At 59.3% G+C, this 57,671-nt stretch carries 48 protein-coding genes, 1 tRNA gene and 1 pseudogene (1 of these 50 running past the window's edge); 30 read left to right on the forward strand and 20 right to left on the reverse strand.

The genetic code is table 11. The annotated features are described in order from the left end of the window. Positions 1-252, reverse strand: a pseudogene (locus tag ACQ4N7_RS08840) (IS4 family transposase); the annotation flags it as partial. Between the two features lie 346 nt (positions 253-598). Then, positions 599-669: transfer RNA gene (locus ACQ4N7_RS08845), tRNA-Gly, on the reverse strand. Positions 670-1,050: 381 nt separating this feature from the next. Between ACQ4N7_RS08845 and ACQ4N7_RS08850 the strand changes: the two genes are divergently transcribed. Beyond that, positions 1,051-1,980 (forward strand): sirohydrochlorin chelatase, encoded by a 930-nt coding sequence (locus ACQ4N7_RS08850; protein ID WP_430711243.1) that lies wholly within the window; start codon positions 1,051-1,053, stop codon positions 1,978-1,980. A gap of 151 nt (positions 1,981-2,131) precedes the next feature. Beyond that, positions 2,132-2,932, forward strand: coding sequence for a uroporphyrinogen-III C-methyltransferase (gene cobA, locus ACQ4N7_RS08855; RefSeq protein WP_430711244.1), 801 nt, complete (start codon positions 2,132-2,134; stop codon positions 2,930-2,932). A gap of 2 nt (positions 2,933-2,934) precedes the next feature. On the opposite strand, the gene ACQ4N7_RS08860 is transcribed toward cobA, so the two are convergent. Continuing rightward, positions 2,935-3,471, reverse strand: a complete 537-nt coding sequence (locus ACQ4N7_RS08860; RefSeq protein ID WP_430711245.1) for a PadR family transcriptional regulator — start codon at positions 3,469-3,471, stop codon at positions 2,935-2,937. 214 nt (positions 3,472-3,685) lie between these two features. Between ACQ4N7_RS08860 and ACQ4N7_RS08865 the strand changes: the two genes are divergently transcribed. The 7 genes from ACQ4N7_RS08865 (at position 3,686) to ACQ4N7_RS08895 (ending at position 14,545) form a co-directional block, all read left to right on the forward strand. Continuing rightward, on the forward strand, positions 3,686-5,017 hold the full coding sequence (locus ACQ4N7_RS08865) for an efflux RND transporter periplasmic adaptor subunit (RefSeq protein ID WP_430711246.1): 1,332 nt from the start codon (positions 3,686-3,688) through the stop codon (positions 5,015-5,017). Positions 5,018-5,270: 253 nt separating this feature from the next. Next, a complete protein-coding gene (locus ACQ4N7_RS08870) occupies positions 5,271-6,617 on the forward strand; it encodes a peptidoglycan-binding protein (RefSeq protein WP_430711247.1) in 1,347 nt (448 codons plus the stop codon). Between the two features lie 200 nt (positions 6,618-6,817). Continuing rightward, entirely contained in the window at positions 6,818-9,928 is a 3,111-nt protein-coding gene (locus ACQ4N7_RS08875) for an efflux RND transporter permease subunit (protein WP_430711248.1), read from the forward strand. A 147-nt stretch (positions 9,929-10,075) separates the two neighbouring features. Next, complete coding sequence (locus ACQ4N7_RS08880) at positions 10,076-10,624, forward strand: GAF domain-containing protein (protein ID WP_430711249.1); 549 nt, start codon at positions 10,076-10,078, stop codon at positions 10,622-10,624. 355 nt (positions 10,625-10,979) lie between these two features. Next, the gene (locus tag ACQ4N7_RS08885; protein WP_430711250.1) at positions 10,980-12,347 is read left to right on the forward strand and encodes an SGNH/GDSL hydrolase family protein; all 1,368 of its coding nucleotides are present in this window, start codon (positions 10,980-10,982) and stop codon (positions 12,345-12,347) included. Positions 12,348-12,490: 143 nt separating this feature from the next. Next, a complete protein-coding gene (locus ACQ4N7_RS08890) occupies positions 12,491-13,159 on the forward strand; it encodes a DUF2726 domain-containing protein (protein ID WP_430711251.1) in 669 nt (222 codons plus the stop codon). A gap of 123 nt (positions 13,160-13,282) precedes the next feature. After that, on the forward strand, positions 13,283-14,545 hold the full coding sequence (locus ACQ4N7_RS08895; protein WP_430711252.1) for a lipid-A-disaccharide synthase-related protein: 1,263 nt from the start codon (positions 13,283-13,285) through the stop codon (positions 14,543-14,545). Here ACQ4N7_RS08895 and ACQ4N7_RS08900 read toward each other — a convergent pair. Further along, on the reverse strand, positions 14,515-15,861 hold the full coding sequence (locus ACQ4N7_RS08900; protein ID WP_430711253.1) for a D-alanyl-D-alanine carboxypeptidase: 1,347 nt from the start codon (positions 15,859-15,861) through the stop codon (positions 14,515-14,517). The genes ACQ4N7_RS08895 and ACQ4N7_RS08900 overlap by 31 nt on opposite strands. Positions 15,862-16,117: 256 nt before the next feature. On the opposite strand from ACQ4N7_RS08900, the gene ACQ4N7_RS08905 reads away from it, so the two are divergent. From ACQ4N7_RS08905 to ACQ4N7_RS08915, 3 genes are all read left to right on the forward strand, one after another. Continuing rightward, entirely contained in the window at positions 16,118-16,783 is a 666-nt protein-coding gene (locus ACQ4N7_RS08905) for a Fe2+-dependent dioxygenase (RefSeq protein ID WP_430711254.1), read from the forward strand. Between the two features lie 228 nt (positions 16,784-17,011). Further along, the gene (locus tag ACQ4N7_RS08910; RefSeq protein ID WP_430711255.1) at positions 17,012-18,316 is read left to right on the forward strand and encodes an imelysin family protein; all 1,305 of its coding nucleotides are present in this window, start codon (positions 17,012-17,014) and stop codon (positions 18,314-18,316) included. Beyond that, positions 18,313-19,725: a di-heme oxidoredictase family protein gene (locus ACQ4N7_RS08915; protein ID WP_430711256.1), complete on the forward strand. Its 1,413-nt coding sequence runs from the start codon at positions 18,313-18,315 to the stop codon at positions 19,723-19,725. Before ACQ4N7_RS08910 ends, ACQ4N7_RS08915 begins: the two co-directional genes overlap by 4 nt. Positions 19,726-19,824: 99 nt before the next feature. Here ACQ4N7_RS08915 and ACQ4N7_RS08920 read toward each other — a convergent pair whose 3' ends face one another. After that, entirely contained in the window at positions 19,825-20,559 is a 735-nt protein-coding gene (locus ACQ4N7_RS08920; protein WP_430711257.1) for a GAF domain-containing protein, read from the reverse strand. 322 nt (positions 20,560-20,881) lie between these two features. On the opposite strand from ACQ4N7_RS08920, the gene ACQ4N7_RS08925 reads away from it, so the two are divergent. Beyond that, complete coding sequence (locus ACQ4N7_RS08925) at positions 20,882-21,100, forward strand: NblA/ycf18 family protein (protein WP_430711258.1); 219 nt, start codon at positions 20,882-20,884, stop codon at positions 21,098-21,100. A 257-nt stretch (positions 21,101-21,357) separates the two neighbouring features. On the opposite strand, the gene ACQ4N7_RS08930 is transcribed toward ACQ4N7_RS08925, so the two are convergent. Beyond that, the gene (locus ACQ4N7_RS08930; protein WP_430711259.1) at positions 21,358-22,143 is read right to left on the reverse strand and encodes an SPOR domain-containing protein; all 786 of its coding nucleotides are present in this window, start codon (positions 22,141-22,143) and stop codon (positions 21,358-21,360) included. A 310-nt stretch (positions 22,144-22,453) separates the two neighbouring features. Here ACQ4N7_RS08930 and ACQ4N7_RS08935 point away from each other — a divergent pair, with 310 nt between their 5' ends. From ACQ4N7_RS08935 to ACQ4N7_RS08950, 4 genes are all read left to right on the forward strand, one after another. Next, on the forward strand, positions 22,454-23,524 hold the full coding sequence (locus tag ACQ4N7_RS08935; RefSeq protein WP_430711260.1) for a Fe(3+) ABC transporter substrate-binding protein: 1,071 nt from the start codon (positions 22,454-22,456) through the stop codon (positions 23,522-23,524). A gap of 324 nt (positions 23,525-23,848) precedes the next feature. Then, a complete protein-coding gene (locus ACQ4N7_RS08940) occupies positions 23,849-24,538 on the forward strand; it encodes a DUF5671 domain-containing protein (protein WP_430711261.1) in 690 nt (229 codons plus the stop codon). 103 nt (positions 24,539-24,641) lie between these two features. Then, the gene (locus ACQ4N7_RS08945; protein ID WP_430711262.1) at positions 24,642-25,091 is read left to right on the forward strand and encodes a hypothetical protein; all 450 of its coding nucleotides are present in this window, start codon (positions 24,642-24,644) and stop codon (positions 25,089-25,091) included. Positions 25,092-25,228: 137 nt separating this feature from the next. Further along, entirely contained in the window at positions 25,229-26,779 is a 1,551-nt protein-coding gene (locus ACQ4N7_RS08950; RefSeq protein WP_430711263.1) for an HD domain-containing protein, read from the forward strand. A gap of 121 nt (positions 26,780-26,900) precedes the next feature. On the opposite strand, the gene ACQ4N7_RS08955 is transcribed toward ACQ4N7_RS08950, so the two are convergent. From ACQ4N7_RS08955 to ACQ4N7_RS08980, 6 genes are all read right to left on the reverse strand, one after another. Continuing rightward, positions 26,901-28,118, reverse strand: coding sequence for an ATP-dependent 6-phosphofructokinase (locus tag ACQ4N7_RS08955; protein WP_430711264.1), 1,218 nt, complete (start codon positions 28,116-28,118; stop codon positions 26,901-26,903). 230 nt (positions 28,119-28,348) lie between these two features. Further along, entirely contained in the window at positions 28,349-28,741 is a 393-nt protein-coding gene (locus tag ACQ4N7_RS08960) for a DUF2809 domain-containing protein (protein WP_430711265.1), read from the reverse strand. After that, complete coding sequence (locus ACQ4N7_RS08965; RefSeq protein WP_430711398.1) at positions 28,738-28,872, reverse strand: hypothetical protein; 135 nt, start codon at positions 28,870-28,872, stop codon at positions 28,738-28,740. Before ACQ4N7_RS08965 ends, ACQ4N7_RS08960 begins: the two co-directional genes overlap by 4 nt. Before the next feature lie 15 nt (positions 28,873-28,887). Continuing rightward, positions 28,888-29,028, reverse strand: a complete 141-nt coding sequence (locus ACQ4N7_RS08970) for a hypothetical protein (RefSeq protein ID WP_430711266.1) — start codon at positions 29,026-29,028, stop codon at positions 28,888-28,890. Between the two features lie 963 nt (positions 29,029-29,991). Continuing rightward, on the reverse strand, positions 29,992-30,477 hold the full coding sequence (locus ACQ4N7_RS08975; RefSeq protein ID WP_430711267.1) for a hypothetical protein: 486 nt from the start codon (positions 30,475-30,477) through the stop codon (positions 29,992-29,994). A 211-nt stretch (positions 30,478-30,688) separates the two neighbouring features. Then, the gene (locus tag ACQ4N7_RS08980) at positions 30,689-30,937 is read right to left on the reverse strand and encodes a hypothetical protein (RefSeq protein WP_430711268.1); all 249 of its coding nucleotides are present in this window, start codon (positions 30,935-30,937) and stop codon (positions 30,689-30,691) included. A gap of 701 nt (positions 30,938-31,638) precedes the next feature. Here ACQ4N7_RS08980 and ACQ4N7_RS08985 point away from each other — a divergent pair. The 3 genes from ACQ4N7_RS08985 to ACQ4N7_RS08995 all read left to right on the forward strand — a co-directional run bounded on the left by ACQ4N7_RS08985 (position 31,639) and on the right by ACQ4N7_RS08995 (position 35,080). Then, a complete protein-coding gene (locus tag ACQ4N7_RS08985; protein ID WP_430711269.1) occupies positions 31,639-33,087 on the forward strand; it encodes an ABC transporter substrate-binding protein in 1,449 nt (482 codons plus the stop codon). Positions 33,088-33,311: 224 nt separating this feature from the next. Next, positions 33,312-34,118 carry an ABC transporter permease gene (locus ACQ4N7_RS08990; RefSeq protein ID WP_430711270.1) on the forward strand — a complete coding sequence of 269 codons (807 nt, stop codon included), beginning with the start codon at positions 33,312-33,314 and terminating at the stop codon, positions 34,116-34,118. Between the two features lie 146 nt (positions 34,119-34,264). After that, a complete protein-coding gene (locus ACQ4N7_RS08995; protein WP_430711271.1) occupies positions 34,265-35,080 on the forward strand; it encodes an ABC transporter ATP-binding protein in 816 nt (271 codons plus the stop codon). Between the two features lie 44 nt (positions 35,081-35,124). Here ACQ4N7_RS08995 and ACQ4N7_RS09000 read toward each other — a convergent pair whose 3' ends face one another. Beyond that, positions 35,125-37,167, reverse strand: coding sequence for a LysR family transcriptional regulator (locus tag ACQ4N7_RS09000; RefSeq protein WP_430711272.1), 2,043 nt, complete (start codon positions 37,165-37,167; stop codon positions 35,125-35,127). Between the two features lie 447 nt (positions 37,168-37,614). On the opposite strand from ACQ4N7_RS09000, the gene ACQ4N7_RS09005 reads away from it, so the two are divergent. From ACQ4N7_RS09005 to ACQ4N7_RS09035, 7 genes are all read left to right on the forward strand, one after another. Beyond that, entirely contained in the window at positions 37,615-39,318 is a 1,704-nt protein-coding gene (locus tag ACQ4N7_RS09005; RefSeq protein WP_430711273.1) for a fumarate reductase/succinate dehydrogenase flavoprotein subunit, read from the forward strand. Between the two features lie 157 nt (positions 39,319-39,475). Then, a complete protein-coding gene (locus ACQ4N7_RS09010) occupies positions 39,476-39,703 on the forward strand; it encodes a 4Fe-4S dicluster domain-containing protein (protein ID WP_017301328.1) in 228 nt (75 codons plus the stop codon). A 113-nt stretch (positions 39,704-39,816) separates the two neighbouring features. Further along, complete coding sequence (locus ACQ4N7_RS09015; RefSeq protein ID WP_430711274.1) at positions 39,817-40,779, forward strand: HEAT repeat domain-containing protein; 963 nt, start codon at positions 39,817-39,819, stop codon at positions 40,777-40,779. Next, positions 40,772-41,869, forward strand: coding sequence for a P-loop NTPase (locus tag ACQ4N7_RS09020; protein ID WP_430711275.1), 1,098 nt, complete (start codon positions 40,772-40,774; stop codon positions 41,867-41,869). The genes ACQ4N7_RS09015 and ACQ4N7_RS09020 overlap by 8 nt, the downstream gene beginning before the upstream one ends. Before the next feature lie 152 nt (positions 41,870-42,021). Beyond that, positions 42,022-42,744, forward strand: coding sequence for a sulfite exporter TauE/SafE family protein (locus tag ACQ4N7_RS09025; RefSeq protein WP_430711276.1), 723 nt, complete (start codon positions 42,022-42,024; stop codon positions 42,742-42,744). Between the two features lie 26 nt (positions 42,745-42,770). Further along, positions 42,771-43,823: a YeiH family protein gene (locus ACQ4N7_RS09030; protein ID WP_430711277.1), complete on the forward strand. Its 1,053-nt coding sequence runs from the start codon at positions 42,771-42,773 to the stop codon at positions 43,821-43,823. A gap of 68 nt (positions 43,824-43,891) precedes the next feature. Next, complete coding sequence (locus ACQ4N7_RS09035) at positions 43,892-45,814, forward strand: acetate--CoA ligase family protein (protein ID WP_430711278.1); 1,923 nt, start codon at positions 43,892-43,894, stop codon at positions 45,812-45,814. Between the two features lie 185 nt (positions 45,815-45,999). On the opposite strand, the gene ACQ4N7_RS09040 is transcribed toward ACQ4N7_RS09035, so the two are convergent. Both ACQ4N7_RS09040 and ACQ4N7_RS09045 read right to left on the reverse strand, forming a co-directional pair. Next, positions 46,000-46,677 carry a HEAT repeat domain-containing protein gene (locus ACQ4N7_RS09040; protein WP_430711279.1) on the reverse strand — a complete coding sequence of 226 codons (678 nt, stop codon included), beginning with the start codon at positions 46,675-46,677 and terminating at the stop codon, positions 46,000-46,002. Between the two features lie 152 nt (positions 46,678-46,829). Further along, positions 46,830-47,441 (reverse strand): methyltransferase domain-containing protein, encoded by a 612-nt coding sequence (locus tag ACQ4N7_RS09045; protein ID WP_430711280.1) that lies wholly within the window; start codon positions 47,439-47,441, stop codon positions 46,830-46,832. 54 nt (positions 47,442-47,495) lie between these two features. Between ACQ4N7_RS09045 and ACQ4N7_RS09050 the strand changes: the two genes are divergently transcribed. Beyond that, entirely contained in the window at positions 47,496-48,545 is a 1,050-nt protein-coding gene (locus ACQ4N7_RS09050; protein ID WP_430711397.1) for a S66 peptidase family protein, read from the forward strand. 156 nt (positions 48,546-48,701) lie between these two features. Here ACQ4N7_RS09050 and ACQ4N7_RS09055 read toward each other — a convergent pair whose 3' ends face one another. The 5 genes from ACQ4N7_RS09055 to ACQ4N7_RS09075 all read right to left on the reverse strand — a co-directional run bounded on the left by ACQ4N7_RS09055 (position 48,702) and on the right by ACQ4N7_RS09075 (position 56,054). Beyond that, positions 48,702-50,324, reverse strand: a complete 1,623-nt coding sequence (locus ACQ4N7_RS09055; RefSeq protein ID WP_430711281.1) for a glycosyltransferase family 39 protein — start codon at positions 50,322-50,324, stop codon at positions 48,702-48,704. A gap of 110 nt (positions 50,325-50,434) precedes the next feature. Next, positions 50,435-51,694 carry a hypothetical protein gene (locus tag ACQ4N7_RS09060; RefSeq protein ID WP_430711282.1) on the reverse strand — a complete coding sequence of 420 codons (1,260 nt, stop codon included), beginning with the start codon at positions 51,692-51,694 and terminating at the stop codon, positions 50,435-50,437. Between the two features lie 300 nt (positions 51,695-51,994). After that, positions 51,995-53,500 (reverse strand): C-3',4' desaturase CrtD, encoded by a 1,506-nt coding sequence (crtD, locus tag ACQ4N7_RS09065; protein WP_430711283.1) that lies wholly within the window; start codon positions 53,498-53,500, stop codon positions 51,995-51,997. Between the two features lie 80 nt (positions 53,501-53,580). After that, positions 53,581-54,510 carry a heterocyst differentiation control protein gene (hetR, locus tag ACQ4N7_RS09070; RefSeq protein ID WP_430711284.1) on the reverse strand — a complete coding sequence of 310 codons (930 nt, stop codon included), beginning with the start codon at positions 54,508-54,510 and terminating at the stop codon, positions 53,581-53,583. Between the two features lie 860 nt (positions 54,511-55,370). Beyond that, positions 55,371-56,054, reverse strand: coding sequence for a hypothetical protein (locus tag ACQ4N7_RS09075; protein ID WP_430711285.1), 684 nt, complete (start codon positions 56,052-56,054; stop codon positions 55,371-55,373). Positions 56,055-56,533: 479 nt separating this feature from the next. On the opposite strand from ACQ4N7_RS09075, the gene ACQ4N7_RS09080 reads away from it, so the two are divergent. Beyond that, entirely contained in the window at positions 56,534-57,037 is a 504-nt protein-coding gene (locus ACQ4N7_RS09080) for a DUF2518 family protein (protein WP_430711286.1), read from the forward strand. A 97-nt stretch (positions 57,038-57,134) separates the two neighbouring features. Continuing rightward, positions 57,135-57,671, forward strand: partial view of an iron-containing alcohol dehydrogenase family protein gene (locus ACQ4N7_RS09085; RefSeq protein ID WP_430711287.1) — the beginning only. It continues 651 nt past the right edge of the window; 537 of the gene's 1,188 nt are visible here — the first part of the coding sequence; its start codon is at positions 57,135-57,137; the stop codon falls past the right edge of the window.

Consider the following 57,671-nt stretch of genomic DNA (forward strand, 5'->3'; position numbering starts at 1 on the left):
TATCTGACTCCAACTCGCTACCGCTCGCGCGATGTCGTCGAAGTCAACGGCAAAGCTGCGAAAGAAGCGGGTCAGGCGCTTATAGCTCGACGCACTCTGCGCCTGATTGGCAAAGACACTGGCAAGCTTATCTAAGTTCACTTTCTCGATGCGAAACAACGCCACTAGGAAGAGGGCTAGAAATCGCAGTCGGGCACCGTGCCAAGGCAAGTGGGGTCGCAGAGCCGCTTGAATTCGGGTAATCTCGTTCATGAGGTGGTGATGGTAGGGGTGTGGTAATTCCTAGCTCACCGCCTCTCCCTCCAATTTGTCAAATCCCCGTCAGCTCTAGCCCTCTGCGCTCATTCGAGTTTTGTCCCTGTACCTTGGTTGACAGCCTAAGATCAAGCGCCAAAGACAGCAAAAGCATTTGTTTTATCAATGCTTTCCATCATTTCTAGGCTCAAGGCGATTTGAAGCTGCTTTGTGGGTACAAAATAATCGAGTACTGGCGTTGCCAAGGGCTCAGCCCGACTGGTATCTCAGCCGTGGGGGCAACGGAGCCGCTGACTGCTAGCAAGTTGACAGCTGATGTTGCCTGTTTGGGCAACGGCAAAAAAGCGGGTGGGGGGAATCGAACCCCCATCATTAGCTTGGAAGGCTAAGGTTTTACCACTAAACTACACCCGCAAATTAGTAGCTATTCTATCACATTGTGGCTGGCCGTTGAGCACAGGGGAGCCCCCTCTCGTGGACTGAGTGGGTGGCATAGAACCCACCTCAGCCGCCTTTTGATGGATACGATACCAGACGCTTTGGGTTAGATCTTTATAATGAAACACTAAACCGCTGGTTAGCAGCGGTAGAGGTTATTCCCGGTCAGCGAGGCCTCAAGGGACACACACAGGACTGAACAAATGGGGCGAGCAAGGTCTCAGGGCTAGTTTTGGTGGGGTGGATTGGTTAGCTGCTGTTGTCTTAAAGAGTTAGGGTTTGCCTGTGTCTGCATCTGCATCGACAGCGTATTTACTAGTATTTCACGGTAGCCGTGACCCCCGGCCTGGGCAAGCCATGGAGCGCTTGGCCCACTTTGTGCGATCGCAGGAGGCCGGGCTTTGGGCAACTGGCAGCCGCTCTAAAGAGCGTAGCGATAGCAGGCGATCGGCCTCCGCCCGGCTGGCCCTCGGCGAGGCGTCGCTGCTGCTGCGCAGTACGTCTACCGATGGCTTGAATCCAGGCCAAGATGCCTCTTTTTTGGGCACATCGGGTCTTTACCGGGCCAGGGTATTGGTACCTGATGCGGTGCATGGGCCTCTCGTCGGTACGGCCTGCCTAGAGGCCGAGGCGCTGCCCCTGCACCGGCAAATTGTTGAGTTTAGCCGTCGGGCCTGCGCCGCTGGGGCTCAGCGGGTGCGGCTAGTGCCTCTGTTTTTGCTGGCCGGGGTGCACGTGATGGAAGATATTCCGGCTGAGGTCGAGCAGGCCCGCCAGGCGCTGCCAAATGTGACCCTGGAAGTTGGCCCCCACCTGGGCAGCCACCCCGGCCTGAAAGGACTTCTGCGCCAGAAGCTGCAGACAACGGCGATTAAGACCCCCATTGTGCTGGCCCACGGCAGCCGCCGTCCAGGGGGTAACGACGCCATCTGTGCGCTGGCCCAGGCGTTGGGCGGAACGGCGGCGTTTTGGGCCGTGGCCCCCAGTCTGGAGTCTCAGGTCATTCACCACATGCAGAGTGGGGTGCAGCGGGTGGCAATTTTGCCCTACTTCTTGTTTGCGGGCACGATTACCGATGCCATTACCCATCTCACCGAAGAGATGGCCGAGCGCTTTCCAAAGATGGGGTTTCACCTGCTGCCGCCCCTGGGGCCCTCGCCAGAACTCGCTCGCCTGGTTATCGATCTAGCCTTAGATCGGGTCCCCGCTTGGGGACAGCAGTCTCCGGTGCCCATGCAGCGAGTCGCCTTTCGTCACGGCATTCATTCTTCTTCGATGGTGTCGTAGGCCAGCTACCGCCTGGGACTGGTACCTGGCGATCGCCCCATAGGGCCGGTTTTCGACCACCGCATCCTGTCATCAACGGTCTATTCTTAAAGAATAGTTAAGGCATTACGCCGTCGCTTTCGTCACTACGGTTTGAGTTTTGAGCACGCTTATGGTGTCAGCTGCGTCTAGGCCCGATCGGGGCCAACCCTACGGCAAGGTATATCTGGTGGGGGCTGGCCCCGGCGATCCGGGCCTGTTTACGCTGCGGGGCAAGGGGCTGCTGGAGGGGGCAGATGTCGTCATCCACGATGCCCTGGTGAGCGCTCCCATTCTGGCGATGATTAACCCCCAGGCGGCTGTAATCAACGCGGGCAAGCGGCGCGGTCGTCACTCGCTGCTACAGGAAGACATCAATCAGCTGATTATCGACCAGGCCAGGGCCAACGCTGTGGTGGTGCGGCTGAAGGGGGGCGATCCCTTTGTGTTTGGGCGCGGCGGTGAAGAGATGGCAGCTCTGGTAGAAGCTGGTATTGCGGTTGAGGTGGTGCCGGGCATTACGGCGGGAGTGGCGGTACCGGCTTATGCTGGCATTCCGGTGACCCATCGCAGCCAGAGTTCGTCGGTGACCTTTGTCACGGGCCACGAGTCGGCGGGCAAGTACCGCCCCAGGGTGAACTGGCGGGCGCTGGCCCAGGGGTCTGAAACGATTGTGGTGTACATGGGCATTCACAACCTGGGCACCATTACCGCTGAACTGCTGGCCGCCGACCTCAGCCCAGAGACGCCCGTAGCGCTGATTCGCTGGGGCACCTATCCGCACCAGGAAACGCTGATTGGCACCCTGGCGACGATTGTGGCTCAGGTGGCCGAAACCGGGTTTGAAGCGCCTGCGATCGCCGTAATTGGCCATGTGGTCAGCTGGCATGAGGTCTTTGGCCACTGTCGCCCCACCGGCACCGTTTGGCCCTAGGGCTATTCGGCAGCCTTCAAAAAATCGAGTACTTCGTCGCACCAGTCGATCCAGTCTTGCTCGTAGCGCATACCCCGCCGCAGGGTGAGGTAGCGAAACTGCTCGGCCTGGGGCGGGTCGACTATCTCCTGATATTTCGATTCCATCACTTGATAGTTGATTAGCCGCTCCAGGTGAAGCTGACGGCGGCGCTGTAGCTCCCGCAGCAGCACGTCTACAGAGGCATAGGGGGCCGCCAGTACCTTGACTAACAGATCTTCTCGAATTGGGGTGGGCTCGGTGGGCTCAACGTACCAGCGGAGTAGCTCGGCCCTGCCCATATCGGTAATGCCGTAGATTTTTTTGTCGGGCTTACCCACCTGGGGCACGGTTTCGTGGGTGACCCAGCCCTGCTGCTCCATTTTGCCCAGCTCGCGATAGATCTGCTGCTGGCTGGCCTGCCAGTAGCAGCTAACGCTTTCTTCAAACCGCTTGCTGATGTCGTAGCCGCTGAGAGACTCGCGCGACAGCACCGCCAAAATCGTGTGGGACAGGGCCATAGGTTCGTTTGCCCGTTGACATACTCAACTATTTGAGTATACCCTTTGGGCATGGTACACAACAATTTGAATATCTATTTGTTGTATACCTAATTATTGAATACCTACAGTTTGAATATCCACAAGTTGAATAGGACTGGTTTAAACGCCGCCAGGCCCCCTTTCCGCTTTTGCCCGCTCTCGCCTGTTCATTTACATCGCTAGAGGTGCCGTCATGGCCGACGCTCCCGCTTCAGTTGATTTGATTTCTGCCCCGCCTCGCCCCGCCCCCGTAAACGACGGGGGCGGGGCGAGGCGGTTGCGCATTCGGCGCTGGTGGCTGGTGCCGCTGGTGACGGTGCCCCTGGCGGTGGGAGTGGGCCTGCGGCAGCTCAATCAGCCGACCGATGCGATCGCCGACACCCCGCCTTTGCCCGTCGAAACCGTGGCGCTGACGCCAGTCGAGGGCTATACCGTGGAGCGCCAGTACACGGGTGAAATTGTGGCGCAGCGCCGCAGCGCTCTGGGGTTTGAGCAGGGCGGTACGGTGGTGGCGGTGCTGGTAGAGGAGGGCGATCGCGTGGTCGCCGGTCAGCCCCTGGCCCGCCTCGATACCCGCAGTTTGACCGCCCAGCGCCAGCAGCTCGTGGCCCAGCGCGACCAGGCTGCGGCCAGCCTGAACGAATTGCAGAATGGCCCCCGTCAGCAGTCGATCGCGGCGGCTCAGGCCGCGGTGGGTGACTTAGAACAACAGCTGGCCCTGGCGCAGACCCAGCGCGATCGCCGCGTCGATCTCTACGAGCGGGGGGCAATTTCGCGCGAAGAACTCGACCAGCAAACCTTTGGTACCGGAGCGCTAGAAAATCGGCTGGCCCAGGCCCAGAGCGAGCTAAACGAACTGCTGGCCGGCACCCGCCCCGAGCAGATCGCCGCCCAGCAGGCCCGCGTGCGCCAGCTAGAGGCCCAGATTCAGGCGGTGGATGTGGACCTGGCAAAAGCGGTGATTACGGCCCCCTTTGGCGGTCGAATCAGCGATCGCCCCGTGGATGAGGGCATGGTGGTCAGCGGCGGCCAGACGGTGCTGCAGCTCAGCGAGGGGGGCGCAACCGAGGCCCGCATTGGGGTGCCCGCCGATCTAGCTCAAACCATCGTCTTGGGCAGCGCCCAGACGGTGCAGGTGGGCGAGCGCCCGTTTCCTGCGATCGTCACGGCCCTGCTGCCGGAGCTGGAATCCACCAGCCGTACCGTCACTGTCGTGCTTTCTCTGGATGTTCCAGAAGAGTCTATTCTGGGCCAAACCGCGCGCCTCATTCTGCAGGATACTCAAGCCACCGCCGGATTTTGGCTGCCCTCAACGGCCCTGGTGCAGGGGGAGCAGGGGCTGTGGTCGGTGTATGTGGCTGAACCCGGTGAGGATGCCGCCGCCGTGGCGCGTCAGCCGGTGGAAATTGTGCATACCGAAGGGGACCGGGTGCTGGTGCAGGGGCTGGTCGATGCGGGCGATCGCGTCATCACCTCCGGTACCCATCGAGTGGTGCCCGGTCAAGCCGTCAGCTTTCTCGATTGAATGCTTGGGCCTTTTAACCGCCTGGGCTACGACTGTAGAGACTGGGTAACTCGTAATGCTGGCAGCGCCTGTTCAAAAACGATTCAGACATAGGGATCTGGCTCAGTCTACGTTTCGTCAGTTGGGCGTTCTGCCTGATGGTGAACAGCCGAGACGGCTATCCCTAGCGATTAAATCCTTGATCTCTAGGACATTGCAGAGAGCCGATACACTTGCGGTAAGTTTGTACGACTTTCTACGCGAGGTAATTGCTATGGCCGGGGTGCCCACACCAGGTCTAGACCTGATCAAAACCTTTGAGGGTCTGAGTTTGCAGGCCTACCCAGACCCAAAAACCGGGAATCTGCCGATTACCATCGGCTGGGGCTCGACCCGCAACAAGAACGGTCAGCCCTTCAAGCTGGGCGATCGCATTAGCCGTGAGGAGGCCGACGAACTGCTGATGATGCAGGTGGCCAACACCTACCTGCCGCCCCAGCGACGCATCCCCGGCTGGGACAGCCTCAACGCCAACCAGCAGGGCGCGATATTGAGCTTCGCCTACAATTTGGGGGCCAACTTCTACGGGGCCAGCGGGTTTGAAACCATTTCGCGGGTGCTGCGCAACCAGGAGTGGCAGAACCTGGAGGCGGCGATAATTCTCTACCGCAACCCCGGCACTAATGTAGAAGAAGGACTGCTGCGCCGCCGTCTCTCGGAGGCCAACGTATTTTTAGCCGGGACGCCAGGGGTGGCCCTCAGCCCCGCCGGGCAGCAATACCTGGCGGGTGGGCGCACTCCTGTACCTGGCTCCAGGCTCAGCCGCGAGGCCCAGGCCTATTTAGCCAATCGGCCCACTGTAACGGCGGGCGGTTCGGGAGGCAGTTCGGGCGGCGGCGGTGGTCCTGCCGTGGCTCCAGGGTCTCGCTTGCTGGCTCTGACCAGTCCCTACCTGAGCGGGCCGGATGTGCAGAAGCTCCAGGCCGACCTGGTGCGGTGGGGGGCGCAGATCATGCCCGATGGGGAGTTTGGCCCGGCGACCAAGCAAGCGGTGGAGCAGTTTCAGCGATCGCAGGGGCTAGTCGCTGACGGCATCGTCGGCCCCCAGACCTGGGCCTTTTTGCAGCGACAGCCGCAGCAGCCGCTACCCTCGCCCGCCCAGGGTCAGCTGCTGCGGCTCACCAACCCCTTTACTGCGGGGGATGCCGTGCGCAGCCTACAGCAGGCCCTGGCTCGGGCCGGAATCGCGATCGCCGCCGACGGCGTCTTCGGCTCCGCCACCGATCGCGCCGTGCGTCAGTTCCAGGCCAGCCGGGGTCTGGTCGCCGACGGTATTGTCGGGCCACAAACCCTGGCCCTGCTGCAAAACCAGACGCCCCCCACCCCCCCTGCCCAGCGCCCGCCAGCGGTAATTCGCGTACTGCGGCTCGCCAACCCCTACACCCGAGGCGACGATGTACGCCTTGTGCAGCAGGCCCTGAGCCGCGTCGGATTTGCCGTAGTCGCCGACGGGGCATTTGGCCCCGCCACCGATCGCGCCGTGCGCCAGTTCCAGGCCAGCCGGGGGCTCACCGTCGATGGCGTCGTCGGCTCCCGCACCCGCGCCAGTCTGGGGGTTTAACGCCATCGGTTGAGGTTGGCCAGGCCAGCGGTGACCGATGGTTAAGTTCCTTCCTTTTAGAGATTTGGGCAGACGCCGTCTGCCCCTACCCATCCACCCCCTTTCTCCCTACGGGAGACGCGAACGCGAACGACTCCGCTCAGGGACCGCTACCCATCCACTCCCCATCTCCCTCACCTCCCTCATCTTCCCCACCCGCCATGAACCTCTTCTACCGCAACCGCCAGCTCCTGCTGCTTACCCTGGTGCTGATCGTCGTCTGGGGTCTGTCGGCCTTTCTTACCCTGCCGCGACTGGAAGACCCGGAAATTGTGCAGCGCTTCGCCCGCGTCACCACCTTTCTGCCAGGGGCCACCCCCGAGCGGGTCGAGACCCTGGTGACCGAAAAAATCGAGGATCGCCTGTTTGAGCTGGAGGAAATAGAGTCGCTGCGATCGACCAGTGGCTCTGGAATTTCGGTAATCACCGTAGAGCTAAAGGACACCATTCCCGACGTGGACCCGGTGTGGGCCAAGGTGCGCAGCAAGGTGGCCGACGCCGTGGCCGACCTGCCCGCCGCTGCCTCGGTGCCGGAGTACGCCGACAGCTCTACCAAGGCCAGCGCCCTGATTGTGGGCCTGACCTGGACGCGGGATGACGCCCCCAACTACGCGATTATGGGACGGCTGGCGGCGGCCCTGGAAGATCGCCTGCGGGCCATTCCTGGCACCGAGACCGTGGATGTGTTTGGCGAACCGGACGAAGAAATTCGGGTGGATATCGCCGCTGCGGAGCTGTCGCGGCTGGGGCTGACGGCGGCGGCGCTTGCTCAGCAAATTGCCGCCAGCGATGCCAAGGTTTCGGCGGGGCAGTACCGCAGCAGCGGCAGCGAATTTTTGCTTGAAGTTGACAGCAGCCTCAGCTCCCTGGAGCAGATTCGCGCTATTCCCCTGACGGCAGGGAGCGAGGGCCAGGTGGCGCGTCTGGGGGATGTGGCCACCGTCACCAAAGCGGTGCAGGACCCGCCGACGGATCTGGCCCTGGTGAATGGGCATGGGGCGATCGCCCTGGCGGCCAAAGTAGAATCGGCCCAGCGGGTGGACCAGTGGGCGGTGCAGGCCCGGCAAGTGCTGGAAGACTTTCGCCGCGAGCTGCCGACAGGGCTGGATCTGCACGTGGTGCTCGACCAGAGCCAGTACGTGCAGCAGCGGCTGAACGGCGTCGTGAATAACCTGATCACTGGCTCGCTGCTGGTGATTGGCGTCTCGCTGCTACTGCTGGGCTGGAAGTCGGCCCTGCTGGTGGGGCTGGCGCTGCCGCTGACCACGCTGACGGTGTTCGGCACCATGCAGGTGCTGGGCGTGCCCCTGCATCAGATGTCGGTGACAGGCATTATTATCGCCCTGGGGCTGCTGATCGACAACGCCATCATTGCAGTGGATGAGGCGCAGGGGCGACTGCGGGCGGGCATGCCGCCAGCCGAGGCGGTGGCGCAGACGGTGCGCCACCTGCTGGTGCCGCTGCTGGCCAGCACGCTGACCACGGTGCTGGCCTTTGTGCCCATCGCCACATCGCCGGGGGGCGTGGGCGAGTTCATTGGCACCATTGGCCTGACGGTGATTTTGGCCTTGCTGAGTTCGCTGGCCCTGTCGCTGACGGTGATTGTGGCGCTGACGGGCCGACTGCACCAGTGGAACCCGCTGCCCCAGCGCTGGAACTGGCTGCAGCAGGGGTTCTCGAACGCGGCGCTGGCCAATGGCTATCGGTGGACGCTGCGGGCGGTGTTTCGTCGCCCCTGGCTGGGGGTTGGCCTGTCGCTGATTTTGCCGGTGATTGGGTTTGCGGTGTTTGCCACCCTGCCCCAGCAGTTTTTCCCGCCCACCAACCGCAACCAGTTTCAGATCGAGTTTGAGCTGCCCACCCAGGCGACGCTGAGCGCGACCCAGGCCCAAATTCAAGCGGCGCGGGATCTGGCCCTGACCCACCCAGAAATTGACGATGTGCACTGGTTTATGGGCCGCAGCGCCCCGCCCTTTTTCTACAACGTGCTCGACAATCGCCGCAATGCGCAGAACTACGCCCAGGGCATTGTGCATCTGGCGGGCACCGATCGCATTCGTGAAACCATTCAAACCCTGCAGCGCGAGATGGATGCGGCCTTTCCCCAGGCCCAGGTGCTGGTGAAGCAGCTGGAGCAGGGGCCACCCTTCGACGCGCCGATTGAGCTGCGGGTCTACGGGGCAGACTTGGCGGGGCTGCGGGATCTGGGCGATCGCCTTCGCGCCGAACTCGCGCAAGTCCCAGATGTGGTGCACACCCGCGCCACCCTGACCGAGGCCCTGCCCAAGCTGGCCCTGACGGTGGATGAAGCCCAGGCCCGCCGCCTCGGCCTCGACAATCAAACTATTGCGGGCCAGCTGAATGCCGCGCTCGATGGTAGAACGGGCGGCTCGGTGCTGGATGGCAGCCGCGATATTCCGGTGCGGGTGCGGGTGCCCGAGCCGCAGCAGGGCGATCTGGGGGCGATCGCCGCGCTAGATGTAGTCACCGCCCAGGGCGAACTGCCCCTCGATGCGATCGCCAGTCTCTCTCTGGTGCCCGACACCGCCAGCATCAGCCGCCGCAACGGTCAGCGCATCAACACCGTGCAGGGCTTTATTACCGCCGGGTCGCTACCCAGCACCGTACTGGCCGCCTTCCAAAACCGGCTTGCAGAACAGGGCTTTGAGCTGCCCCCCGGCTACCGCATCGAGTACGGCGGCGAGGCCGATGCCAGGGGCACCGCCGTTGGTAACCTGCTTTCTACCGTCGGCGTGCTGATGATTTTGATGACCGCTACCCTGGTGCTGTCGTTCAACTCCTTTGGGCTGGCGGCGCTGATTGGCACCGTGGCGGTGCTCTCGGTGGGCCTGGCCGCCCTGGCGCTGAAAATCTTTGGTTCGATCTTTGGCTTCACCGCCATTCTCGGCACCCTGGGGCTGATTGGCCTCGCCATCAACGACTCGATTGTGGTGCTGGCCGCCCTGCAAGAAGATCCCGAGGCCAGGCTGGGCCATCCCCAGGCGGTAGAAGACGTGGTCTTTCATGCCACCCGCCACGTGATTGCAACAACGGTAACTACCATTATTGGCTTTGTGCCGCTGATGGTGGACCCCACCGGGTTTTGGCCGCCGCTGGCGATCGCGATCGCAGGCGGCCTCGGCGGCGCAACTCTGCTGGCCCTCTACTACATTCCCTCGGTGTACCGCCTGCTGACCCGCAGAAGCCCGGCCCCCACGGCTAAAGCTGCTGAACTGGTGCCTACAGCATCAGAAAGTATGTCTAACGGATAGTTGCCCCAGGGCTTTTGATTCGGGTAGGTTGGGGCTGTTAAGCTGGCCCACTAGACGTTATAGTTAGCCCTTGGCCAAGCTTATTTAGACTCCAAGTTTATTTAGATCATCGATACAATTGCCTCGACCGCTACAGTAACTCGATTCGTGGAACTACCCTTTCCAGAAAAACTGAATTCCGATGCAGAACTGCGGGCGAGTTCTGGCTTGCGGCGGGTAGTGGCCCGCATCTATACAACCCTTGAGCGCGATGACTTGGTCGGACAGGTCACCAGCGATTTGCAGCAAAAGCTGGGGGTTGACCGAGTGCTCCTGTATTATTTCTACAGCCAGTGGAAAGGGCGGGTCACCTTCGAGGTGTTGAGCGATCCGCAGTTTTCTATCTTTGGCGCTACTGGGCCAGATGAGTGCTTTAACGACGAGTACGCCGCGCTGTATTTGGCCGGGCGGGTGCGGGCGATCGCCGATATTGAGGCTGAGCCCATTGCCCACTGTCACCGCGATTTTCTGCGCAGCATGGGGGTACGGGCCAATTTAGTGGTGCCCGTGCTCATTCCCAATGGCCTGTGGGGGTTGCTTGTCGCCCACCACTGCCAGTCGGTTCGCCCCTGGTCTGAGGCCGATATTGCCGCCATGCAGCAGGGGGCCAAAACGCTGGCGGGTTCTCCCTCGGTGCGGGGCGGTGAAGAGGCGTAGCCGTCTTTGGAACTGGGCAGGATGAACCCCGAGTAATGATCAGGAACTTTGTAGGGGCGCAGCATGCTGCGCCCCTACAAAGCGCCCCTACAAGTTGGGGATATTCATTCAGGGTTTGGTTCGAGCCATGCCAGATTTGTGGAGATCTTGAACATTTTGAGCCCTGGCGGAACATAAATTGCCCCTTCGGCTTCTAGGTCTAGTTAAGGGGTTATTTTATGCGGCAGACGGCGCGTCTGAATGGGAGCCAGCCGCAACCTAATTTGAGGGGCATCAGGGTGAATGGGCAGCGATCGCCTACAATCAATTTGCTAATTTGCCTGTTGATGTATCGGACTTGAGAGTGGCGGAGTTTATGTACAGCAGTTACCAATACAGAAGAAAATCGTCGCGTCGCCGCTTGCGGTGGGCACTATTTTTGCTGCTGCTGATTGGCATTCCTGTTGGCATTGAGTTGCTCACGCGGGTGCTGACCCACGCTACGGGCACCAGCGATCGCTTCACCGCCAACCCCACCTCCGATGTCAGAGAGGCTTACCATCTGCGGTTTGTCAGCCGCCAGGGCCAGCCCTACGCAGGTCTGCCCGACGACGGCGAGCTAAACGCGGTTCGCGACCCCCTGCTGGGCTATCGGCTGGCGGGCAATCAGCAGAGCGATTTTTGGCAGATCAACGACAGCGGGTTTCGTGACGAAGAAGCCGTACCCAGCAGTAAGCCAGCGGGCGAGATCAGAATTTTTGTGCTCGGCGGTTCGACGGCCTTTGGCCAGCTCAGCTCCAACAACCAGACCACCTTTGCCAGCAAGCTAGAAACCCGCCTCAACGACCAGGTCGCTCAGCAGCGGGCCAACCCCGGTCAGTTTCAGCCCAGCGCGCTGCCCTTTCGCGCCGACCAGGTGCAGGAAGCCCTGGCGCTGCCGCCGCGCATTCGCGATGGGCAGTACCGAGTTGTCAATGCGGCTGTACCCGGCTACGCATCGGGCAATGAGCTGGCCATGCTGACCCAGCGGGTGGCCGCCTACAATCCAGACTTTGTGGTGGTGGTAGGGGGCTACGCCGACTTGATGCTGCCCAGCGCCGATCGCGGCAGCGATGTACCGGGGCTAGAGCAGTATTTGACCGGCGACAGCCGATCGCTGAATGCTCAGCTGAGCGAGCAGGTGCAGGACTGGTTTAATCAGCTCTACGTGGTGCAGGGCGTGAAACGCTACGTGCTGCAACGACAGCAGGCCGCGCCGCGCCAGGCCGAACCGCTCAACCTTTACGCCCCTACGCTAGACGCCACCCTCGGCGATCGCCTGCCCGCCGACCAGGCCGAACTCGAACAGCGCATCGATCGCTACGGTCGCCACCTGCGGCAGATGGTGAGCTGGGCCGCGACCAACCAAAAGCGCCTGATCATCGGCATCGAGCCTGAAATTTCGACCCGTCAGCCCGACTCTCTAACGCCCGAAGAGTCGGCCATTGTAGCCGAGCTAGACAACGCCTACCTGGAGCAAATGCGGGCCGGGTTTGCGGGGCTGGCCACCGTCGCCAACCAGGCCAGCCAGCAGTCGGCCAATGCCCAGGTCTTAAATTTCTACCCGATCTACGAAGACTTTGCCGGGCAGGCGTTTCAAAGCCCGGTGGGCCTCACCGATGAAGCCTACACGCTGATATCAGACCGGCTCTACGAAGCGATCGCCAGCCAGGTGGCCCTTCAACCCCAGCCCTACGGGCTTTGAGGCATCAATTGGAATGACAGTCACCATCGCGCGCGCCGCCTAGGGTTAGGGTCAGGTCTTTTTCTGACCCTAACCGGTTGGGGCAGCCACAACCGTTGGAGATTGGGCATGCTAGCCTTGCCATCCATCAACGGGGGACCCAGGTGTCGCTACTTATTTTTTTGCTGCTTATCGGTGCGGTCGTCGTCGCCGGGTTGTCGGTACTCGCCAACAGCAAAGGTGCAACGTCAAAATCGTCTGCCCTCAGGCAAACGGCCTCCGTTCCAGAGGCCGAAATCGCGCAGACCCACGCCTACAGTCGCCAAAAATACCTGTTTACCAGGGCCGAGCTGAGCTTTTATCGCGCCCTGCAGGCGGCGGCGGCAGAACAGTATCACGTGTTGGGCAAAGTGCGCGTGGCCGATGTGCTCAAGCCCCAGACCGAGAACCGGGGCGACTGGCAGCGGGCCTTTAACAAAATCTCGGCCAAGCACTTCGACTTTGTGCTGTGCGATCGCGACAGCCTCAGCATTTTAGCCGCCGTTGAATTAGACGACAGCAGCCACCAGCGGAGCGATCGCATCAAGCGCGACGACTTCCTCAACCAGGCCGTCAAGAGCGCTGGGCTCCCCCTAATTCGCTTTCCGGTGCAGCCTGCCTACGATCGCGACGCCATTCAGCAGCACATCGCCCAAACCCTGGGCCTGCCTCAGCCCAAGCAAGTTAAGCCAGAGGTTAAACCCAAAAAAGCCAGGCCAAACACCAACCTAGCCGAGCCCACCGCCAAACCCAAGCCCAAGCCCAGACCAAAGACCCCTCCCACCCAGCCCTAACACCCGCCTACTCATCCACCCATCCACCCACCTATCCACCCACCCATCCCCCCGCCTACCCACCCACTTCCTGCGCCCCATACATTTTCTGTTAGGGTTGTGGGTGGCACTGAATCCGCAACGATGAAGCTACTCTGCATTAGTAACGGCCACGGCGAAGACGGCATCGCAGTTCGCGTTCTCAAACAGCTGCGCCAGCTGCCGGGCTCGCCCAGCCTGGCGGCGCTGCCCATTGTGGGGGAGGGTCGCGCCTACGAAAAAGCCGGTATTCCCATTCAGGGGCCGACCCAGGCCATGCCCTCCGGCGGCTTTATCTATATGGATCGCCAGGAGCTGATGCGCGATCTGCGCGGGGGGCTGGTGGGACTGACGCTGGCCCAGCTCAAGACGGCGCGGCAGTGGGCCAAAAGCGGCGGCAAAATTTTGGCGGTGGGGGATATTGTGCCGCTGGCGATCGCCTGGCAGAGCGGGGCCGACTACAGCTTTATCGGCACGGCCAAGTCAGAATACTACATTCGCGATGAGCACCATTGCCTGCCCGGACGCCCGTTTTTGGAGGGCTGGTCGGGTTCGGTGTATGTGCCCTGGGAGCGGTGGCTGATGGCGCGTCCCCGCTGTCAGGGGGTGTTTTTGCGCGATCAGCTCACCGCCGACACGCTGCGATCGCTGGGGGTGCCCGCCCTCTACCCCGGCAACCCGATGATGGATGAGCTAGAGACTCGCGCTGACAGGCTGGCTCAGATTACCGCTATCTTTCCTCCGGCGGCGGCGCGGCTGACGCTGGCGCTGCTGCCCGGCTCGCGCGCGCCCGAGGCCTTTGACAACTGGCAGCGCATGGTAGCCGCGATCGAGTCGGTGATGGAGACCTTCGGCGATCGCCAGATTCGTCTGCTAGCGGCCCTGGCCCCCGCCCTCAACCTGGCCGCCTTTAAGGATGTTTTGCTCGACGCGGGCTGGCAGCCGGTGGCGGGTGAGTACCCCACCTTTCAGCGCGGCAACGGGATGCTGGTGCTGACCACCAGCGCCTTTGCCGAGTGCCTGCACCTGGCCGACGGGGCGATCGCCACCGCCGGTACCGCCACCGAGCAGGCCGTGGGCCTGGGCAAACCCGTCGTCACCTTTCCCGGCCCTGGCCCGCAGTTTACCTATGCCTTTGCCGAGGCGCAGTCGCGACTGCTCGGCCCGTCGGTTCTGCTGCTCAGCGATCCTAAAGAGGCGGGGGCTGCCCTGCGAAACTGCCTGGCCGATGGCCCCCGGCTACAGCAGATCGCCGAAAACGGTCGCCGCCGCATGGGGCTGCCGGGGGCCGCAGGGGCGATCGCCAAAGCCCTGCACCAGCAGTACGCGCAGCCCCCCTACTCCGACGCGACCTCCTGGGCCACCTGATTGCGGCTGGGGTCGCCATAGCGAAACGGCCCGGTCTGCATTCGCACTTTGGTGCGCATCTCGGCGGGCGCTTCGGCAGCCCCCCAGTGGGCCTGAATCGCCTGCAACAGCTGGTCCTGCTGCACCCGCAGGTCGGGGATATCCCACCCTTTGTTGATAATGGCAAACCACACCGGCCCTTTTTCAGCCGTAGGCATCATGCCTGCCAGGGCGCTCACTTCCGCCAGGCTGCCGGTTTTAACGGCGGCGGTGGGGGGAATGTGGCGATCGATCAGCGTGCCGACATCCTCCCCAGAGACGGGTAATACATCTGCTACCGAAAAGCCCTGGGCAAGGAGTTCTCGCTCCAGAGCTAGGGCCAAGGCAACTACCACCCTTGCCGACATTTGATTGTCTACCCCTAGGCCCGACCCGTTGACCAGGCTAATTTCACCAGCCGGGAGTTCTGCCGCTGCCGTGGCCTTCGCCATCACCTGCCTGGGTCCGCCCACCAACTCGGCCATCATTTCGGCCATCGCGTTGTTGCTGTAAATATTCATCGCTTTGAGAATGGCCACCAGCGGCAGCGACTGGTGCCGCACCACCCATTCGATCGGCACATTCTCCAGGTCAGTCGCCGGAATCCAGCGGGCATCGCCGTCGATTTGCAGGTTGGGCTGGGAGGTGCCGGGGGCCAGGTTGCCGTAGGCCTGCCGGGCTTCCCCAGTCCAGGTGGCGACCGACATGGCCTGCTTCAGGTCAGCTAGAGAATCGGCCTGCTCCTCCTCGAAGTTCATGGTGAACGGGCCGGTCACCAGAATTTCCCCCGTCACCCGCTGAATGCCCAGCTCCTGCAGCCGGTTGGCCAGCGCAATGCCTTCTTCCCACACAAACAGCGGGTCGCCGCTGCTCTGGATGACCAAATCGCCGTCGAGTACGCCATCGCTTTGTAGCGTGCCGTGGAGACCAACCAGGGTATCAAAATGGTGGTCGAGGGGCCAGGTTTGCAGCGCCGCCAGCGTCGTCGCCAGCTTTGTCAACGAGGCAGCAGGCATCGGCACGCTGCCCCGGTGCTCGGCCACCACGCTCTGGCCCACCTGAATCCAAACGCCCTGGTCGGGCACGGACCAGCCCTGCCGCTGCAGCCCGGCCACGTAGTCGGCCACAATCGCCTCCACCACGGGGTCGCGAGCTAGTTCGGCAATCCAGGGCGACTGCCACTCAATTTGCAGGGCGGTGGGGTTAAGGCCCGAAGGCTCTAGCAGCTTGGGTTCCCCTGTGCCTAAAAGGATGGAGAACAGGCCCAGGGGCAGGGTCAATAGCGGTAGGGAAGCCACGGATTGCGAATCCTCCACGCGGTTACGGCCTGAGCGAGTGGCCGGGGTTCCCCGACTAAGATACACCAGTTACTTGGAAGTGGGTGGCGGGAATGTGGGTGAGTGGATGGGTAGGCGGGTGGATGTGAGTAGCCGTAGGGTGGGCATTGTCCACCCGCTTAACTGTGCCATTCCGATTAGAGTCGGATTAGAGTGTAAAGCCTGGGATGTTGCGGCTCCTCATACCCTAACTAACCATTTTCAAGCTGATCTTTCTATGATTGTCTGCATTGCTGACCTGTTGAGCGCCGATGAGGTAGCCCGCCTGCGCGACGGCCTGGCCCAGGCGGAGTTTGTGCCGGGGGAGACAACGGCGGGCTGGCACGCCAAGCTAGTCAAGCAAAACCAGCAGGCGGCGAAACAGGAGGCGGTTGAGCCGCTGAAGGCTCTGGTGCGGCAGGCGCTGGCGCGCAACGCGCTGTTTCAGGCGATCGCCTGCCCCCGCATTGTTCATTCCCTGCTGTTTAGCCGCTACGGCGAGGGCATGAGCTACGGGCGGCACACCGACAACGCTCTGATGGGCGGGGCCAATTTCTACCGCTCCGATGTGTCGTTTACGGTATTTTTGAGCGAGCCGGAGGAGTACGACGGTGGCGAACTGGTGATTGAGGGGGCTGATAGCGAGCAGCCCTACAAGCTGGCGGCGGGCAGCGCGATTGTGTACCCTTCCACCACGCTGCATCGGGTGGAGTCGGTGGTCAAGGGCGATCGCACCGTTTGCGTGGGCTGGGTACAGAGCCTGGTGCGCGATGCCGCCCGTCGCGAAATTCTCTTCGACCTCGAAACGGTGAAGCGCACGATGTTTGCCCAAACCGGCAAAACTCCTGAGTTTGACCTTTTGACCAAAGCTACCGCCAATCTGCTGCGCCGCTGGGCTGAGTAGGGGAAAGATGGATAGGGCATCAGTCAGGAACCGCTGCCAACAGTTTTGATGGACTACTCAGCCTGAGATGGACGCAAAAGCAAATCTTTTTGAGTCCTACGCCTGAAAAGGCCTGTAGAGAAAGAGTTTACCCCCCTGAGCTAGATCCTGCGCCAATCTCTATTTGACAGTGATTCGCATTTGAAATAGAGTCTGAAACTATCCTCTGTATTTTGATTTGGTTTTTTCATGAACGCTCGATATAAGGCAGTTGACCTGTTTTTGGCAACAGGGTTGATGGTGGTGGGAGCGCAAACCACCGTGGGCGCGAATGTCATGCCTGGCGTGACTGCGGACAGCAGTGCCGAGGCAACGCTGGTGGGCCAGGGAGCTGTCTGTCAGCCTGTCGCTGTGGATGGCGGTGGCGAAGGCGGCGGCGCTGAGGGTGGTGAAGGCGGCGAAGGTGGTGAAGGCGGCGAAGGCGGCGAGGGCGGCGAGGGCGGCGAGGGCGGCGCAGCTATGCCTTCGGAATCGTCTGAGGCTGTGGTGCTTGCGCCCGAAGATCAGTTCAGCGATCGCGAAATCATCACCGACTTTGTCGATGCCCTGGTGGTACCCAACTACGAGCAGCTGACCGAGCGATCGGGCGAGCTATCGGAGGCGATCGCGGCCTTCGTGGAAGCGCCGACCGAAGAAACCCTGACCGCTGCCCGCCAAGCCTGGTTGGCGACCCGCCAGCCCTGGGAGCAGAGCGAAGCCTTTGCCTTTGGCCCCGCCGCCTCGCTGGGGCTCGATGCCGAACTCGACGACTGGCCTTTGAATGAAACCGACGTGCAGGCGGTGCTAGAGAGCGAAAATACTCTCACCCCCGAGTATGTAGCCAGTCTGCAAACCAGCCAGAAGGGTTTCCATGCGATCGCCTACCTGCTGTTTGGCACCGACGCCGACAAGCCCCTCGATGCGTTTACCGATCGCGAGCTAGAGTATCTGGCCGCCGTTGGCCCGGTGTTTGACCAGACCGCCAACGCCCTGCTGCTCAGCTGGACTGAGGGCATTGACGGGTTCCCGGCCTACCGCAGCGAGTTTGTCGAGGCGGGCGAAGACAGCGGGGCCTACCTGAGCGTCCAGGCCGCCGGAGAAGAAATTGTACAGGGCATTCTCGGCATTTTAGACGAGCTGGGCAACGTCAAAATTGGCGCGGCCCTGGAGAGCCAGAACCCATTTTTGCTGGAGGCGCGCTTTGCCCAAAGCTCGCTGCAAGACTTTGAGGACAACTTAGTCAGTGCTAAAAATGCCTACATGGGCGACTTTGCGGCGGGCGACACCCAGGGTAAAGGGCTACAGACCTTTGTCGCTGCAGTCGATCCGGCCCTCGATGCCGAGATTCAGTCCCAGCTGGAGGAAGCTCAGGCGGCGATCGCGGCTATTCCCGGCCCCATCGAGGCCTCCCTGTGCGACCCCAGCGCTCGACCCCAGATCGAAACCGCCCAGGACAGCATACTGGAGCTGTTTGAAACCTTTGAGCAGCAGGTGCTGCCCCTGGTGCAGCAATGATCCGCTCCCGGCTCAGCCCCCGATACCGGGGGCAAACCTGGTCTCGTCAGCTGGTCCTGGGGCTAGTGGCCCTGGTGGCTGGCGTTGCCCTCTCGGCCCTGCTGCGATCGCCCGTTCAGGCCCAAACCGCCCGCCCCCAGGCGGGCGGCGACACCACCATCTACAGCCGGACCTCCCGCGCCTTTGAGCAGCCCGCCCCCAACCTCGATGCCCACTGGGCCGAACGTCACGCCGTGGGCGATCTGGCCTTTGAGGCCGCCTTTGTCACCGCACCGGCCCAGGTCAACCCTGGCCTGGGGCCGCTGTTCAACGGCACCGCCTGCGCCGGTTGCCACATCAAAAACGGGCGTGGTCTGCCCGAAAAAGGGCAGCGGGCCGTGCGCGTCAGCCAGCTGGAGCCGGGTCATGGCGCAACGCCTGCCCAGGCCTACGCTGGGGAGGTTGAACCGCCGGGAGGCAATACGCCTGTGGTACCCGGCATTGGGCTGCAGCTGCAGGAGCAGGGGGTGCACGGCCACGCCCCCGAAGCCGTTGTGCAGCTGGATTGGCAAGAGCAGACGGGCACCTACGCCGATGGCACCGAATACCAGCTCCGATCGCCCCAAATTACCCTGTTACAGCTCGACAACACCCCGTTGCCAGCAAATATCGCCATCTCAAACCGGATTCCGCAGCCGGTGTTTGGGGCCGGTTTGCTGGAGGCCGTGCCCGAGGCCGACATTGTGCAGCGGGCGGATCCAAGCGATCGCGACGGCGATGGCGTGTCGGGTCGCCCCAACCGAGTGTGGAACGTGGTTGACCAGCGCCCCACCCTGGGCCGCTTTGGCTGGAAGGCTAACACCCCCACCCTGCTGCAGCAGTCGGCAGCGGCCTACGTCAACGATATGGGCATTACCAACCCTCTCTTTCCCGATGCCGATGGCCAGACGGATATCGACATGAACACGCTAGAGGCGGCAGAGGCCTACGTGCAGACCATCGCTGTACCCGCCCGCACCCTTTTGGATGATGCTCGGGTACAGCAGGGCGAGCGACTGTTTGCAAAGGCCAACTGCACCGCCTGCCACCTCTCCGAACTGCGCACCGGCACCCACAAAGTTCCGGCCTTAGCTAACCAGACCATTCATCCCTACACCGACCTGCTGCTCCACGATATGGGGCCAGGGCTGGCCGACGGGCGGCCCGACTTTGAGGCCAGCGGGCAGGAATGGCGCACGTCACCCCTGTGGGGCGTGGGCCTAACCCAAACCGTGCTGCCCTTCTCGGGCTTCTTGCACGACGGTCGCGCCCGCACGCTGGAAGAAGCGATTCTCTGGCACGGCGGCGAGGCCGAACCGGCCAAAGAGGCGTTTCGGACTATGGCCGCAGACGATCGCGCCGCGCTGATTCGGTTTCTGCGATCGCTCTAACCCCCGATTCACCATCGGCAACCCTGTAGGGGCGCAGCATGCTGCGCCCCTACAGGGTTGCCATTCACTTAGGATTTTTGGTATGGGCCGCCCGTCGCCTTAATCCTCCTGGAGGATGTCGCTAGACTCCTGGTCTGAGAGCAACACGTTCGCCACCTCTGGAAAATGCCGTCTCATGCAATCGTTGCAGACCCCGTGGGTAAAACCGACCTCTGAATGTTGTTGAATAAAGGCCTCAACGGTTGACCAGTAGCCCTGATCATCCCGGATGCCCTTGCAGTACGAGCAAATCGGAACCAGCCCGGCCATCGTTTCGAGCTGTTCCAGTGCCTCAGCGAGTTGCGAAGATACCCGCTGTAGTTCTAGCTGCACCACCACCTGACGAGCCAGCGCCTCCAGCGTCTTGATCTGGTAGTTATTTAGGGTTCTGGGTTTGCGATCGATCACGCACAGCGTGCCCAGGGCGTGCCCATCGGGCGAAACCAGAGGAATGCCCGCGTAGAAGCGAATGCCTGGTTCGCCAGTCACCAGAGGATTGTCGGCAAACCGCTCATCTTTAGCCGCGTCATTCACAATCATGATGGTCGGGCGCAAAATGGCGTGGGCGCAAAATGAAACATCCCGACTGGTCTCCGGCGCAGTGAGACCCACCTTAGACTTAAACCACTGCCGCTCTGCATCCACCAGGCTAATCAATGCGATCGGCACATCGCAGATGTAGGCGGCAAGCGAGGTAATGTCGTCGTAGGAACGCTCGGCAGGCGTATCTAAAATTTGGTACTGCCTGAGCGCCTCAAGTCGATCAGCTTCTTGAGTAGGGGTTTTGGCTCTCATTAGATGGCCACACTGCCTTACTTGATCTCATAAACGTCATTTTAGAAAGTTCACCTATGAGCATGTAGCTTGTGGACGAAGACTTGACAGTGCTTAATGTGTACTGTGTAGGCAAGTCAAGCGTAGGCCGGCTTAGCGACAAAGAGCCACGGGTGTGAATAGCCAGGTCAGACAGCAGCTTGAGGGGTCGGATGCAGGGCCGAAGGCTTCAAAAGAGGTACGGCAAGATAAGCCTTCTATCACGCAAGGCAGAGATATTAAACAAACCTTTAATAAAGTGTTACATTCATAGATATGAAGTCACAGTATAGGGAATGTCACCATGGATATTCGTCAAGAGTTGCCCCTTGAGCAGCAGTTTGAACTTCAGGTGTTTGAGCAGCAGGTGCGATCGCTCTCCCGAGAAGATGCCCAAGATCTACTCGTGCAGCTGAAAGAGTCGATGCTGTACCAGAGCACTACCTTTCGCGAAATTCTTAAAGACGCCTGGGGTATTGGCAAAGGCCCCGACTTTGGGCATGGAGCATTGGCTGAAGGATAATTTCCTGAGTAAAAGCGCCAATGTTTTCAAAGCCATATATGTTTGGGGTTCAAACAGTCAAATGCCCGGCTTTTTTCAGGTACCTGAGAAAGCCGGGCATTGTTTATAAATACTGCAAACTTAAAGACTGGGGGTTGGGTAGGTTTGGTGCAGCGAAGTGTTCACGCAGCGTCTCATGAGAAACTCCAACAGCAGCAAGCCTTTGCTGGTTTCCGCTGGCGCTCTGCCTAACTTACAAATTAAAGCTTAACAAAACACTAGGAGCGCTGGAGGGTTAGCACCTGATCGGAGGTCATGGGTTCAGCCGTCATGGTGTAAAGAACGCCCTCGCGCACCGAGACCAGATTGAGGTAGTAGCTGGCTTCTCCCGGTTTGCTGACGGCGTAGATTCTGACGCCAGAGTCGATGGAGAGCACCTCGCCCGTCACATTGTTGAGGGTGTAGCCCTGGGCCTCTAGCCGCGCTTGGAGATCGCTGGCGGCCCCGCGCCAGCTGCTGCTGACAGGGCTGCGCCAGCAGTCGGCCAGCCCTTCGCAGGCGGCCTGAGCCCCATCTAGGTGAGGAAAATTGGCGTAGGGAGCGGGGGGCTCGGGTTCAGCCTCGGTGGGCGGCGGTGGTGGCGGAGTGAACGCAGCGGGTTCGGGGGGAGCTGCCGTGGGCGAGGCGGGTGGCGAGTCTACCGGGGCGACTGGCCGAGGGGCCGCTGGTTGAGGGGCAACTGGCTGGGGGGTGGGCTGCACTCTCGGGGCAACCGCACTGGGCTGAGGTGGCGGGGCCACATTTTCGGCGGGCGGAGCTGCTGTGGTGACAGATTTGGGCAGCACCGTTACCGCAACATCTTCTAATTTGGCAGGCTCTTCGACCCTGACGGCGGCGGGCTGGGGTTCACCCTGGGGGCGAGGCACCACCAGCGCCAGCAGCACGCCGTGGGCTGCCAGAGAGGCGGCAACACACAGCGGCCCCAGCCAGGCGCGTGCTTGCCTCCGCTGCTGAGCAGTGGCGCGGCGCGGAATGAAGGTGGAAGGGGCCAGTCTGGGAGTCATTGTCGAAAGGTTGCGATCGCAGATGCGGTTAAGCTAAGAAGACTTATTCTTCTTAGGCCATTCTAAGGCTATTCTGTTTTTCGCTCAAGTACCTACTTTCAGGTCCATTCAGGGCCACAGAACCGTAGGAAAAAGCGGCGAAGTGCTGCTTCTATCTTGAAACCATCCGCCAAAGTGTTGACTTTAATACCCGCTCTATCAAGAAATGCTTTCAATAAGCTGTACAATGCAATCTGTCTTCTCAATGACCTGAGGTCCACCCGAGGTGCCCATGGCTCTGTTGAGGTTCGATTTTTTGAGGTAACACCCTATGAAATTAGGAAGACGTACATTTTTGGGGGCGGGTGCTGCCGCTACCGCTGTCGCCCTGGGCCAGCTGCGCCAGCGCCCCGCCAATGCTCAGTTTGGCTTTGGTCGGGGTCGAGCCGTCAATCTCTACTCGTCGCGCCACTACGACACCGACGACCAGCTTTACGAAGGGTTCCGGGAGGCGACTGGCATTCGCGTCAACGTAGTCGAGGCCGAAGCCGACCAGCTGATCGAGCGGATCAAGAGCGAAGGGCAAAACAGCCCCGCCGACATTCTCATGACCGTCGATGCTGGGCGTCTGTGGCGCGCCGAGCAGGAGGATATGTTCCAGCCGATCACCTCCTCCGTGCTGAATGAGGCGATTCCCGAAAACCTGCGCCACCCCGACGGTCTGTGGTACGGCCTGACCAAGCGGGCGCGAGTGCTGGTGTACAACAAAGACACCGTAGACCCCGCCGACCTCTCCACCTACGAAGACCTGGCCGATCCGAAGTGGCGGGGGCGCATTTTGGTGCGTAGCTCGACCAATATCTACAATCAGTCGCTGGTCGGCTCAATGATTGCCGCCCACGGGGCCGAAGCAACCGAGGAGTGGGCGCGGGGGCTGGTGGCCAACTTTGCCCGCCCCCCCGAGGGCGGCGACACCGACCAAATTAAGGCGGTGGCAGCCGGTTTGGGCGATATCGCCATTTCTAACACCTACTACTTTGCCCGCCTGCTCAAGTCTGACAGTGCTGAAGATCAGGCTGTGGCCGAGGGTCTAGGGGTGTTTTTCCCCAACCAGGATGGCGCTAACGGGCGCGGCACCCACGTCAACATCAGCGGGGCCGGGGTGGTCAAGACGGCCCCCAATGCTGAGGCGGCGGTGCAGTTTCTAGAGTACCTGGCCAGCCCCGAAGCCCAGCGCATTTTTGCGGAAGGCAACAACGAGTACCCCGTGGTCGCAGGCGTGGCGGTGGACTCGGTGGTGGCCAGCTTTGGCGACTTCAAAGAAGACCCGCTGAATGCCTCGGTGTTTGGCCGCAACAACCCCGAAGCCCTGCGCATTACCGATCGCGCTGGCTGGGCTTAATGGCTGGAGGGGCGGGTGCTCTAGCAGGCTAGCCTTTGGGAAATAGCCAGAGACTCGCCCCCTTTAACCGACCTCTTGTCACCTCAGCCTCTGTTTTTAGTAGAGGCTGATTTTTTATTGCAGGCAGCCGGGCTGCGATCGCGTTGATTGTCGGCACCGCTAGCGGCATGGAACTCGTCATCGCCCATCTGCACCGCGTTGGCCGCTCGCCATCAAACCGGCCTTAGCCCAAGCCATGCAGTCTGTTTCCAGATTTTACAGACCAGTTAAACAGGTGGCTCGATAGGTATAGTCAGGGTATTCCTAGCGCATTACCGTAGGGCCATGAGCACAGATATTCCTTCACCCCCCGACAGCCGTAGCGAGCTGGTGCAGTTTATTCTGCTGGCGCGCGATCGCGGCGCAACCGACGAGTTTATCAGCAGGCTGCTGCGCGACTACGGCTGGCCTTCCCGCGAGGTCGAGCGAGCCTTTTTTGAGGTGTACGAAGGGCTGGTGGGTCGCCCCATGCCTACGCCGCGCGGCGGATCGGGCGAGCTGGCAAGGGATGCGTTTTTCTACCTGCTGGCCTTTGTCACCCTGGGCATCTGGATTCAGGCGCTGGGGGAGATGGCGTTTATTTTCATCAATCATCTGATCCCCGACAGCTTGAACAACTACTACGGCGACCCGTCGTGGCAGGTCGCCTTTGCCCTGGCGCGGCTGATTGTGGCCTACCCGGTGTACCTGGGGCTGATGCGGCAGATCAACCGCGACCTGGCGGCCCACCGCGAAAAGTATTTTTCGGGTGTGCGCAAGTGGCTGACCTACCTGACCCTGCTGATCGCCACCATCATCGCCATTGGGGCGGTAATTGCCTTTTTGACTTCGTTTTTGCGGGGCGAACTGACGCTGCGCTTTTTGCTCAAGGTGCTGGTGGTGCTGGTGCTCGACGGCGGCGTGCTGTGGTATTACTTCGACTGGATTCGGCGCAAACCGGCTCCGAAGGGGTTGAGGGTGCAGGGCGCAGGGTGAATTGGAAGGGTTCAAAATACAGAATTCAAAATGGCGGTTTGGCCCTGAATTTTGCACTTTTAATGTTGAACTTTGAACTTTGAATTGAGGCCGGAGAGAGAGTATGGCTAGCGTCTCAGAGAGTCAAGGTTTTGATCGGGCCTTTGCCGGAGTGGCAACGGCGGCGGTGATTGCGGCGATCGCAGCGGGTTTTTGGGTGCTGGGTACGCCGGGGCGTCAGCGAGACATCGCCGCCGATCGCCAGCGACTGCAGGATATTGCCACCCTGGCCCAGCAGCTCCACGAGCGCTACCTGGGAACGAACAGCGATATTCCGCTGCCCACCACCCTGGAACCCGAAAACTTACGCTACGACCCGTTGACCAACCAGCCCTACGAATACATAAGGCTGAGCGATCGCACCTTTGAACTCTGCGCTACCTTTGATACCGACAGCAGCACCCATCGCCTCAGCAATCGAAATCCTACCCCCGAAGCCCAGCGCTGGCAGCACCCCGAGGGGCGGCACTGCTTTGAGTTTGATGTAAACGAGTTTCCGACGCTGACCTTTTGAGAACGGCGCGATCGCAGGGTCTGCGACCTGGCGAGAAAGCAAAAAGCTCGGGTATTTTCGCTAGCGGCTTTACGGCCCGATGAGCGAACTATCGCGAATGGCGTCATGATGATCAAAGCTGACGCCTTAGGCCACCTATGAAACTCGCGGCGATCGACATTGGCACTAACTCCATTCACATGATTATTGTGGAGGTGCTGTCGCAGCAAAACTTTGACGTCATCGAGCGCGAAAAGGAGATGGTCAAGCTTGGGGCTGGGGTGTTTGCCACCCATCGCCTCAGCGATCGCGCCTTTGACACCGGCCTGGCCACCATCGATCGCTACGTTCAGCTGGCCGAACAGGTGGGGGTAGATCAGGTGATTACGGCGGCGACCAGCGCCATTCGAGAAGCGCAGAATGGCGAGGCGTTTTTAAGCCAGGTGGCGCGCCAAACCGGGCTGGCTCCCAAAATTATTTCTGGTCGAGAAGAGGCGCGGCTGATTTTTTTGGCCGTGCGAAATTCTATTGCGCTGGCGGATGAAAACGCGCTGGTCTTCGACATTGGCGGCGGCAGTACAGAGGCCGTGATCGGCAATCGGCGAGACGTTTTGTTTAGCGACAGCCTGCCGCTGGGGGTGCTGCGCCTGCTGGATATGTTTGAGGATAAAGGCTCCGTGGGGCGCGAAGGTCGCCACGTGCTGGAGTCTCACATTGAATTTGTGGCTCAGCAGGCCATCGACCAGATTCGCGAGCTGGGCTTTGACCGGGTGATCGGCACCTCGGGCACCATTCGCTCGCTGGGGGAAGCGGCCTACCGAGCAGCGGGGGGAGACGCGCTACGATCGGTCAACGCCGAAACGGTGCGGCTAAAAGATATCAAAGCTCTCACCGACGAACTGCTCGAAACCAGGCTGGCCAACCGGGCCAAGTTTGAAGGCATTAGCGACAAACGGGCAGACGCCATTCACCTGGGCGGCATTTTGCTGGTCAAGCTGCTGGAGATGGTCGAGGTTAAAGAGATTATTCTCTGCGATGCCTCCCTGCGGGAGGGCATGATTTTAGACTACCTGCAGCGCCATTCCCAGGAGGTGCCGTCCTTTCCGCCGGAAACCAATTTGCGCGATCGCAAGGCCGCTCAGCTAGTGCAGAAATATGAGTCTGACTGGCCCCGCAATCAGCATGTAGCTGAGCTGGCCCTGCAGCTGTTTGATCAAACTCAGGCGCTGCACGGCTACGGTGAATTTGAGCGCGATTTGCTCAAGTTTTCGGCCCTGTTCCACGATATTGGGCAGTTTATTTCCTATCGCAAACACCACAAAAACTCGCGCTACATTATCAATCGCACCAACCCTCGCGGCTTTACCGACGAAGAAATTTTATTGATTGCAATGTTAACCCGCTACCACTGCAAATCGGCTCCGACTAAAAAGCACAAGCGCTTCAAAGCACTATCCAAGCCCCAGCGCCAGATTGTGCAAACCCTCTCGGGCCTGCTCCGAATAGCGGTCAGCTTAGACAAAACGAAGAACCAGCGAGTTAAGTCCGTGTCCTGCCAGATCTCAAAGGATGTTTTGACGATTGGCGTAGTTGGCACCGACAACCTGGATCTAGAAATTTGGGCTGCCCAGCGCGATCGCCAGGTGTTGGCCAAAGCCCTAAACCGCGAGGTGGAGATTCAGTATTTTGGGCATTCTCCTGCCGCCTGATTACCCGAAGATTACCTTCCTTAGGGCGCAAACTTTGCGCCCTAAGGAAGGTAGCTGTGGTCAAATCGCGGTCTGAGCACAGGTTAGGGCTGGGCAAATGCCATTTGCCCCGGCGGGTAGGCTAGACCAGCGCCGATACCTCATGCGCCTCCTGCATGACAGCATTAGGGTCGGGCAGGGTGTCGGAGTCGCCCACGTAAATTCCTAAGGACCGGGCCACTTTGACCATAGTGCTGTCGGTTTCGACCGGGCTGGGGCAGACGCCGCGCTGGTGGCAGCTGCGCACGGTGGCGATTACGTCATCGAGGTTTTTGGAACGCACTCGGCCTGCCTCCCACACCGTCATGCGGTTGTAGCGGCCTTCGGCGATCAGGTCTACCGCTTTGCGGCCAAAGGCCGAGGCCAGCAGGCGATCGCTGGCGGTGGGAATGCCGCTGCGCTGAATGTGGCCCAGCACCATGGCGCGGGTTTCGACCTGGTCCATGTCGCAGTAGGCGCTGTCGCCAGTTTGGCAGAGGGTACGGCTGCGATCGGAGATGGCGGTAGCCAGGTATTCGCCAATCAGGTGCATGGGTTTACCGTCTTCGCCGTGAACGCCCTCGGCCACCACCACCAGGGCAAACTTGCGGCCCCGCTGGCGCAGCTCGGCGATGTGCTGGCAAATCTGCGTCACCACCAGCGGGTTTAGCTCGGGCACCAGTTCAGGAATCAGGATGACATCGGCCCCGCCCGCAATGCCGCCGTGGAGGGCGAGGTGCCCCGCGTCGCGGCCCATGACTTCGACCACCATGACGCGATCGTGGCTGGCGGCGGTAAAAGTGAGGTCGTAGAGGGCGCTGTTGACGGTCTGTACGGCGGTGTTAAAGCCGATCGATTTTTCGGTGAAGGGCACGTCGTTGTCGATGGTTTTGGGAATGCCGATCAGGTTCCAGCCGCCGCGCTGGGCCAGGTCGTAGATGATGTCGAGGCTGCCGTCGCCGCCGATCGCAATCAGCGCATCCAGGTTGAGTTTTTCGTAGCCCGCCAAAATTTTGGCGATCGCGTCGGGGTTGCCGGGGTGGCCTTTGTTAAGCGAGCCCAGAATGGTGCCGCTGAGAAATTGCAGCACGTCGAGCCCCTGCAAAATGCCGGGAATGTCGTAGCCGTGGTCGGTGAGGCGCAGGTGGTCGGGGTCGTACTTGCCATCGACCACCTGCATAAACCCGTCGGTGCTGTAGGGAATGCCAATCACATCCCACCCGCGCCGGTTGGCGCACTTGACTACCGCTCGAATCACGGCGTTAAGGCCGGGGCAGTCGCCGCCGCTGGTGAGAATGCCAATGCGCTGAATATCGTCCATATTAAAAAGGCTCTCCGGAGCAGAAGAAGCGCAGGCTAGATAGCTCAAGACACAACAATTTGACCCAAAGCCGGTCAAGGGGGCAGGTTGATAACGCCAAACCACGGGCGGCCCCAAGCTAGCTAGCGTTTGCTATACCGCCATCCTCAGGCCAATGGTTATGGATGGAACCGCTTTTCAACAGTTCTTTAACAGTCTTATCAAGAGCCGTAACAAAGGCTACCGATCTGTCAAATAACGACATACCACTCTCGTTTGTACCGCCCAACCGCCCTTTCCAAAGCGAGCAAGATGACGATGCCCACGGTGTAGGCCACCAGATCTTCCCAGACAAAGGTGGTGCCAATGACGGTGCGGGCGATCGCCGACGACCCTAGCCCCAGCACCTCCACAATGTTGAAATATTGCAGTATCTCAACCCCAAAGGCAAAGAGCAGCACCGCGATCGCCGCAGGCAGAATGGCAACTCTAAAAAACGCCCGCACCACCGCATAAACCAAAATCACCACCAGCACATCGCCTACATAGGGCCGAATCAAGGCATCATCGACAAAAATGGCGATGCACAGCTCGACCAGGAACAATACAACCGACCAGACAAAATAGTAGGGCTCGAATCTCATCGCGATTTCAGTGGCATGGCGGCAAAGTGCTCTTGCACCAACTTGTGAATGAAGCGATAGCGCCCGCCGACGCGCTGAAGCAAGAGGCGATCGGTGAGTAATTGAGGAATCTGGCACAGTGGGCGCAGCAAGGGGCAGATTGCCTCCTAATATAGCCCTGGTGTCTGAGTCGGCCCTTCTGGGGCGGGTGGAACTACCTCTGGGGTTGTAGTAGAGGGTTGACAGGCCACCAGCGCCATCATCAGTACGCCTGTGGCTAGGGCAGGAACTAGGTAGGCTCTCAGCATGGTGTTGTCTCAAAATAATTTGACCGAAGTTGGTTTGATTCAAAACACCTGACTATAGGCCTAAGTTAAAGTTTTTTCATCCTAATAGAATGCGTTAAACCTTCAGGGAGCTTAAGCATTCCTGAAGGTTTAGCGGTTAGGCAAAAAACAAACCACCAAAAAAATCAACTTAGATATTGATCAGCTATGGTTATCCCCCCGATGATCCCGATTATATTGTTGTAGCTCAATCAAGGTGACCGTGCCGTCCCCGTTTAAGTCGGCTGCTAGACTCTTCATATTGGCCTGAGAAGCTCTGGTCAAAGGAGCTATAGTCAACGTAGCGATCGCCATCATTAAGCCAGAAATCAGAAAGATTTTCATGGTTATCACCTTTTGGTTTTTGTTAAAAGCCGAGCCTTTTGAGGCTAATTTGAGGAGAAGCCTAAATTAAACGACCTTAAACGACCTTAAAGGGTCTGTTATCGGCAAGACACAACCTGCCGACAGGAAAGTTAAATGCGCTAGGCTAGCACTCGACGCATCTACCTATAATTCAGACGTCTACCGATTTGCCTTTTACCTTTCTACTGAGAAAGCTTTTTGACCTAGACCTATTTTATAATTGAAAATTCAAGTGTTTGCCAAGAAAAACTAAAACTTAATATGGTTGGTCAATGAATATTTAATATGCTTGTTTTGCCTTGAATTAAACTTTTATAGATTTGAAAGCTTGGTAAATCTTGTTCTTTAGATAATTTGAACCTATGCAATGGCAAAATACTGTTGAGGCCGACGGGTATTTAAACCCGCAGGCCGGGGCAGTACCGCTACTGGTAAGAATGCCAATGCGCTGAGTGGGTGCTATAGAACGGTATCCGAAAAGCCTTTTTCCCGAATCCTTAGGCGATGGAGCCTGCGGCAACCGCGTGCTTTAGCAGTCTTAACGGACTTAACGAAGAATAATCTTCGGCCCCAGTTTGCTTAACTACACAGCTCAGTAGTCCACTCCTGGGAGCCGCGACCTTGCTGACAGCGCACCTGCCGACCCGCCCAGTCGAGTTGCCACTGGTCGCCCTCGGGCACAAACTCCAGGCGATAGCGCATACCGTTGACGGAGTCGTCAGCCAGCCCTGTTTGAGTCAGAACAACCAGCGCCTGGTCGTCGGTTTGCTCGATTAGCTCAGCCTCTTCTTCAAAGTTGCCCTCTCCCGGTTCGGTGCTGCCAAAGGTGGCGAGGGCAACGTCGGTAGGGTTTGCGCCCACGGCCCCTTCAGGAACGGGAATTTCGCTGTAGGCCGCGCGATCGCTCTCAATATCGCCCCCCGCATCGTCAGCGCCAGGTGTCTGAGTCGGCTCTTCTGGGGCGGGTGGAACCACCTCTGGGGTTGTAGTAGAGGGTTGACAGGCCACCAACGCCATCATCAGTGCGCCCGTGGTCAGGGCGGGAATCAGGTAAGTTTTGAGCATGATTTTTTCGCGGTAAACGTTGATTAATGTATACAAGACAACAAAAAGTCCAACTGATTCGCACCATACAGACGAAATCTAGGCTTTTTCTAGGGCTCGGTTCATCAATCGAAACCTTTGGCCAGCAAAAAAATTGCCCTAAAACTGGCCGGGGCATTAAACCGTAATACCCCGGCTACTCAGGAATCAAGATCGCTCACTGGATAGTGGGCTAGTCGGGGGTGGGGCGGTTGGCGGTGGGCAAATCGCTGGCCTCAGGACTGGACTCGGCGGGAACGTGGTCTTCAGCGGTGCTGGGGGTTTCGCCTCCGGCGGCGTTGGGACTTTCGCCTGCGCTAGCGTTGCGGGCCTCTTGCTGGCCAATTTCGGGGTTGTTTTTAGTAGCGACCTTCCTAGCTCCAGGGTTTTGGGCTACAGAATCGGAGAGGTTGGTATCTTGACGAGTTTCGGGGTTAGCCATGGTGTTTTCTGCCAGTAAAGATGGACTTTCAGTCTAAAAAAGGGCGGCTGTGGCGACCTCGACAGTAGGGCAGACATTAACTGTTGGCGTTACCTGCAGGTATTGCATCGGCTCAGTCGCTGAGGGCATCAGCTAGTGACTACAAGCTGTGTGCCAGTGTGCTATCAGGCACGCAAGCGTTTTCAACAGTCGGCCCTTACTGTCTCAATGGCCAGTTTTCTAAGCTACTCATCTTCTAAGTCTGCTGAGCAACAGCATCAAGACTAAGTAGAAAGGCGCAGTCAACTATCAAAACTATGTAGGTTGATTGAGGCGCGTTGGCAAAGCCTGCCCTAAGGCCGTAAACCGATGCCTACATGGGTTACGCTAGCGCCAACCCATCCTACAGTTGAATTAACCCACCTGCTAAAACGACGATATTTGGAGACAGCACAGCGCCATCAAGCTCTTTGGCGCTACGCATAATCGACTAAAGAATGTCGTTTTTTGCTTTTTATAAGCGAATTGTATAGATCTAAAAAATAATTTTATGGGTAAAAGAACTGGGATGATCAAGATGTATCTCGGTTTACAGTCTCTATCTAAGCTTGATGGAATAAATGGGTTTCATATGAGTTGGAGACAGGCAAAAAATGCGCTACTTATTAAGTTGGTCTCGCAAAAAAATCACCTCAGGGTTATTAATAACTTCCGTTGTCTTCATGGGAGCTTGTTCAACGGTTGAAGACAGCGCTGGTGGCGAATCTACAGGTTCAGGCAGCAATGCTGGTAAGGTAATTAGAATTGCGATCGGCACTCAAGACCAGGTTATTAATACTGCCGTAGGTGGGGCCACAGTCCGCGAGCTAGAGCTTTTAGAAAAACATTTGCCAACTGACGGCAAGTATGAGGGTGTAGATTACGATATTCAATGGTCTAGCTATACGTCTGGCCCTCCTATTACCAACAAAATGCTGGCCAATCAAATTGATATTGGCCTGATGGGTGACTTTCCAGCCGTTATTAATTTGATCAAGTTTCAGCAAGAAGCCGCCGATGCCGACTCAATCTTCATTGGTACCCTAGCCTACAGCCCTAACGGGGCCGGCAATGCAGTGGTAGTGCCCAAAGATAGCGACGCTACCTCTTTGGCCGATCTAAAGGGCGGCACGGTTTCAGTTCCCTTTGGCTCAGCCGCTCACGGAATGGTGCTCAAGGCGCTAACCGATGCGGGGCTAGACCCCGAAACCGATGTTGAGTTAATTAGTCAGGCTCCTGAAGTAGGGGGTTCTAGCTTGCGCACTGGGCAAATCGACGCCCATGCCGACTTTGTGCCCTTTGGTGAACTGTTTCCTTTTCGAGGGTTTGCCAAAAAAATCTTTGACGGCGCACAGACCGGAGTTCCGACTCTGCACGGCATTACGGTACGCTCTGATTTCGCTGAAGAATATCCCGAAATTGTCGTGGCCTACCTGAAGGCGGTGCTTGAAGCTAACCAAATGTTTCGGGCCGATCCCGAAGGCATTTCTGCCCAGATCGAAGAGTGGTCAGGCATTGAAAAAGAAGTAGTTTATATGTTCTTAGGCCCCTCTGGTCTGCAGCCTCTAGATCCAACGATTCGTGAGGTACAGATCAGTGCGTTAAAGAACAGCATTGCCACTCTAACCAGCCTGGGCAAAATTGAAAAACCTGTGGCCCCAGAAGAGGTCGTCAACTGGATTGACGAAAGCTACCTGCGCACAGCTATGGAAGAACTAGGGCTGAACTACGACGAAGTCATTGCTACCGCAGAAGCTTATCAAATTACCGGTAAAGATGCCCTGACCGGAGAAGCGATTGAGAACCCCAAACAGGCGGCTCAGCTTTGGGTACAGGGAGAAGAAAAAGTGGCTAACTATGCTTCGATCGCAAATATGGTAAAAGCCCTTTCGGCCCTGCAAGCTGAAGGTAAAGCCGCCGACGTTATGTTTGTGCACGACTACAACAATGGCTGGAAGCTGTTTGCCGAAAACGCCTACTTCGTCAGCAATGGCGATGAGGTCGCGGCCTTCTTAGTCGAAGCCGACGCCCAGACCTACGCCTCATCCACAGGTGGCCAAATGACGGCCTTTAGGGGCTTGCAAGAGCTCTATGCCGATCGCACCCCCGTACTGGTAGGGGCTCAGCAATAGCGGTCAGATTCAGTTAGCCACAGGCAAGCAGACCGCTCTTTCCTAAGCCATCCCAAACGTAGCCGTCGCTGCACTTTGTGGATCTCAGCGTAGGTCACAGAGAGCAGAATAGCGGGCTCTGCTTGCCCTACTGTGGCTTTTAACTACCACGTATTGATGTAATTGAGAGGCAAACCATGGCGGTTTCGGTTCCACAAATAGGGTATTCGCGCTGGCTAAGTCAGATGAGCTATGCCTTAAACAGCCTATTTTTATCCAACCGTTCAGCCCGGCGGCTGCTGGCGCTGGGGCTATTTTTTGGCATCTGGCAAATTCTGTGCGCGGTCAACTTCGACTTTTTCATTAATTTTCAATTTGTGCCCTCTCCCGTGGAGGTATTTAAGGCCACGCTGACCTTTTTTACTGAGAGCCCCTGGGTACATTTTCGCTCCAGTATTGGGCGAGTGCTTTGGGGCTATGTTGTAGCCTCTGGATTGGGGGTGCTGCTGGGAATTATGATTGGCTGGTTCGCCGTAGTCGAAGATCTGCTGCTGCCGCCTCTAGAACTGCTGCGCCCCATTCCTGCTGTAGCCTGGATTCCTCTAGCTATTTTGATGTTCCCCAACGCTGAGAGCGGGATGATTTTCATCACCTTTGTAGGGGCATTTTTCCCAGTTTTAATTAGCACAATCAGTGGGGTAGAAAGTACCCTCAGCGATACGGTGCTAATTCGAGTAGGGCAGTGTTTGGGGGCTAGGCCCTGGCACATCTTCAAAGACATTGTGGTGCCGGGGTCACTACCCAGCATTGCCAGCGGTTTGATTATCGGTATGGGAAATGCCTGGTTCTGCTTAGTGACAGCCGAAATTTTGGCCGGGCGCTACGGCATTGGCTACATCACCTGGGAGTCCTACGTTACCTCGAACTATCCGCCCATCGTAATGGGCATGTTGCTGATTGGTTTGATGGGGGCCGCCAGTTCCTGGGCCGTGAGCCGAGCCATGGAAGCGCTGATGCCCTGGCGGGTAATTAAAAAACAGGGCAGTGTTTAGTAGGGTTTTTAGGTTTCAAGTTCAAGGTTGGCAGCAGCGTGTAACTCGTAGGGTAAATATCGCCCACGAACCTTGCTCAGCTATAACCCTTAAATTGTGATTGACCAAGACTTTTTGATGCTACTCAGAAGGACGACTAAGACGTGATGACGACGCAGTTAGAGCAACGAAAGACGACTAAAGGAGCGGTGCAGGTAGAGGGTTTATCGGTCACCTTTCGCAACCGAGGCCAGGATATTCATGTGCTCAATCAAATTCAGCTGGGTATTAAACCGGGAGAATTTGTGTGTTTGCTGGGGCCATCAGGGTGCGGCAAATCGACGCTGCTGAACGTAATTGCCGGGTTTATTAAACCGTCGGCGGGCTACGTGATGGTCGATCAGGCACCGATTACTCGACCAGGGGCCGATCGCGGCTTTGTATTTCAGCAGTATTCACTTCTACCCTGGAAAACGGCCTTTCAAAACATTGAGCTGGGGCTAAAAATTCGCGGGATGGCCAAGGGCGATCGCACCGAACTGGTGCACGACTACCTCAACCGGGTGGGGCTCTACAAGCACCGCAACAGCTACCCGCACCAGATGTCGGGGGGGATGCAGCAGCGGGCCAGCATTGTGCGGGCGCTGGTCAACTCGCCCTCGGTGCTGCTGATGGATGAGCCCTTTGCCGCCCTCGACGCCCAAACCCGGCACATGATGCAGGAGCTACTCCTAGATATTTGGGAAGACCTGAAAACCACGGTAATTTTTGTCACCCACGACATTGAGGAGGCAATCTTTTTGGGCGATCGCATCTGCATTATGGGCGTACAGCCCGGCCACATCAAGGCCGAGCTACCCATTGGCCTGCGCCGCCCCCGCCACTTTGACGACACCCTCTCGGCGGAGTTTGTCAACCTGCACCGCCAGGTGTTTGAGTGCATTCGCGAAGAAACCATGAAAAGCATGGAGGGGTGCCTGTAGAGGCAAACGGCGTTTGCCCTGCCCATTGTGGGTAAGATACAGGGCTACAGGGAGGCGATCGCCCGCTCCAAAAACTCCGGCTGCATCCAGCGATCGAGGTTAATCTGTCCCAGGTGTTCTTGCCCGGCAATCTGACCCAGCTGGTGAATGTGGGCCTGCAGCCAATCGGTGCGCAGCCGGGTTTCGGGCAGATAGACCACATCGGCGCGATCGCTGGTGCTGGCCCGCAGGGTTTTGGCCACAATGGCGGCATCCATATTGACCCAGCGGCTGACCAGGGTAGTGGCCATCGGTTGGGTGGCGTACCAGTACTGGGCGGCCAGCAGCGATCGCAGGTAGGCCACGGCAATTTCAGGGTACTGCTCGGCCAGGGCGGCGCGAATCACCACGCCGTGGAAGGTGGGCAGCCCGTCGAGGTTTTGGTGCAGCAGGCGACGAAACTGGCCCTTGTGCCTGGCAATTTCGTGAAACGGGGCGAAGTAGGCATAGCCATCTACCTGGGCCAAGCCGCGGCCTGATCGCTGGGGGCCAGCACTGTCGCTGGAAGTGAGGGTGACAGCGTTGAGAATGCGGCGGTGGTGGAGCGATCGCATCACCATGCCGTGGGCCGCCGAGCCAAAGGGCACCGCAATCACCCGCCCGGCCAGGTCATCGATGCAGTCGAGGGTCGAGTGCTGCGGCACGATGATGTCGTTGCCGGTGCCATCGAGGTTGCTGGCGACAAAGCTAATCAGGCGGGTGCCCGCCGCCGGAGCCGTGCTGTCACCGGTCGCCGCGCTCAGCAGCAGGGGATAATCGCCCAGGACGCCAATATCGATCTGCTGGGCCTCCAGCCCGGCCACAATCGGTGCCCCAGAGTCATAGTCAGACCAGCGCAGCCGATACTGCACCCCACTGTAGCGGCCCTCGCGGGGCAAGAAATGCTCCAGCAAGCCCAGCCGCTGAATAATCAGCCCGGCGGTGACGGTTTGAATCGTGCGGTTTTGGGTGCCAATGGTGAGGCTAATGGTGTCGGTGCCACTGGCGGAACCAGCACGCACCAAAAAATTAGGAGCCTGGAACCGGGGTACCTTTTGAGCAGGGGATGCCGCTAGCGGTGCCTCCAACGGACTGGGAGACGGTGCCTGGGAATGCCCCAGAATGACGCCGGGCTGGCCCTGCACCATAGCTATAAACTGGCGAATTGGCTCTACCCCCAGGCTGCCCCGACCGGCGGGCTGACCCATTAGCCCCAGGGCGCGACCCAGCCGCTTAGCCATCAGCAAAAACAGCGGCGTGCCCAGGGCAAATTCTTCTAGGGGAATGCGGCGCAGCAGCCCGGCCTCACACTCCATTTGAAATTCAAAGTCAGAGACAAACCCCAGGTAGTGACCCTGGAGTAAATAGGTGCGCATTAAACTGGCGGCATCGACAATTTCGACATGGGCAAAATCGGTGAGATTGAGCCCCAGTTCTTGCATTCGTTTTTGCAGCATAATGCGACCCGGCACGCCCTCGGGCGGCAAGACCCAGGCCTGATCGGTTAACTCCTTCAGGCTCAGCCAGGGCCGCTGAGCCAGCTGATGACTGCTGGACACTACCAGTGAATAGTGAACGGAGCCAATGGCCAGCCCCAAAATCTCGTCAAAAGCCGAAAAGCTTAGATCTGAAACCCCTAGATCAACCTCTCCAGTCTTGATAGCACGATACAGTGTTTCAACCGTATCGAACTGAAAACATTTCGTTTGCACATCGGGATGAACTCGGCGGTATTCATATAACACCGATGGCAGCCAGTTACTGAGAACATCGGGCATGCAGCCAATTTTTAGGGTGCTAAATTTGCCCTGTTTAATTTCTTCAATTTCCGCTACCAGGCGGCTTTCTAATTCAACTAAATTAGGCCCTTCTTCCAGCAGGTATGCCCCTGCCTGGGTCAGCTCTATGCGCCGACCCAGCCGCTTAAATAAAGGAGTTTCAAGGTCAGATTCCAGGCATTTGATTTTGGCGCTCACGGCTGGCTGGGTTAAATTTAGCGCGTCGGCTGCTTCGGTAAAACTCAGACAGCGAGCCACTTCTAGAAATACTTTTAGCTGATAAATTTCCATTCTTTTATTGGCTCAAGTTGCCTGCTGAGTTTTGTATGTGTGAAATGGGCTAAAAACTGCGATCGCACAACCACCAAAAACGTGTATCTAAGCCTTAGCCAGCAAGTAAAAAACTATTCACAGCTGTCTCGCAAACTGCTTTTAGATCGCATCTTTAGGCCAGGAATTAAAATCCATTTACTTTTTTGATGAGTGTATAGAAAGCTGTAATGGATAAACCGTATTCAATGTTACAAACCACATTGATGCACTTTGAGGGGTTCCTTTAAACTACGTATCATAAGGCCCAGAAGCCAAGGGTTAGTTGCCGTTATTTAAGCATTAGCTAACCGCAATATTCCAGGTCCAGATTGAGAACTCTAGTTTTCTCGCCGTCAAAATTCCTCTTTTGGACTTGGATTTGATTAATTTCAATTTCACTGCCGTTTAAACCAAGGACGTGGTTACGTGAACATTCAGTACCTTAAAACTGATTTTCTAGTCGTCGGCGGTGGCACCGCAGGCACGATGGCAGGCATCAAGGCCAAGCAGGCCAGCCCCGACAGCGACGTGCTGATTTTAGAAAAAGCCAACATTCGCCGCAGCGGGGCGATCGCCATGGGCATGGACGGGGTCAATACCGCCGTCATTCCAGGCAACTCTACCCCCGAGCAGTACGTGCGCGAAATCACCATCGCCAACGACGGCATTGTCAACCAGAAGGCCGTCTACGAAACCGGGCGGCTGGGCTTCGAGGTCATTCAAGAACTGGAAAGCTGGGGCGTTAAGTTTCAAAAAGACCACGAGGGCAACTACGACCTCAAGCAGGTGCACCGGGTGGGCAAGTACGTGCTGCCCATGCCCGAAGGCAAGGATCTCAAGAAAATTTTGGCCCGCCAGGTCAAGCGCCACAAGGTCAACGTCACCAACCGGGTGATGGCCACCCGCGTCATGGTGCAAAACGGTCGCGTTACCGGAGCGGTGGGTCTCGACGTGCGCAACGGCAATATGGTGGTGATTCAGGCCAAGGCGGTGGTGCTCTGCACCGGGGCCTGCGGTCGCCTGGGTCTGCCCGCCTCTGGCTACCTCTACGGCACCTACGAAAACCCCACCAACGCGGGCGACGGCTACTCCATGGCCTACCACGCCGGGGCCGAGCTCACCAACATCGAGTGCTTCCAGATCAACCCGCTGATCAAAGACTACAACGGCCCCGCCTGCGCCTACGTGGCCAGCCCCTTCGGCGCCTACACCGCCAACGCCGAGGGTCACCGCTTCATCAACTGCGACTACTGGAGCGGCCAGATGATGCTGGAGGTCTACAAGGAGCTGCACTCCGGCAAAGGCCCAGTGCACCTGAAGATGTACCACCTCGACGACGACACCATCAACGAAATCGAAACCATTTTGTGGGATAACGAACGCCCCAGCCGCGGCCGCTTCCACCAGGGCCGGGGCGAAAGCTACCGCACCCACGGCGTCGAGATGAATATCTCCGAAATTGGCCTGTGCAGCGGCCACAGCGCTTCGGGCGTCTGGGTCAACGAAAAAGCCGAAACCACCGTGCCCGGCCTCTACGCGGCGGGCGATATGGCCAGCGTGCCCCACAACTACATGATTGGGGCCTTCGTCTACGGTCGCATCGCGGGTGAGAATGCGATGGACTACGTACGCGACCTGGAGCATGTGGAACCCGACCCCGAATTTCTCGCCGCCGAGCAGGCCCGCATCTACGCACCCCTGCAACAGCCCGACGGTGTGCCCCACACCCAGGTGGAGTACAAGCTGCGCCGCCTGGTCAACGACTACCTGCAGCCGCCCAAGTCGCCCAACAATATGGACATCGGCCTGCAAAAATTCGTCGCCTACGAAGAAACCCTCAGCCTGATGGGTGCCCGCGACCCCCACGAACTGATGCGCTGCATGGAGGTGCACTTTATCCGCGACTGCGCCGAAATGGCCGCCCGCGCCTCCCTGTTTCGCAAAGAGACCCGCTGGGGCCTCTACCACTACCGCCTCGACTATCCCGAAAAGAACAACGAGGAATGGTTCTGCCACGTCAACCTGAAGAAGGGCGAAACTGGCCACATGGAGCTATTTAAGCGCCCGGTTGAGCCCTATATCGTCGATGTTGACCTGGTTGAAGAAGTTTATGATGTCGCCGTCCGGTAGGTGGGCACCGCCCACCATCCGCCTGTGCTGCACCCCGTGACCCCGTAGGTTGGGTGAAACGAAGGGCAACCCAACGCCAATTCCCGCTGTTGGGTTCCGCTAACGCTCTACCCAACCTACATTCTGACTACAAATCTATCCATTCCAAAGAAAAACCATGGCCTTAACGACCCAACGGGTTGACGTACCCGTGATTGTTGACGAATCGAAATGCCTCGAAAAATGCAACGCCTGCATCGAGGTTTGCCCTCTAGATGTATTGGTGAAAAACCCTGAAACCGGCAAAGCCTACATGAAGTACGACGAGTGCTGGTTTTGCCTGCCCTGTGAGAAGGAATGCCCCACGGGGGCGATTACGGTGCAGATTCCGTTTTTGCTGAGGTAGATGGGTGGATGGGTAGACGGGTAGGCGGGTAAAGCCGACTCATCCACTCTCCCACTCATCCACTCCCTTACCCTGCTGTCATTAGAAAACTCCAAACCATGTACACCACCGATATGGACCCTGAAGTTGCCCAGTGGGTTGAGCTGCTGCGATCGCCCGATCTCGACAACCGCCTGGTCGCCGTCAAAACTCTGCAACACCTGGGCGATGAGGATGCGATCGAGCCCCTGATCGGGGCACTCAGCGACGAAAACCCCACGGTGCAAGAAATTGCCATCACTACCCTGTGGGAATTTGCCAACCCAGTCGCCATCAACCCGCTGATCGAGTGCCTCAGCTCGCCCCACGAGAATGTCCGCAGTGAAGCGCTGTCGGCCCTCAAGGAGCTGGTTTCCACCAACGATCTGATGAAGCTGCTGGATGTGTTGCAGGTGGGCAATGTTTACGCGCAGCTCAACGTGCTGGTGCTGCTGCGCAAAATCCACGATGCCCAGGCGCTGCCGTTCATTCTGCCGTTTTTTGAGTCGGAGAATCCCGAGCTGCGGGAGGCGGCGGTGATTACCCTGCGCTACCTGAACCAGGTGGTGCGCTGTGAACCAGCCCTGGCCTTAGCTAAAGACCCTGATGAGTTGGTGCGGCGGGCGACAGCGCTGACCCTGGGCCACCTCAGCGATGCCGAAGTGGTGCCGCTGCTGTGCGAACTGCTGACGAATGACCCCGACTGGCAGGTGCGGCGCAATGCGGCCCAGTCGCTGGATATTTTGGCTGACCCAGCGGCGATCGCATCCCTGGTCAAGGCTATGGATGACCCCGAGTGGCAGGTGCGCAAGTTCACTGCCCGCGCCCTGCAAAAAACTCCCGACGTGCAGGCGCTCCCGGTGCTGATCAAGTCTCTGACCGACGAGTACTCCGACGTGCGGCGCGATGCGGCCACCGCCCTAGGCAAGCTGGCCGACACCAACGCCCTGCCCGCCCTGCAGCAGACCCTCAACGACCCCGATATGGACGTGCGGATTTTCTCCCAGCGGGCCATTGACGCGATTCAGAAGTCTCAGCCGGAAACCTCCCATGTCTAGCCATTCCTCTCCGTTTCACCGCGCTGCTGAGGCCCCCGCTGAGGTAGCGCCCAGTGCTGAGGCGATCGCCCGTAAAGCCGAAGTCATCGCCCAGCTCAAAACCCTGCGCGAGCCCACCCTGGGCAACGACCTGGTCAGCCTGGGCATGGTGCGCAACCTGCAAGTAGTCGATGACTACGTCTACCTGCGGCTTTACGTGGGCCGCCACCAGCTGAATTTGCAGCAATTGGTGCAAGACACTCTGGGGCAACTGCCCTGGTGCAAAAAAGCCTACGCCCAGCTCTGCACCATCCCTGGGGTGCGCACCACCCTGGCGGTGTCGAGCGGCAAGGGCGGCGTGGGCAAATCGACCACGGCTGTGAACCTGGCGGCAGCCCTGGCCAAAACCGGGGCCAAAGTGGGGCTGCTCGATGCCGACATCTACGGCCCCAACGTGCCCCAAATGCTGGGCCTGGGCCATTCGGAAGTGCGCGTGATCGACACCCCCGAGGGCCAGCGGTTTGTGCCCCTAGAGGCCCACGGCATCAAGCTGATGTCGGTGGGGCTGCTGGCCAAAGGCGACCACCCTCTAGCCTGGCGCGGCCCGGTGATGCACAAAATTCTCACTCAGTTTCTCCATGAGGTGGACTGGGGCGAATTAGATTACCTGCTGATCGACCTGCCCCCCGGTACCGGCGACGCTCAGATCACCATCGTGCAAGAAAGCCCGATCTGCGGCGTGGTGATGGTGACGACACCGCAGCAAGTGGCCGTCTCCGACGTGCGCCGCAGCGTACACATGTTTCGCCAGGTGGGTGTGCCCGTACTGGGTCTGGTCGAAAATATGAGCTACCTGCTCTGCGGCCACTGCGGCGAACCGACGCCGATCTTTGGCAGCGGCGGCGGGGCCCAGATTGCCACCGATCTCTCAGTACCGCTGTGGGGTCAGGTACCCATCGACCCCCGCATCTGCGAACAGGGCGATGCTGGCACGCCCCTGCCCATGAAGCTGCCCGATGCCCCCCTGAGCCAGATTTTTGGCCAGATTGCCCTGGGGCTGAATGCGACCTTTGGGGTGGCAGCGGTGGAGGAGCTGGCTGCGGTTTGCTGAGGAAGGAGGGAGTGCAAAGTTCATGCACCCATCCACCCGCCCACCCATCCCCCCTATCCCCTCTTTCGGATCCCCCCGATACCTCACTCCTGACTCAAACTGGTCAATCGGAGGATCCTTTTCTAATGTTCGCTCTGGCCGGAGGCACCCCTATGGACATCAGCACGTGGCTCATCAGCCTGGGGGTAGTGGCGATCGCAGGCTTTACCCGAGGCTTCTCTGGCTTTGGTTCAGGGCTAATTCTCGCTCCGGCTTTGAGTTTGCTATTTAACCCGCAGCTGGTGGTAGCGACCATTCTCCTGATCGACATGACGGCTGGGGCTGGGGTCGTACCCGGCGCGGTGCGAAAGACCAAGTGGCAGCAGGTGTTGCCTTTGGTGGTCAGCGCCATAGTGATGGTGCCGGTGGGGGCGCACTTTCTGGCCCTGCTCGATCCAACCCTGCTGCGGCGCATCATCGGCGGCCTGATTTTGGGGTTTGTGCTGCTGCTGTTGAGCGGCAAAAGTCGCTACAACCGGCCTCGCCTGGTGTGGACTTGGGCGGTAGGGGCGCTCAGCGGTTTCTTGACCGGGCTGGCGGGCATCGGTGGCCCGCCGATCGTGCTCTACCAAATGTCTAGCCGCAATCTGGCCGCCGCCAACCGGGCCAACTTTATTGTCTTTTTTGCCCTCCTTCAGGTCATTGCTCTGGGCTCTTACTGGGCCAGCGGCTTGATATCGGTGGCGGTGGGGGGCCTATTTATCCGCCTGTTACCGGCGTTTTTTCTGGGGCAGCTGCTGGGGCAGTTGTGCTTTAAGCGGGTTGACGAAGCACTCTTTCGCCGCTTTGTGATGGGGCTTTTGCTAACGGTGGCGGTGCTGGCTTTGGTGGCCTGATCTCACCCTATAAACGGTTTTAAATCATGAAACTATCCTCTAAGTCTGATCCAGGGGTGCCTGCCCTTGGCCCTGCTTCTGGCGACTGGAAAACCCAGGGCAGCTCAATTTTGCCGGGGCTGCTGCTGACGACGCTGATGGCCGCGATCGCCCTGGGGCTAGACCGACTGAGCAACCTGCACACCCTCAACCCGCTGCTAATCGCCGTGCTGCTGGGGATTGGCTGGCGGCAGTGGGGCGTGGTGCCCGCCGCCTACCGCCCCGGCATCAAGTTTGCGATGAAGCGGGTGCTGCGGCTGGCGGTGATTTTGCTGGGCCTGCGGCTGAGTTTGGCCGATGTGATGGCCGTTGGCCCCTGGGGGTTGGCCATGGTAACGGCTGGCACCCTCAGCACGTTTTATCTGACCTGCTGGCTGGGGCGGCGTTTGGGCGTTAACCCGCGCCTGACTCAGCTGATTGCGGCGGGCACCTCGATCTGCGGGGCCTCGGCGGTGGTGGCCACTAACCCGGTGATCGAAGGGACTGAGGAGGATATGACCTATGCGATCGCCACCATTACCGGCTTTGGCACCCTGGCCATGCTCGCCTATCCCCTGGTTGGCAGTCTGCTGCAGCTCAGCCCTCAGGCCTTTGGCCTCTGGTGCGGGGCCTCGGTGCACGAGGTAGCCCAGGTGATTGCCACCGCCTTTCAGAACGGGGCGATCAGCGGCGAACTGGCCACCATCACCAAGCTCTCGCGGGTGCTGCTGATTGTGCCCATTATCGTCAGCCTGAGCTGGCAGACCAGGCGAACCCACCGACAGAAACAGGCGGCGATTCCGATTCCCTGGTTTGTGCTGTTTTTTGGCCTCTTAGTCATCGTCAACAGCCTCAGCTGGGTGGCCGAGCCGCTCAAGGCCGTGGTGCTCAACGGCAATCAGTGGTTGCTCTGCATATCGCTGGTGGCGATGGGGCTAGAGACAAACCTGTCGAACCTGAGCCAGCTGGGAATCAAACCAATCTACCTGGCCTGCTTGTCGTGGCTATTTTTATCGGTAGTCAGCCTGTCGATGATTGGCCTGGGCCAACTGCTGGTCTAACAACCTTTCTCATGCCTGCGGTATATGCGAGGCAACGAAATCTCTGTTTAGGATGAGGAGTATTTGCTTTGGAGGAGCAGGTGGTTCTCGATCAGCTTCCGGTATCTCGCGTGAACGCTCGTAAAACCGATGCGTTCGATATTTATAACAGTCGGTTTTGTGAGGGCAGCAACCCTTACTTAAACACCGCTGCCTATGTATTTGACTTTGCCCTCACCGGAAACAGCGACCCACTGCCAATCGAAGCTTATATTGACGCGGTGAGCGATCGCTACCCTCACCTCAAAGAGCACAGCTACGATTCCTACGCCCATCTCTTTGCCCAGGTGGCCGCCGAGGTCAACCGGCTCGATATTGGGCTGCATCTGCACCAGTGGAGCGTCACCCATCGGGGTGACCGCTGCCGCATTGCCGTCGAAGCCCTGCACGGACGCTCGACGCGATCGGTTGTGTTTGCCGTGTGGGACTGGTTCGAGGCCATCACCCAGGACCAGCAATTTTACATTGAAGACCAGATTGAAATTTTTCAACGCGTGTTTCGGCAGTCGGTGTATGGCGGCCCTACCGTCTATGCGCTACTGCGAACCGCCCACGAAAAAAGCATTCCCACCTTTTATCTCTGGGATGAGGGGCTGATGCAGTACGGCTACGGCAAAAAGCTGGTGCGCGGCGTCGCCACCACCTTTGACACCGACAGCCACCTCGATTCAGACTTCACCACCCGCAAAGACGACTGCAAAGCTTTTCTCAGCACCCTGGGCTTTCCGGTGCCCCAGGGCGAAATCGTCGCTACCCGCAGTGAAGCCCTAGCCGCTGCCGATCGCATTGGCTACCCGATCGCTATCAAGCCGGTGTCGGGGCACAAGGGCGAAGGGGTCACTGCTGACGTGGGCGACGACGACGAGCTAGACGCCGCCTTCGATCGCGCCCTGGCCTCAATTCCCGCCGATGAAGCGGTACGCATCATTGTGGAGCAGAGCATTACGGGCTCTGACTTTCGCATTTTGTGCGTCAACGGTCGCTTTGTGGCGGCCATGGAGCGGCAGCCCGCCTCGGTCACCGGCGACGGGCGATCGACCGTCAGCGAACTGATTCGCGCGGCCAACCGAGCCGCCGCTCGCAGCGACACCCCCACCTCGCCCCTGGGCCAGATCAAAACCGACGAGGCTATGGAGCTTTACCTGGCCGCCCAGGGGTTCACCCTAGACAGCGTGCTAGAAGCAGGCCGCACCGTCTATCTGCGCAAGGTGGCCAACCTGTCCGCCGGGGGGGTCAGCATCGACGCCACGCCCAGCATTCACCCCGACAACATCATTTTGGCGCAGGATATTGCTCAGCATTTTCGGTTGACCTGCCTGGGCATTGACGTGATTGCCCGTGACCTATCGAGGTCGTGGAAAGACAGCAGTTTTGGCATTCTTGAAATTAACTCGGCCCCCGGAATTTCGATGCACCTCAACCCCTCGGTGGGCGATCGCGTCGATGTCACCTCCCCCATTTTAGAAACCTTCTTCCCCGCCGAAACCAGCCCCCGCATTCCGATCATGACGTTCAATCGGGTTTCGATGCGCAACCTGCAGGAGCTGATCGACCATGTGTTGCTGCAGCACCCCAACTGGGTGATCGGCGCAGTATGCCGCGAGGGTATGTTGATCAATCGCTCTGAAAAGGTCTTAAGCCCAAACTACAACGCCAATGTGCGCAACCTGCTGCGCAACCCCAAACTTGACATGCTAATTGCAGAATATCGCGGCGATAGTTTTGAGCAGGACGGCATGTTCTACTCGGGCAGCGACATAGTGGTTTTAGACAATCCTACCGAAACCGAAATGCTGCTCACCCGCGATGTTTTCCCCCACTCAACGGTTGTGGTACGAGAGGGCGACGACATCTCAATTCGCCGCGAAGGGCTGATCGAACAGTATCGCCTGGGCGGCAGCGAACCCTTCAGCCGCGTCTATCTCAAAGAGATTGGCACCATCTTGGCCTAACGTTGGCATTCATCGGACACCGATAGCGTCTGCAACAGCAAAACTGAAATGTTCTGGTGCATTGCGATACAGGCTCTACGGCAGGCTGCTACTGTTCGCGAAGCGTCTTCGGAACGGAAAATCGCACCATCAAAATCCTCCATGCCCTCGGCTACGCCGACCCCACGACTGGAGCGTGAGGCAGTCTACTGGCTCTGGTTATCCTTGCGTTTGTGGAGCCGGGTGAGAGAAATTCTGGCCGACTCGGCCACCTGATACTGCGAGTCTTTCTCTAGAAAGCGCAGGGCGGGTTCAGTTTTGGGAGTAGGTAGATGACCTAGCGCCTCAGCCAGCCGCTGGCGCACCAGCCAGTCTTCCGACTGCGCGAATTTGAGAATTTCGTCCACCGCCTCTAGGTCGCCAATTTCGCCAACGGCGGCGATCGCCGCCTGCTGCATTACGGTTTCGTCACTCTGCAAAGCCTCCATTAGCACATCGTGGGCACGGGGGTCTTTCAAATTGCCCAGCGAAACCGCCGCGCTAAAGCGCACCAGCCAGTCGCTATCTTCGTAAAACGCCCGCACCAGAGGCCCAAACGCGCGCTGATCTTCTAAATAGCCCAGCGCCCCCGCAGCATCCGCCCGAATGCCGTAGTCGGGGTCGGTGGTGAGCAGGTTCACCAGAATGTCGAAGGCCTCTTCATCGGGTTTAATCCCCAGGGCAAACACCGCCATCGAGCGAATTTGCAGATTTTTGTCGTCTAGCGCCTGCCGAATTAGCGGTGCCGCCTGGGCCGCAGGCACATTGCGCAGCGAAGCCAGCGCCAGCATGCGGTCTTTGGAATCTTCACTCTTGAGCTGAGCGGAAATCTGCTCTAAATCCATGGGAAAGGTGCACGGTGAACGGTCCTCTTCAGTATAAGGAGGTTGAGGAGGGTGGAGAAGGTGAGGCGGTGAGGAAGGGGGAGTGCAAAATTCAAAGTTCAAAATGCGAAGTTCAAAATTTTGAACTTCGCATTTTGAATTCATCCACCCATCTACCGTTTTCGCAGCCGCCCAAAATGCTCCTCCCCCTGCCGCGAGGGTATGGAGTTTGTCACGGGTTCCAGGGTCACGATTTCAAAGTGGGGCTCGAACAGCTGGCGCACTTCGGCGGCGGTGGTGCCAAAGGGGGGGCCACCGGAGCGCGAGTGGGTAAAGAAGACGGCCAGCAGTTCGCCGCCGGGCACCAGCAGGTTGGCCACCAGTTCGACATAGGCGGGGCGCAGGGCGGGGTCGATCGCGCAGAAGCAGGTGTGCTCAATGGCGTAGTCAAACTGTCCGGCGTACTCGGGCAGCAGGCCAAAAATGTCTCGCTGGAGCGGTTTTAAGGGCAGGTCTTGAGCCTGGGCCTGTTCCTCTAGCGCCTGAATGGCGGAGGGGGCAAAGTCGACGGCGGTGACGGCAAAGCCGTGCTGGGCAAAGAAGACGGCATCGTGGCCGCGTCCGGCTCCGAGCACAATGGCCGAGCTTGGCTTGGGGGCATCGGCAGACTCCAGCAGGGTCTTAAAGGCGGGGGCGGGGTGGCCTAGGTCCCAGCGGGGGGGGCCTGCCTGGTAGCGCTCTTCCCAGGCGTCAGAACTCAGGGGCGATGGGGATTGTGCGGTCATGGGGTGCTCCGGTGTATGCTCGGTGGCGTACAAGATTTTCTCAAGGTAGCGCGTATGCGGCGACGGCAGCTATTGGGCGGGCTGGGGGTGGCATCGGCAGGAATGGCGCTAGGACAGCGATCGCTCCAGGCCCAGGAACGCCAAGGACGATCGGCCCTGCTGCCGCCGCGCCTGCGGGAGGGCGACGCGGTAGGGATTGTTAGCCCGGCGGGGGCGACTTTTGAGCGCGATCGCCTCGATCTGGTGATTGACGCGGTTAAGGCGCTGGGCTTTGTGCCCCGCGTTGCCCCCCACGCCCTGGCCCGCTACGGCTACCTGGCGGGCACCGATGCCGAACGCGCCGCTGACGTTAACGCCATGTTTGCCGACCCGGCCATCAAAGCGCTGCTGCCGGTGCGCGGCGACTGGGGCAGCGCCCGCATTCTGCCCTACCTCGACTACGACACCATTCGCGCCAACCCCAAGGTGCTAATTGGCTTTAGCGATATCTCCGCCCTGCTGCTGGGCGTCTATGCCCAGACGGGGCTGGTCACCTTTCACGGTCCCCACGGCCTTACCGCCTGGCGAGCCGACCAGGTAGAACCCCTGCGCCAAATTCTGATGGAGGGCGCAGCGCTGACCTACAGCAACCCGCTGCTGGGGGCCGATCAAGACCGCCTGATGCGCGATCAGGGCCGCATTCAAACCATCACCGCTGGCCGGGCCACCGGGCCGCTGATTGGCGGCAACCTGTCGGTGATTTCTGGCATTGTGGGGTCGCCCTACTTCCCCGACCCCAGCGGGGCGATTTTGTTTTTAGAAGACGTGGGCGAACCGCCCTATAGCATCGATCGCATGCTGACCCAGCTCAAGCTGGCGGGCGTACTGGACGGCCTGGCGGGGTTTGTGTTTGGCCAGTGCGCCGCCTGCGGGCCGGGCTCGGGCTATGGCTCACTCGCCCTCGAAGACATTCTGCGCGATCACATTCAGCCCCTCGGCATTCCCGCCTACGCGGGCGCGTGGATTGGCCACGTGGAGCCGCTGTGGACGCTGCCCATCGGCGGCCCGATCACCATGGATGCGGCCACCGGCACCCTGCAAATGCAGGCCCCAGCCGTAGTCTAAGGCGTGTCATTAATTGTGGCCAAAAGCTCGGGATATCAAGCCTTGCCACGCCCGACCCAAACGACAAGCTAGGGGCCGTAACCCTTGATTCTTGAACGTTTAGCAGCTAGTTGACGACAGCCCCTAGAGAACCGATACAGTGTCGCTAGGACTGGGTTAAGACGTTGGGGGCGGCGTGAGCTGCACCAGATCGGAAGGGGCAAACTGACCCGTTTCGATCGGGGTCGTCTGCCAACCGGGGGGCACAGTATCGAGCAGCGTGGATGACGGCTTGAGCAAAAACAGGGTGGCCTGGGGCTGGGCCTCAAGCACAGCCTGAAGGCTAGCTAGCGCGGGCATTCCTGGTTCTGGCAGCAGCCACAGCGCTGTGTTGGGTTGGAGGTAGTGGCTCAGCGAGAGGGCTTCTCCCATGGCAATGCCGTTTGCCCCCAGCAGTACCCTTGGGTTCGACACCTGGTTGAGGTAGGTGGCGACGTGAATATTGGAGTAGCCCACGGTCTTGTTCCACCAGGTCAGGGCGCGGTTGTTTGCTACTCCAGAGGCCATGCCTACGGCTAGCAACAGGGCCAGCAGCGTTACGCCCAGGGCTTTGGAGCGTCTCTGGGATGCTGTTAGCCAGTGGGTTATCAGGGGTGCGATCGCCAGCGGCAGCAGCACCAACGACGGAAAAAAGTACCGCGTGGTGCCCGAGAACTGGCTGCCCCGCACTATATCGCCGCCGATCAGTACCAGGGGCGGTACCAGCAGGCCACAGCTCAAAAACAGCGCCACCGATCGCGGCTGGGTCCGCCAAATATGCCCCAGCCCCAGCCCCATCACTAGCAGCACTAGCGCTGGGCCAAATAGCGTAAATGGGTGGCTCAGGGGAGCATTAAAATCGACCACCATAGAACTGTAGTGTAGTCCCCAAAACTGGGCCAAATACTCCAGCGGCCTAGGTTCGTTTGCCCAGGCTGTTACGGTTCGCAGCCGCGCCCACTGCCGCACGATGACCCACAGCCAGGGGGTAAAGAGCCCCAGGCCCAGGCCGTTGGCGAGTACAAAGGCCGCCCAGGTTTTTAGGGAAAGTGGCTTCTGATCGGACTTAAGCCAGGCCATAGGGCTAAGGTGGCTAAGGGCAACATAGGCGACATGGCTCAAGCCCAGCAGCACCGTCATCAGCGAGCCGTACCAGGCCAGCCCCAGGGCCAGCCCGTAGGCGACCCAGGCCGACACGGTGTTTCGCGCCATCGCCCGCACCAGGGTGCCGTGGGCCAGCAGCAGGCCAACCGTCCACAGAGTATATTCCCGTGCCTCCTGGCTGTAGATGAGCTGCACGGGTGCCACGGCCAGCAGGGCCACAGCTACCCAGGCGATCGCAGGCGAAGCCGGAAACAGCTGACGACCCAGCCAGTACATCACGGCGATCGCGATCGCCCCAAACACCGCCGCGATCGCCCGATACCCCCAGATCGACGCCCCAAATAATCGGCCCCAGCCGTGGGCCAGCAGATAGTACAACGGCGGGTGCTCGGGGTTGTTGGTCAACGCCAGCCAGCTGTCGGACAGCGATGGCTCGGGCGGCAGCTGCTGGTAGCGCAGCAGATCGGCGGCGGTCAGATCGGGGCGATCGCGCACCGCTTCTTCTACGGCGGGGCCGACATACCCCGCCACCCGCAGGCTGGTATAGGCTTCATCGTGCCAGTAGACCTTGCGATCTAAATGGGCAAAGCGCAGCACCAGGCCTATGGTCACCGCTGCGATCGCCACCCACCTAACCCAAACCCAGCCCTTTGCCAACCCCGTTCTCCCCACTATCAGACCTTGTCCAGCTGCCCAGTTCCTGGTGACTATAGCCCCCGGTAACCTGCCAGCACAACAGACCTGACAATATTAGATGGGTTAGGTATCTAGAACTGGTAGCCTACGTCGCCAAAGTTGGTAATTAGAGCCACATTGGCGTGCTCCAGGCTCGTAACCAGCCACGGCACCTCCTTGCAGGTGCGGCGCTCATGGAGGTTAAACAGCACCGAAAAGCAGCGCTCTAGCCAGGGCTTAGCCGCCGAGCAAAACAGCACCAGCCGCAGCAGCAGCCCCATGGTCAGGGTATGGCCCACATCGTTGACCAGGTGGCGAAAGTTGCGAAACACGGGGCGGTGGGGGCTATCGACCACCAAAAAGTTGAGCAGGCGGCGACAGGTCTCCACCAGAATAAAGCTGTTCAGGGGCTGAGCGTCGAACTCGGCCAGGGTTTCGCGCAGGTACTGGCGCAGGTTGCGGGTAAAGTGGTTGCCGCTGTACTTCGGTTCCGCCGCCGCAATGGGGCTGATCAGGTAGTCGACAAACTCATCTTTAAAGTCGCGGAACGAGCGCACGGTTTTGCTGTAGGTGGCAAACCAGCGGGCCTGGTCGCGGTGGGTGCGACCGTCAACTTTGCCGGTATAAAAGTTAAGCGCCTGCTCCAGCCCAACGGCATCGAGCAGCGTGGGGTTGACCACCTGCCCAGACCGGCCTGCGCCCTGCTGCTGGGCGTGGTAGCGCGCCAGGCGAATGCCCAACTCAGTCTCGGCCCGACGGCGCAGGTCGTTGATGTTTTGCTTTTGCTCCTGGCCGCTGTCTTTGGTGAGCAAGCTGTTGTCGTACAGAAAAGGGTAGTGGCGAATGCGGTAGGCCAGCGGCTGTTCTTCCACCACCACGGTCTGAGGAACATCGGCCTCGCGTGGAGCCATGATCTGCTGCAGCCGCACCAGCGAAGCGTACTGCTCGGTCTGGGGAAACTCCTTGACCAGGTTGTAGACCTTTTGGGCCCTGGGGTTAGCGCCATTGGCCGGGGGCAGCTCCTCAAACAGCCGCACCAGTTCAGGAATCGCCCAGTGATCGCGGGGCTGAGTGTACCAGAGGTTGATCAGGGTGTAGCAGCAGCGGTTGAGCACGTACTTGAACTCGCGATCGGCGGTGTCTTGCTCAGACAAACTGAGCAGGGCGTTGGCCACCGAACTATCTGGATAGTTAGCCACGTCGAGAAACAGGCGGCGAAACCGCTCGATCAGCTCGTGGGGAGCTTCCTGCTTGCGCCAGTATTGCCAGTGCTGGTAGAGCAAGTCTTCTAGACTAGCCGGGGGGCGGCTCGAGTAGTTTGACCACGAATCTAAGGAATCCCAGGGACTCATGCTGCTGACCTGATTGTGAGGGCGGTAGACGTAGCGGCAACCCAGCGGGAGCCAGCCTTGGCCGTTGATTTTACACCTGTTCTCTGCAGGGCGGAATAGTGCGAACTGAACTACTCAAGGTTGAGGGATGGCTCAACCCACCTAAACATACCGGGTCGTAAATCTTACTGATGCTTATTTCGGACTACGGCCATAGTTTCGTCAATAATACCTAGGTCAGGGGCAGTTTTCTCCGTTAAGTAGGATGCATTTCTTAAAGATTTCTTGAGGATTTGCCCCATTTTGCTTTATGTCTTGTCTCTAGAGAGCCTCAATCTGCCTCACTACGGTTTGAGCCGAGTAGCTCACCCCGGCTGTGCCTTCGCCGGGGTGGGTACAGTCGCCCACCAGCCACAGCCCATCCACCGGCGTGCGGTTGGCAAAGCCGAAGGGGCCAAAGGTGCTCACCCGCATACCCAGGCCACCGACCGTACCCTGGTCGCGGGCGGTAAAGCGGGCAAAGGTTTGGGGGGTCGCGGCCTCAGCGTGGATGATGTGGTCGCCCTGCAGGTCGAAGAAGCTGGACAGCCGCTGAATGGCACCGTCGGTGTAGGCCTGCTTCATGGCCTCGTAGTTGCCGTGCCACCAGGAAGCGATGTCGGTAAACGACGACGCAATAATGGTGGCTCGCCCCTCGGGGGCGCGACCGTCACCGGGGCGACTGACGGAGACAAACAGCGTATTGTTTTCGGCGATCGGGCCATCGTAGTTATAGAAAAACTGCAGGTGGGGCGGGCAGTCAGCCGGAATGGCGGCGGCATCGACCCCCAGATACAGCACAAAGGCACCACTACCCGCAGGCAGCGACTCAACCCGTCGTCGGTAGCCAGGGGGAGCGCAGTCACCCAGCAGCTGCACCAAATTTTGCACGGTGACATTGGTGACGACATGGTCGGCGGGTTCTACCCAGGTGCGCCCGGTTTTTTGATCTTCCACCCTGACCCCTGTTACCCGGCCCTGGTCGGTCTGTACCTGCTGCACCCGGTGGTTGAGCTGCAGCAGGCCACCGTCACGCACCAGCGCTTTTTCGAGGCTGTCGCTGAGCACCTGCATACTGCCGTGGAGGTGCCACAGGCCTTGCGGGGCCTGGGACATGCTGAGAGCGGTAGCGGCATAGAGCACGGCGGTTTCGTCGGCACTGACCTGGGAGTAGAGCTTGAGCTGAAGGTCGAGAAAGGTCTTGAGACGGCGGTCATCCTCCAGCCCCAGCTGCCGCAGCACCTGGCCCACGGTGGCAAAGGTGTAGGGCACCGTCACCAGGGTGTCGGGGCGTAGGGCCTGGGTCAGCTGCCACAGATCCCACGGGCTGCGGGGGGGCAGCACCGGCTGCCGGGCCTGAAATCGCCAGCTGGGCTGAAACAGTCGCTGCATGAGCTGCCAGAACGGCTCGCTGCCCGGAAACTGCCGCTGCCGCTCGGCTCGCCAGGCCTCGGGGTCGCGCCATACCCGAATGGGCTCAGTTTCCCCCGGTAAAAATACCGCACAGGCTGGGTCACAGGGGGTTGCTGCGGGCAGGGGCAGATCGAGCTGGTCAAAGATTTGGTGGTGAATACCTCCGGGCTCTAGCCCGGCCACCTGGGTTGCCCCTACATCAAAGGTGAAGCCCCGCCGCCTAAAGGTTGAGGCGCACCCCCCGGCCACTTGAGCCTGGTCGAACACCCGCACGGCATAGCCTCGACGGGCCAGCAGCGCCGCCGCTGTGAGCCCCCCGATGCCAGCCCCCACGACCACCACCTGGCGGTTAGATAACCCCGAGGCACGACCCATAGCGTTACATTTCTTTACGACACTCTCAGTTTAGCCCAGGCTGAGGGTGCGGATCGGCCCGATACTCGCTGCTATCCTGGCTAGTCGTACTCTCGGTTGCCGGCGGCAAACTGTAGCACCATGGGCAGACCGCCGTCCTGGTGATACTTGTCGGCCCAGGCGCGCAGCATTTCGTCGAGTTCTTCTAGCGCGGCCTGGCGCTGCTGAGGGGCTACGTCAAAGACTTCAACTCCGCGCAGCACGCCGGGTTCTTCGCGCACCCAGGCCTGCAGCAGGCCAAAGTAGCGGGCGACGTCATCAATCATGGCGAACACCCGCTCCTGCTCGCCTCTGGGAGAGTACGACTCGCTGGCCAGGGCGTACAGCGGAATATCGACCAGGGGCGAATCAATCTGAATGACGGTGCCCGAGTGCAGCAGTCGAAACTTGATGTGAGATAGCAGGGCGTCGCTAAAGGGCATGCGCTGGCCCTTGGGCAGTTCTTCCTGCGACATCTGATGGAGCAGTTCCATCAGCTCGGTAAACTCAACCTGGTCTAAAATGCGGGCCTGAGGCGCACTGGCGGGCAGGCTGTCTTCAATGCTTTTGCGCTCGCCTGGGGTCAACCCCTGCACGCGCACGCGCGCCTCGGTGCCGCTACAGGGAAAGTGCTCCTGCCAGAGAAATGGCAGGGCAATCAGGTAGTAAGGCTCTTTGGAGTTGAGCACCTTCAGGCTTTGGCCCTCCGCCAGGGCCACCTGAATCTCCTGCACAATGGCTTTGACCCGTTTGGGCTCAACGTGGTACAAAAAGCCGGTCTTGCGAATGTTGTTGCCCTGCTCGATGAAGGTGCTGTAGATAGCGAGCTTGGCGGCTGTGGTGGCGGCGTCTAGAAAAGCCCCATAGCGATGCCCTCCCATTTTCATGGTGCTGAGGGCCAGGTTGAGCAAAATCCAGTCTGCGGGGCTGTTGTCTACGGCTCGCAGCAGGTCTTGTTTTAGGTCGGGCGGAACTTGGGACTGGTAGGTCACAGGATGGCGATTACTCAGACTAGGTAAATTACAGAATTTTTAGCCTCAGTAATTTACAGGAAAGAACAGGGAAAGGCCGCGATCGCAGCTTGAGCAGCAAGAAGCAGATTTGAGCTGTCTAGAAGCCCTGGGGTCTATAGCTTAGATGGCCGGTTAAGCCCAATCTAAAAACGACAGCAGCAGCACCTCAGATCTAGAGCCCAACCGAGGTCAGCCAACCAGATCGATCCTCAAATAGCCGCCGACAGCTGGGGCAAACTATGCTCTTAACATAGCCTATGCTCTGGCCTGTAGCGAGTTTCTATATAGAGAGGATACTTCAGCTTCAAAGTATAGATTTAGTTGCCGAAAATGCTTCATATTTGGGCAGCAAAAACATAAGCGCTGGAATTTCGATTGATCTGGCGATCGCCATTTGATTTGGGTGAGAAGGGGTTAGGCAGCACCTGGGTCTTTAGGTTTCCTCGCCCCTGCTCTGCTCAGACGAAAAGAAAACCCAAACTCAACCCCTATATTTAGTAGGGAGTTCTGCTGGAGAAAAAACTCCAGATCTCCAGCTATAGCCGTCGCCACAACGGTTAGGACGTTTTCGTAGGTAGCCTGTGGGCGATGGCTATACGCCAGTTCGCTGTCCCAGGCTTGGTTACAGGCAGTCAGTAATGTCCTAAGCAAACTGGCCAGCGCTACAAATTTGGCGAGGGAGCTAGGGGCTGTCGTCAATTAACTGCGGATGGCTGGAGAATCAGCGGTTTAGCCCATAGCCTGTTCTTAGGGACGGGCGTGGCAGCGCTGAGACGGCTAGCCAGACGTCTCAGCCGTTAGCCATCTGTGAGGCCTGTCAAAGTCGAGAGGCTGTCAGGTTACGAGCCGGAATCGGCGGGAGCCTCAGGCTCGACCGGCTCCGCAGGCGGTGCTGCTGGATCGACAGGAGCCCCAGGCTCAGCGGGAGTTCCCGGTTCGGCGGGAGCCACGGGCTCGACCGGCTGAGCCGCACCGCAGTAGCCATTGACCTCGTTGATCAGCTGCGATTCGGTTTGAGAGAGCGTTTCGATCGAGGCCACGGCGGTCATGGTCTGCTGCTGAGATTCTTCGATTTTGGCCGGTAGCTCGTCCTCTGATTCAACCTGCACCACCAGATCCATCGCCTCGCGGGCGTCGGTCAGGGCGCTGCTAAACCCCTGCACAACGCCAACGTACTCGTCTCTAAACTGGCTGAGGTCTTCGTCGCGGAGGGTGGTGGATTGCAGATCGCCGACTAGACCGTCGAGGTTGGTGACCACTTTATCGACGGCGGTGGTGTACTGGCTGGCGGCTAGCTTAATATCGTCCAGGTTTTTGACCTGGGCAGCGCTCTCGCTGAAGGTTTGAATTTCGGCCTCAAACTCCTGCATAAAGCCCTGGGTTTGGTTGACCACCTCGGCCAGCTGGTTGCACTGGGCCACTTTAGAGGAGCCGCAGCCCAGCAGCAGCAGAGGCAGCAAAAGCCCTACCCCACGCATGCCCTGCCGCCTGATGCTTCTACCTGTGCTTGCTACCTGTGTCATCGCTGCCGCCATCGTTTATTGCTACGGCTTCAAGTTTTACCCTGTCTTGGTTAGGTTTACAACCTAATTTATTGAGTTTTGACGGTACCAAGCAAGCGGTCGATCGCAGGTAAAAATAGAAGCCTAAGCCGCGTGTAATGGGCCAGGGACGAACGCTCCCTAGCCCCTGGCGTTTGAGCAGACTGCGCTTCAGCGACGCGATCGCTCCCTGCCTGTCGCCCAATCCCGTTCCAGTACCGCACCTGGTAACGCTAAAGACGGGAAAACTGCTGATAGGATCATGAAGGTAAAGGGTATTGCTGAATACCAGGGCAGGGGTTGCCAAGCTATCCCAAACGGGCCGTTCCCGGCCAAAACCCTGGTAGCAGGAACGGTGCCGCATCGCCCGAGCGCTTTTCTGCATTGGGAAAGGGCTTCTGCGATATCTTGGATGAGCTGCTCTACTTGCTGCCTGAACTACTACCGGATGCGATCGCGACATGCTCAGCCCAGATGATTTTTTAGTGGCCACCCAGTGGGCTGGCCTCGGCACCCTGGCCCTGGCCCTACTGGCCGGGCTGGCCTTTGTGTTTAAGTGGGGCATTCGGTTTCGCCTCGTGGGCGCAGCCGGGTTCGCTGCGGTGCTCACGGTGGGCCTGCTGGGCCTGAGCTTTGAGCCATTTACCCGCATTGCCGTGCCGGGGGCGATGCCCTACACCACCGTCTACGACTCGGGGGCCAGCCAAATTGTGATTACGGTGCCCAACACCATGGGCCCCGAGACGCTGGATGCCACCCTGCGCCAGGCCGCCAGCAACTTGTTTAAGCCCTACCGTTTGGGTTTGCCGGGTCAGGTGGCCACCATTCGCGCCCGCACTATTGCCCATGAGCCCGGTGGTGTCTCTAAACTGATCTATCTGGGGCAAATTCAGCCCAACCCCAAAGGCTCTGAGGAGGCGTTTCGGGTTCAGATCGACCGCGCCAACTGGCCTACTCCCAGTTAACCCCCACCCTGCGGGAAGCCGCTCCGCGTCTACACCTTTTTACTCACGGCCTTATCTCTCACCCACCCACTCACCTGTTCCCTGCCTCTCACCGCCTATGCCCACCCTTTCCCCTCTCCCCACCCTCGCCATCGCTCCCGCTCAGGTCATCCGTGGCGACGGCATCTTAGCCGACCAGGGCGCTGCGATTTCTGGCGGGATCGCAGCGCAAATTGCCCGTCTGGGTCAGCGACCCCTAGTTGTGGGCGGCCGCCACAGCCTGAAGCTGGCCGCACCGTTAACTGGCGCTCTCGAACAGCAGGGCTTAACCCCTCAAGCGACCTCCTACGGCCCCGACTGCAGCGAAAGCACGCTGGAACGGCTGCGCGCGATCGCCGCCGAACACCAGGCCGATGTGGTGATTGGCATCGGTGGCGGCAAGGCGCTCGACACCGCCAAGCTGCTGGCTCACCAGATCCACCAGCCGGTGGTAACGGTGCCCACCTCTGCCGCCACCTGCGCCGCCTGGACGGCCCTGTCCAACGTCTACTCCGACCAGGGAGCCTTTCGCTACGATGTGGCCCTAGCCACCTGCCCCAGCCTGCTGGTGCTCGACTACGCCCTGATTCGCACCGCCCCCCGGCGCACCCTGGTG

Source organism: Nodosilinea sp. AN01ver1 (assembly GCF_050565655.1).
Classification (GTDB): domain Bacteria; phylum Cyanobacteriota; class Cyanobacteriia; order Phormidesmidales; family Phormidesmidaceae; genus Nodosilinea.

Bases quoted from the DNA above. Each gene is read 5' to 3' on its own strand.
- ACQ4N7_RS09000 (WP_430711272.1), bottom strand. From the start codon at position 37,167: ATGGAAATTTATCAGCTAAAAGTATTTCTAGAAGTGGCTCGCTGTCTG.
- ACQ4N7_RS08940 (WP_430711261.1), top strand. From the start codon at position 23,849: ATGAGCACAGATATTCCTTCACCCCCCGACAGCCGTAGCGAGCTGGTG.
- ACQ4N7_RS08930 (WP_430711259.1), bottom strand. From the start codon at position 22,143: ATGACTCCCAGACTGGCCCCTTCCACCTTCATTCCGCGCCGCGCCACT.
- ACQ4N7_RS08995 (WP_430711271.1), top strand. From the start codon at position 34,265: ATGACGACGCAGTTAGAGCAACGAAAGACGACTAAAGGAGCGGTGCAG.
- cobA (WP_430711244.1), top strand. From the start codon at position 2,132: ATGGTGTCAGCTGCGTCTAGGCCCGATCGGGGCCAACCCTACGGCAAG.
- ACQ4N7_RS08885 (WP_430711250.1), top strand. From the start codon at position 10,980: ATGTACAGCAGTTACCAATACAGAAGAAAATCGTCGCGTCGCCGCTTG.
- ACQ4N7_RS08870 (WP_430711247.1), top strand. From the start codon at position 5,271: ATGGCCGGGGTGCCCACACCAGGTCTAGACCTGATCAAAACCTTTGAG.
- ACQ4N7_RS08925 (WP_430711258.1), top strand. From the start codon at position 20,882: ATGGATATTCGTCAAGAGTTGCCCCTTGAGCAGCAGTTTGAACTTCAG.
- ACQ4N7_RS08935 (WP_430711260.1), top strand. From the start codon at position 22,454: ATGAAATTAGGAAGACGTACATTTTTGGGGGCGGGTGCTGCCGCTACC.
- ACQ4N7_RS08970 (WP_430711266.1), bottom strand. From the start codon at position 29,028: ATGCTGAGAGCCTACCTAGTTCCTGCCCTAGCCACAGGCGTACTGATG.
- ACQ4N7_RS09050 (WP_430711397.1), top strand. From the start codon at position 47,496: ATGCGGCGACGGCAGCTATTGGGCGGGCTGGGGGTGGCATCGGCAGGA.
- ACQ4N7_RS09025 (WP_430711276.1), top strand. From the start codon at position 42,022: ATGGACATCAGCACGTGGCTCATCAGCCTGGGGGTAGTGGCGATCGCA.
- ACQ4N7_RS08985 (WP_430711269.1), top strand. From the start codon at position 31,639: ATGGGAGCTTGTTCAACGGTTGAAGACAGCGCTGGTGGCGAATCTACA.
- ACQ4N7_RS08920 (WP_430711257.1), bottom strand. From the start codon at position 20,559: ATGAGAGCCAAAACCCCTACTCAAGAAGCTGATCGACTTGAGGCGCTC.
- ACQ4N7_RS09030 (WP_430711277.1), top strand. From the start codon at position 42,771: ATGAAACTATCCTCTAAGTCTGATCCAGGGGTGCCTGCCCTTGGCCCT.
- ACQ4N7_RS09080 (WP_430711286.1), top strand. From the start codon at position 56,534: ATGCTCAGCCCAGATGATTTTTTAGTGGCCACCCAGTGGGCTGGCCTC.
- ACQ4N7_RS09015 (WP_430711274.1), top strand. From the start codon at position 39,817: ATGGACCCTGAAGTTGCCCAGTGGGTTGAGCTGCTGCGATCGCCCGAT.
- ACQ4N7_RS08865 (WP_430711246.1), top strand. From the start codon at position 3,686: ATGGCCGACGCTCCCGCTTCAGTTGATTTGATTTCTGCCCCGCCTCGC.
- ACQ4N7_RS08990 (WP_430711270.1), top strand. From the start codon at position 33,312: ATGAGCTATGCCTTAAACAGCCTATTTTTATCCAACCGTTCAGCCCGG.
- ACQ4N7_RS08975 (WP_430711267.1), bottom strand. From the start codon at position 30,477: ATGCTCAAAACTTACCTGATTCCCGCCCTGACCACGGGCGCACTGATG.
- ACQ4N7_RS08955 (WP_430711264.1), bottom strand. From the start codon at position 28,118: ATGGACGATATTCAGCGCATTGGCATTCTCACCAGCGGCGGCGACTGC.
- ACQ4N7_RS08945 (WP_430711262.1), top strand. From the start codon at position 24,642: ATGGCTAGCGTCTCAGAGAGTCAAGGTTTTGATCGGGCCTTTGCCGGA.
- ACQ4N7_RS09060 (WP_430711282.1), bottom strand. From the start codon at position 51,694: ATGAGTCCCTGGGATTCCTTAGATTCGTGGTCAAACTACTCGAGCCGC.
- ACQ4N7_RS08895 (WP_430711252.1), top strand. From the start codon at position 13,283: ATGAAGCTACTCTGCATTAGTAACGGCCACGGCGAAGACGGCATCGCA.
- ACQ4N7_RS09075 (WP_430711285.1), bottom strand. From the start codon at position 56,054: ATGACACAGGTAGCAAGCACAGGTAGAAGCATCAGGCGGCAGGGCATG.
- ACQ4N7_RS09045 (WP_430711280.1), bottom strand. From the start codon at position 47,441: ATGACCGCACAATCCCCATCGCCCCTGAGTTCTGACGCCTGGGAAGAG.
- ACQ4N7_RS08910 (WP_430711255.1), top strand. From the start codon at position 17,012: ATGAACGCTCGATATAAGGCAGTTGACCTGTTTTTGGCAACAGGGTTG.
- ACQ4N7_RS08860 (WP_430711245.1), bottom strand. From the start codon at position 3,471: ATGGCCCTGTCCCACACGATTTTGGCGGTGCTGTCGCGCGAGTCTCTC.
- ACQ4N7_RS08980 (WP_430711268.1), bottom strand. From the start codon at position 30,937: ATGGCTAACCCCGAAACTCGTCAAGATACCAACCTCTCCGATTCTGTA.
- ACQ4N7_RS09020 (WP_430711275.1), top strand. From the start codon at position 40,772: ATGTCTAGCCATTCCTCTCCGTTTCACCGCGCTGCTGAGGCCCCCGCT.
- crtD (WP_430711283.1), bottom strand. From the start codon at position 53,500: ATGGGTCGTGCCTCGGGGTTATCTAACCGCCAGGTGGTGGTCGTGGGG.
- ACQ4N7_RS08915 (WP_430711256.1), top strand. From the start codon at position 18,313: ATGATCCGCTCCCGGCTCAGCCCCCGATACCGGGGGCAAACCTGGTCT.
- ACQ4N7_RS09010 (WP_017301328.1), top strand. From the start codon at position 39,476: ATGGCCTTAACGACCCAACGGGTTGACGTACCCGTGATTGTTGACGAA.
- ACQ4N7_RS08950 (WP_430711263.1), top strand. From the start codon at position 25,229: ATGAAACTCGCGGCGATCGACATTGGCACTAACTCCATTCACATGATT.
- ACQ4N7_RS08960 (WP_430711265.1), bottom strand. From the start codon at position 28,741: ATGAGATTCGAGCCCTACTATTTTGTCTGGTCGGTTGTATTGTTCCTG.
- ACQ4N7_RS08850 (WP_430711243.1), top strand. From the start codon at position 1,051: ATGGAGCGCTTGGCCCACTTTGTGCGATCGCAGGAGGCCGGGCTTTGG.
- ACQ4N7_RS09040 (WP_430711279.1), bottom strand. From the start codon at position 46,677: ATGGATTTAGAGCAGATTTCCGCTCAGCTCAAGAGTGAAGATTCCAAA.
- ACQ4N7_RS08875 (WP_430711248.1), top strand. From the start codon at position 6,818: ATGAACCTCTTCTACCGCAACCGCCAGCTCCTGCTGCTTACCCTGGTG.
- ACQ4N7_RS08905 (WP_430711254.1), top strand. From the start codon at position 16,118: ATGATTGTCTGCATTGCTGACCTGTTGAGCGCCGATGAGGTAGCCCGC.